The organism is Pseudomonas sp. TMW 2.1634 (assembly GCF_001703595.1).
In the GTDB taxonomy this organism is placed as follows: domain Bacteria; phylum Pseudomonadota; class Gammaproteobacteria; order Pseudomonadales; family Pseudomonadaceae; genus Aquipseudomonas; species Aquipseudomonas fragi.
This window is the reverse complement of the sequence record NZ_CP016849.1, coordinates 5075959-5132811: the sequence shown is the minus strand read 5'-3', so window position 1 is coordinate 5132811 and position 56853 is coordinate 5075959. Positions and strand designations below refer to the sequence as shown.

55 protein-coding genes (2 of these 55 cut by a window edge) are annotated in these 56853 nt (G+C 59.2%); 24 read left to right on the top strand and 31 right to left on the bottom strand.

The annotated features are described in order from the left end of the window. Both BFC21_RS24385 and tsaA read left to right on the top strand, forming a co-directional pair. Positions 1–383 carry the 3' portion of a DUF1456 family protein gene (locus tag BFC21_RS24385; RefSeq protein ID WP_016779778.1) on the top strand. The gene continues 79 nt to the left of window position 1, outside the view, so only the last 383 of its 462 coding nucleotides appear in the window; its start codon lies beyond the left edge, outside the window; the stop codon is at positions 381–383. 133 nt (positions 384–516) lie between these two features. Then, positions 517–1212 carry a tRNA (N6-threonylcarbamoyladenosine(37)-N6)-methyltransferase TrmO gene (tsaA, locus tag BFC21_RS24380; protein WP_088379160.1) on the top strand — a complete coding sequence of 232 codons (696 nt, stop codon included), beginning with the start codon at positions 517–519 and terminating at the stop codon, positions 1210–1212. Positions 1213–1331: 119 nt separating this feature from the next. On the opposite strand, the gene fpr is transcribed toward tsaA, so the two are convergent. Continuing rightward, on the bottom strand, positions 1332–2111 hold the full coding sequence (gene fpr, locus BFC21_RS24375; protein ID WP_016779776.1) for a ferredoxin-NADP reductase: 780 nt from the start codon (positions 2109–2111) through the stop codon (positions 1332–1334). A 117-nt stretch (positions 2112–2228) separates the two neighbouring features. On the opposite strand from fpr, the gene BFC21_RS24370 reads away from it, so the two are divergent. Continuing rightward, positions 2229–3155: a LysR family transcriptional regulator gene (locus BFC21_RS24370; protein ID WP_029611279.1), complete on the top strand. Its 927-nt coding sequence runs from the start codon at positions 2229–2231 to the stop codon at positions 3153–3155. On the opposite strand, the gene BFC21_RS24365 is transcribed toward BFC21_RS24370, so the two are convergent. The 3 genes from BFC21_RS24365 to BFC21_RS24355 all read right to left on the bottom strand — a co-directional run bounded on the left by BFC21_RS24365 (position 3152) and on the right by BFC21_RS24355 (position 5298). Next, entirely contained in the window at positions 3152–3514 is a 363-nt protein-coding gene (locus tag BFC21_RS24365; protein ID WP_016779774.1) for a diacylglycerol kinase, read from the bottom strand. The genes BFC21_RS24370 and BFC21_RS24365 overlap by 4 nt on opposite strands. 75 nt (positions 3515–3589) lie before the next feature. Next, positions 3590–4240, bottom strand: a complete 651-nt coding sequence (gene erdR, locus BFC21_RS24360; RefSeq protein ID WP_016779772.1) for a response regulator transcription factor ErdR — start codon at positions 4238–4240, stop codon at positions 3590–3592. A 302-nt stretch (positions 4241–4542) separates the two neighbouring features. Further along, a complete protein-coding gene (locus BFC21_RS24355; protein WP_088379159.1) occupies positions 4543–5298 on the bottom strand; it encodes a tRNA-uridine aminocarboxypropyltransferase in 756 nt (251 codons plus the stop codon). Positions 5299–5545: 247 nt separating this feature from the next. Here BFC21_RS24355 and BFC21_RS24350 point away from each other — a divergent pair, with 247 nt between their 5' ends. Together BFC21_RS24350 and BFC21_RS24345 are read left to right on the top strand one after the other, a co-directional pair. Further along, positions 5546–5956, top strand: a complete 411-nt coding sequence (locus BFC21_RS24350) for a PA3611 family quorum-sensing-regulated virulence factor (RefSeq protein ID WP_088379158.1) — start codon at positions 5546–5548, stop codon at positions 5954–5956. A gap of 205 nt (positions 5957–6161) precedes the next feature. Further along, positions 6162–7277, top strand: a complete 1116-nt coding sequence (locus tag BFC21_RS24345) for a TIGR00730 family Rossman fold protein (protein WP_120266588.1) — start codon at positions 6162–6164, stop codon at positions 7275–7277. Between the two features lie 150 nt (positions 7278–7427). Here the strand turns inward: BFC21_RS24345 and recX are convergent, their stop codons facing one another. The 5 genes from recX to BFC21_RS24320 form a co-directional block, all read right to left on the bottom strand. Then, positions 7428–7895, bottom strand: coding sequence for a recombination regulator RecX (gene recX / locus BFC21_RS24340; RefSeq protein WP_029611278.1), 468 nt, complete (start codon positions 7893–7895; stop codon positions 7428–7430). A gap of 8 nt (positions 7896–7903) precedes the next feature. After that, entirely contained in the window at positions 7904–9010 is a 1107-nt protein-coding gene (gene recA / locus BFC21_RS24335) for a recombinase RecA (RefSeq protein ID WP_016779767.1), read from the bottom strand. 83 nt (positions 9011–9093) lie between these two features. Beyond that, positions 9094–9594: a CinA family protein gene (locus BFC21_RS24330; protein WP_088379156.1), complete on the bottom strand. Its 501-nt coding sequence runs from the start codon at positions 9592–9594 to the stop codon at positions 9094–9096. Between the two features lie 53 nt (positions 9595–9647). Next, positions 9648–9992 (bottom strand): phage holin family protein, encoded by a 345-nt coding sequence (locus tag BFC21_RS24325; RefSeq protein WP_016779765.1) that lies wholly within the window; start codon positions 9990–9992, stop codon positions 9648–9650. 327 nt (positions 9993–10319) lie between these two features. Further along, positions 10320–11045, bottom strand: coding sequence for an XRE family transcriptional regulator (locus tag BFC21_RS24320; RefSeq protein WP_088379155.1), 726 nt, complete (start codon positions 11043–11045; stop codon positions 10320–10322). A gap of 189 nt (positions 11046–11234) precedes the next feature. On the opposite strand from BFC21_RS24320, the gene mutS reads away from it, so the two are divergent. Together mutS and fdxA are read left to right on the top strand one after the other, a co-directional pair. Continuing rightward, positions 11235–13814, top strand: a complete 2580-nt coding sequence (gene mutS / locus BFC21_RS24315; protein ID WP_120266587.1) for a DNA mismatch repair protein MutS — start codon at positions 11235–11237, stop codon at positions 13812–13814. Positions 13815–13943: 129 nt separating this feature from the next. After that, the gene (gene fdxA / locus BFC21_RS24310) at positions 13944–14267 is read left to right on the top strand and encodes a ferredoxin FdxA (protein ID WP_016779762.1); all 324 of its coding nucleotides are present in this window, start codon (positions 13944–13946) and stop codon (positions 14265–14267) included. A gap of 174 nt (positions 14268–14441) precedes the next feature. On the opposite strand, the gene BFC21_RS24300 is transcribed toward fdxA, so the two are convergent. From BFC21_RS24300 to BFC21_RS24290, 3 genes are all read right to left on the bottom strand, one after another. Beyond that, positions 14442–15071: a CoA transferase subunit B gene (locus BFC21_RS24300; protein WP_088379153.1), complete on the bottom strand. Its 630-nt coding sequence runs from the start codon at positions 15069–15071 to the stop codon at positions 14442–14444. Between the two features lies 1 nt (position 15072). After that, the gene (locus BFC21_RS24295; protein ID WP_088379152.1) at positions 15073–15771 is read right to left on the bottom strand and encodes a CoA transferase subunit A; all 699 of its coding nucleotides are present in this window, start codon (positions 15769–15771) and stop codon (positions 15073–15075) included. Between the two features lie 395 nt (positions 15772–16166). Beyond that, entirely contained in the window at positions 16167–16823 is a 657-nt protein-coding gene (locus BFC21_RS24290; protein WP_029611277.1) for a TetR family transcriptional regulator, read from the bottom strand. A 265-nt stretch (positions 16824–17088) separates the two neighbouring features. On the opposite strand from BFC21_RS24290, the gene BFC21_RS24285 reads away from it, so the two are divergent. The 3 genes from BFC21_RS24285 to BFC21_RS24275 are packed head-to-tail and all read left to right on the top strand — an operon-like array spanning position 17089 to position 22853. After that, positions 17089–18240, top strand: a complete 1152-nt coding sequence (locus tag BFC21_RS24285; RefSeq protein ID WP_095005370.1) for an efflux RND transporter periplasmic adaptor subunit — start codon at positions 17089–17091, stop codon at positions 18238–18240. Between the two features lie 3 nt (positions 18241–18243). After that, positions 18244–21405, top strand: coding sequence for an efflux RND transporter permease subunit (locus BFC21_RS24280; RefSeq protein WP_088379150.1), 3162 nt, complete (start codon positions 18244–18246; stop codon positions 21403–21405). Beyond that, positions 21402–22853, top strand: a complete 1452-nt coding sequence (locus BFC21_RS24275) for an AdeC/AdeK/OprM family multidrug efflux complex outer membrane factor (protein ID WP_095005368.1) — start codon at positions 21402–21404, stop codon at positions 22851–22853. The genes BFC21_RS24280 and BFC21_RS24275 overlap by 4 nt, the downstream gene beginning before the upstream one ends. Before the next feature lie 150 nt (positions 22854–23003). Here BFC21_RS24275 and pcaC read toward each other — a convergent pair whose 3' ends face one another. From pcaC to pcaR, 9 genes are all read right to left on the bottom strand, one after another. Next, a complete protein-coding gene (pcaC, locus tag BFC21_RS24270; RefSeq protein WP_016779755.1) occupies positions 23004–23396 on the bottom strand; it encodes a 4-carboxymuconolactone decarboxylase in 393 nt (130 codons plus the stop codon). A 10-nt stretch (positions 23397–23406) separates the two neighbouring features. After that, positions 23407–24198 carry a 3-oxoadipate enol-lactonase gene (gene pcaD / locus BFC21_RS24265; RefSeq protein WP_120266585.1) on the bottom strand — a complete coding sequence of 264 codons (792 nt, stop codon included), beginning with the start codon at positions 24196–24198 and terminating at the stop codon, positions 23407–23409. Between the two features lie 11 nt (positions 24199–24209). Further along, on the bottom strand, positions 24210–25562 hold the full coding sequence (locus BFC21_RS24260) for a 3-carboxy-cis,cis-muconate cycloisomerase (RefSeq protein WP_088379147.1): 1353 nt from the start codon (positions 25560–25562) through the stop codon (positions 24210–24212). Between the two features lie 44 nt (positions 25563–25606). Continuing rightward, positions 25607–26899, bottom strand: a complete 1293-nt coding sequence (locus BFC21_RS24255) for an MFS family transporter (protein ID WP_088379146.1) — start codon at positions 26897–26899, stop codon at positions 25607–25609. 117 nt (positions 26900–27016) lie between these two features. Continuing rightward, the gene (pcaF, locus tag BFC21_RS24250) at positions 27017–28222 is read right to left on the bottom strand and encodes a 3-oxoadipyl-CoA thiolase (RefSeq protein WP_169910713.1); all 1206 of its coding nucleotides are present in this window, start codon (positions 28220–28222) and stop codon (positions 27017–27019) included. Further along, positions 28219–29001 (bottom strand): CoA-transferase subunit beta, encoded by a 783-nt coding sequence (locus BFC21_RS24245; RefSeq protein WP_169846386.1) that lies wholly within the window; start codon positions 28999–29001, stop codon positions 28219–28221. Before BFC21_RS24245 ends, pcaF begins: the two co-directional genes overlap by 4 nt. Beyond that, entirely contained in the window at positions 28998–29855 is an 858-nt protein-coding gene (locus tag BFC21_RS24240; RefSeq protein WP_088379144.1) for a CoA transferase subunit A, read from the bottom strand. Before BFC21_RS24240 ends, BFC21_RS24245 begins: the two co-directional genes overlap by 4 nt. A gap of 156 nt (positions 29856–30011) precedes the next feature. After that, the gene (locus BFC21_RS24235; RefSeq protein ID WP_088379143.1) at positions 30012–31358 is read right to left on the bottom strand and encodes an MFS transporter; all 1347 of its coding nucleotides are present in this window, start codon (positions 31356–31358) and stop codon (positions 30012–30014) included. Positions 31359–31645: 287 nt separating this feature from the next. After that, entirely contained in the window at positions 31646–32488 is an 843-nt protein-coding gene (gene pcaR / locus BFC21_RS24230) for a pca regulon transcriptional regulator PcaR (protein ID WP_086795985.1), read from the bottom strand. Positions 32489–33204: 716 nt separating this feature from the next. On the opposite strand from pcaR, the gene BFC21_RS24225 reads away from it, so the two are divergent. Together BFC21_RS24225 and BFC21_RS24220 are read left to right on the top strand one after the other, a co-directional pair. Beyond that, entirely contained in the window at positions 33205–33405 is a 201-nt protein-coding gene (locus tag BFC21_RS24225; RefSeq protein WP_016779746.1) for a hypothetical protein, read from the top strand. 352 nt (positions 33406–33757) lie between these two features. Continuing rightward, positions 33758–35230 (top strand): inorganic phosphate transporter, encoded by a 1473-nt coding sequence (locus BFC21_RS24220; RefSeq protein ID WP_083369805.1) that lies wholly within the window; start codon positions 33758–33760, stop codon positions 35228–35230. Positions 35231–35489: 259 nt separating this feature from the next. Here BFC21_RS24220 and ccoM read toward each other — a convergent pair whose 3' ends face one another. The 3 genes from ccoM to BFC21_RS24215 form a co-directional block, all read right to left on the bottom strand. Beyond that, entirely contained in the window at positions 35490–35600 is a 111-nt protein-coding gene (gene ccoM / locus BFC21_RS27725; RefSeq protein ID WP_016779744.1) for a cytochrome c oxidase subunit CcoM, read from the bottom strand. A 147-nt stretch (positions 35601–35747) separates the two neighbouring features. Beyond that, positions 35748–35909: a hypothetical protein gene (locus BFC21_RS27355; RefSeq protein ID WP_016779743.1), complete on the bottom strand. Its 162-nt coding sequence runs from the start codon at positions 35907–35909 to the stop codon at positions 35748–35750. 79 nt (positions 35910–35988) lie between these two features. Continuing rightward, the gene (locus BFC21_RS24215) at positions 35989–36303 is read right to left on the bottom strand and encodes an aspartate-semialdehyde dehydrogenase (protein ID WP_120266584.1); all 315 of its coding nucleotides are present in this window, start codon (positions 36301–36303) and stop codon (positions 35989–35991) included. Positions 36304–36475: 172 nt separating this feature from the next. On the opposite strand from BFC21_RS24215, the gene rapA reads away from it, so the two are divergent. Both rapA and BFC21_RS24205 read left to right on the top strand, forming a co-directional pair. Further along, on the top strand, positions 36476–39322 hold the full coding sequence (rapA, locus tag BFC21_RS24210) for an RNA polymerase-associated protein RapA (protein ID WP_088379142.1): 2847 nt from the start codon (positions 36476–36478) through the stop codon (positions 39320–39322). Between the two features lie 263 nt (positions 39323–39585). After that, positions 39586–41571: an EAL domain-containing protein gene (locus BFC21_RS24205; RefSeq protein WP_088379141.1), complete on the top strand. Its 1986-nt coding sequence runs from the start codon at positions 39586–39588 to the stop codon at positions 41569–41571. Positions 41572–41726: 155 nt separating this feature from the next. Here BFC21_RS24205 and BFC21_RS24200 read toward each other — a convergent pair whose 3' ends face one another. Continuing rightward, the gene (locus tag BFC21_RS24200; RefSeq protein WP_016779739.1) at positions 41727–42032 is read right to left on the bottom strand and encodes a DUF2288 domain-containing protein; all 306 of its coding nucleotides are present in this window, start codon (positions 42030–42032) and stop codon (positions 41727–41729) included. Positions 42033–42037: 5 nt separating this feature from the next. Next, a complete protein-coding gene (locus BFC21_RS27350; RefSeq protein ID WP_157700502.1) occupies positions 42038–42256 on the bottom strand; it encodes a hypothetical protein in 219 nt (72 codons plus the stop codon). 135 nt (positions 42257–42391) lie between these two features. Between BFC21_RS27350 and BFC21_RS24195 the strand changes: the two genes are divergently transcribed. The 5 genes from BFC21_RS24195 (at position 42392) to BFC21_RS24175 (ending at position 47411) form a co-directional block, all read left to right on the top strand. Further along, entirely contained in the window at positions 42392–43519 is a 1128-nt protein-coding gene (locus BFC21_RS24195; RefSeq protein ID WP_088379140.1) for a branched-chain amino acid ABC transporter substrate-binding protein, read from the top strand. A gap of 248 nt (positions 43520–43767) precedes the next feature. Next, entirely contained in the window at positions 43768–44691 is a 924-nt protein-coding gene (gene livH / locus BFC21_RS24190) for a high-affinity branched-chain amino acid ABC transporter permease LivH (protein WP_016779736.1), read from the top strand. Continuing rightward, entirely contained in the window at positions 44688–45944 is a 1257-nt protein-coding gene (locus tag BFC21_RS24185) for a high-affinity branched-chain amino acid ABC transporter permease LivM (RefSeq protein WP_016779735.1), read from the top strand. The genes livH and BFC21_RS24185 overlap by 4 nt, the downstream gene beginning before the upstream one ends. After that, the gene (livG, locus tag BFC21_RS24180; protein ID WP_016779734.1) at positions 45941–46708 is read left to right on the top strand and encodes a high-affinity branched-chain amino acid ABC transporter ATP-binding protein LivG; all 768 of its coding nucleotides are present in this window, start codon (positions 45941–45943) and stop codon (positions 46706–46708) included. Before BFC21_RS24185 ends, livG begins: the two co-directional genes overlap by 4 nt. 1 nt (position 46709) lies before the next feature. Continuing rightward, positions 46710–47411, top strand: coding sequence for an ABC transporter ATP-binding protein (locus BFC21_RS24175; protein ID WP_016779733.1), 702 nt, complete (start codon positions 46710–46712; stop codon positions 47409–47411). 57 nt (positions 47412–47468) lie between these two features. Here BFC21_RS24175 and BFC21_RS24170 read toward each other — a convergent pair whose 3' ends face one another. Further along, entirely contained in the window at positions 47469–48377 is a 909-nt protein-coding gene (locus BFC21_RS24170) for a LysR family transcriptional regulator (protein WP_088379139.1), read from the bottom strand. A 104-nt stretch (positions 48378–48481) separates the two neighbouring features. On the opposite strand from BFC21_RS24170, the gene BFC21_RS24165 reads away from it, so the two are divergent. From BFC21_RS24165 to BFC21_RS24140, 5 genes are all read left to right on the top strand, one after another. Continuing rightward, the gene (locus tag BFC21_RS24165) at positions 48482–49081 is read left to right on the top strand and encodes a short chain dehydrogenase (protein WP_088379138.1); all 600 of its coding nucleotides are present in this window, start codon (positions 48482–48484) and stop codon (positions 49079–49081) included. A 168-nt stretch (positions 49082–49249) separates the two neighbouring features. Beyond that, a complete protein-coding gene (locus tag BFC21_RS24155; protein WP_088379137.1) occupies positions 49250–49921 on the top strand; it encodes a COG3650 family protein in 672 nt (223 codons plus the stop codon). Between the two features lie 91 nt (positions 49922–50012). Then, a complete protein-coding gene (locus tag BFC21_RS24150) occupies positions 50013–51623 on the top strand; it encodes an NAD(P)/FAD-dependent oxidoreductase (protein ID WP_120266583.1) in 1611 nt (536 codons plus the stop codon). A gap of 385 nt (positions 51624–52008) precedes the next feature. Next, the gene (nhaA, locus tag BFC21_RS24145) at positions 52009–53187 is read left to right on the top strand and encodes a Na+/H+ antiporter NhaA (protein ID WP_088379135.1); all 1179 of its coding nucleotides are present in this window, start codon (positions 52009–52011) and stop codon (positions 53185–53187) included. Between the two features lie 111 nt (positions 53188–53298). Beyond that, positions 53299–53898: a hypothetical protein gene (locus tag BFC21_RS24140; protein ID WP_095005355.1), complete on the top strand. Its 600-nt coding sequence runs from the start codon at positions 53299–53301 to the stop codon at positions 53896–53898. Between the two features lie 72 nt (positions 53899–53970). On the opposite strand, the gene BFC21_RS24135 is transcribed toward BFC21_RS24140, so the two are convergent. The 4 genes from BFC21_RS24135 to BFC21_RS24120 all read right to left on the bottom strand — a co-directional run. Beyond that, positions 53971–54435 carry a glycine zipper 2TM domain-containing protein gene (locus tag BFC21_RS24135; RefSeq protein WP_083369803.1) on the bottom strand — a complete coding sequence of 155 codons (465 nt, stop codon included), beginning with the start codon at positions 54433–54435 and terminating at the stop codon, positions 53971–53973. A gap of 190 nt (positions 54436–54625) precedes the next feature. Continuing rightward, a complete protein-coding gene (gene pdxH / locus BFC21_RS24130) occupies positions 54626–55273 on the bottom strand; it encodes a pyridoxamine 5'-phosphate oxidase (RefSeq protein ID WP_088379133.1) in 648 nt (215 codons plus the stop codon). A 23-nt stretch (positions 55274–55296) separates the two neighbouring features. Beyond that, a complete protein-coding gene (locus BFC21_RS24125) occupies positions 55297–56421 on the bottom strand; it encodes an OmpA family protein (protein WP_088379132.1) in 1125 nt (374 codons plus the stop codon). A 108-nt stretch (positions 56422–56529) separates the two neighbouring features. Continuing rightward, on the bottom strand, positions 56530–56853 hold the end of the coding sequence (locus BFC21_RS24120) for a serine hydrolase domain-containing protein (protein ID WP_088379131.1). The gene runs 822 nt beyond the window's last position; only the last 324 of its 1146 coding nucleotides appear in the window; its start codon lies beyond the right edge, outside the window — the gene reads right to left on this strand; it ends in the stop codon at positions 56530–56532.

Sequence of the window (56853 nt, the reverse complement as noted above, 5' to 3'; positions counted from 1 at the left end):
TTGGCGGCCTCGACGTCACCAAGGAAGACGTGCTGACCTACCTGAAGAAAGACGAGGAAGAAGGCTTTGTACGTTGCCCGGACGAGGTGATGGCGCACTTCCTCGATGGCCTGGTGATCTTCAAGCGCGGCAAGGACGAAAGCCGTGCGCCGATGCCTGTCGAGCTGCCGGTAACCAACAACATCATCCTGAAAAAACTGCGCGTAGCCTTCGAACTCAAGGAAGACGACATGCACGCCATCCTCAAGGCGGCCGGCTTTCCGGTGTCCAAGCCTGAGCTGAGCGCCCTGTTCCGCAAGTTTGGCCACACCAACTACCGCACCTGTGGCGACCAGTTGCTGCGCAACTTCCTCAAGGGCCTGACCCTGCGCGTTCGCGACTGAAAACACGCCTCCTGTGGGAGCGGGCTTGCTCGCGATTCAGACGACTCGGTCAATCTGAATCACCGCGGCGCTGCTATCGCGAGCAAGCCCGCTCCCACAAGAGTCTGATCGGCCCCACCAGTACGATACTCCTATGACCTACACCGTCTCGCCCATCGGCTTTGTCCGCTCCTGCTTCAAGGAGAAATTCGCCATTCCCCGTCAGCCGCAACTGGCACCGGCCGCCCGTGGCGTGCTGGAGCTGGTCGCGCCGTTCGATCAGGGCGATGCGGTGCAAGGCCTGGAGCAGGTCAGCCATGTGTGGCTGCTGTTTGTGTTCCATCAGGCGCTGGAAGACAAGCCCCGCCTCAAGGTGCGCCCGCCACGCCTGGGCGGCAACAAGTCGATGGGCGTGTTTGCCACCCGCGCCACCCATCGCCCGAACGGCATCGGCCAGTCGGTGGTAAAGCTGGACAAGGTCGAGGCCAATCGCCTGTGGATTTCCGGTATCGACCTGCTCGATGGCACGCCGATTCTCGATATCAAGCCCTATGTGCCCTACGCCGATATCATCCGCGATGCCAGCAATGGCATGGCCAGCGCCGCACCGGTATTGATCCCCGTGCAATGGGCCGACAGTGCCCTGCAACAGGCACACAGGGAAGCCCTGCGCCTTCAGGAGCCGCTGGTGGAGCTGATCGAGCAATGCCTGGCGCAAGATCCACGCCCTGCTTACCAGACGCCCACCGCCGAACGAGAATACGGCGCGCAGTTCTGGGATCTGGACGTTCGCTGGCACTACCCCGAGCCTGGTTTGATCCGTGTGCTTGAGGTGATTGCAAAGTCTTGAGTTGAAACCAAATGTGGGAGCGAGCTTGCTCGCGATTACGGCCTGTCAGTCACCCATACGGCGGCTGACACTCCACAATCGCGGGCAAGCCCGCTCCCACATTTTTTGATCGGTGCGGTTTACTTCTCGACGAAGGCACGCTCGATCAGGTAATCACCCGGCTCACGCATACGCGGCGAAACTTTCAGGCCGAAGCTGTTCAGCACTTCGCTGGTCTCGTCGAGCATGCTTGGGCTGCCGCACAACATGGCACGGTCGTCCTGCGGGTTGATCGGTGGCAGGCCGATGTCGCTGAACAGCTTGCCGCTGCGCATCAGGTCGGTCAGGCGGCCTTCGTTCTCGAACGGCTCGCGGGTCACGGTCGGGTAGTAGATCAGCTTTTCACGCAGCGCTTCGCCGAAGAACTCGTTCTGCGGCAGGTGCTCGGTGATAAATTCGCGGTAGGCGACTTCATTGACGTAACGCACGCCGTGGCACAGGATCACTTTTTCGAAACGCTCGTAGGTTTCCGGATCCTGGATGATGCTCATAAAGGGCGCCAGACCGGTACCCGTGCTAAGCAGGTACAGATGTTTGCCCGGCTTCAGGTCGTCCAGCACCAGCGTACCCGTAGGTTTTTTGCTGATGATGATCTCGTCGCCTTCCTTCAAGTGCTGCAACTGGGAGGTCAGCGGGCCGTCTGGCACCTTGATGCTGAAGAACTCCAGATGTTCTTCCCAGTTCGGGCTGGCAATCGAGTAGGCACGCATAAGCGGACGGCCATTGGGCTGTTGCAGGCCGATCATCACGAACTGACCGTTCTCGAAGCGCAAGCCCGGGTCACGGGTGCACTTGAAGCTGAACAGGGTGTCGTTCCAGTGATGAACACTGAGGACACGTTCGTGGTTCATGTTGCTCATGTACGGGGCTCCTAAATTCGCCTGCGCTGACTATGGGCGCGATTGCACAGCATTCTAATGGCGGCGACAATATCTGTTAACTGAATTATCAAGATAAGGGTTATCGGTTATATCGATATGCGATTTACTCTCAGACAACTCCAGGTTTTCGTCGCCGTCGCCCAACAAGAGAGCGTGTCTCGCGCTGCCGGCTTGTTGGCCCTTTCACAATCTGCGGCCAGTACCTCGATCACCGAGCTGGAACGCCAGACCAGTTGCCAGCTGTTCGATCGCGCTGGCAAACGCCTGAGCCTCAACGCCCTGGGCCGGCAACTGTTGCCCCAGGCTGTGGCGCTGCTGGACCAGGCCAAGGAGATCGAAGACCTGCTCAACGGCAAGTCCGGCTTCGGCTCATTGACCGTAGGCGCGACACTGACCATCGGCAACTACCTGGCGACCCTGCTGATCGGCAGCTTTATGCAGCAGCACCCGGAAAGTCAGGTCAAGCTGGTGGTTCAGAACACGGCTCATATCGTGCAACAAGTCGCCCACTACGAAATTGATCTGGGTCTGATCGAGGGCGATTGCGCTCACCCCGATATCGAGGTGCAGAGCTGGGTCGAGGATGAACTGGTGGTGTTTTGCGCCCCGCAGCATCCACTGGCAGCCCGTGGTCACGCCACACTGGAAGAGCTCACCCGTGAAGCCTGGATCCTGCGTGAACAGGGCTCTGGCACGCGCCTGACCTTTGATCAGGCCATGCGCCATCATCAAACGTCGCTCAATATCCGCCTGGAGCTGGAACATACCGAGGCGATCAAGCGCGCCGTGGAATCGGGATTGGGCATTGGCTGCATCTCACGCCTGGCGTTGCGCGACGCCTTTCGGCGCGGCAGCCTGGTAGCAGTAGAGACCCCCGAGCTGGATCTGGCCCGGCAGTTCTTCTTTATCTGGCACAAAAAGAAGTACCAGACATCCGCCATGCGCGAATTTCTGGAGCTGTGCCGCGCCTTCACCGCCGGGGTGCAGCGCAGCGACGAGATCGTACTGCCGACTATCGCTTAAAGCAGGATTACCGCCCACACCACGGCAATCATGGTCAGCACCACAAACTGGGCGGCGCTGCCCATGTCCTTGGCGTTTTTCGACAAGGGGTGCAGGTCGAGGGAAATACGGTCAACCACCGCTTCAATCGCCGAATTCAGCAGCTCGACAATCAAGGCCAACAGGCACACGGCGATCAGCAAGGCGCGCTCGACCCGGCTCACATTGAGCAGGAAGCTCAGCGGGATCAGGATCACGTTAAGCAGCACCAACTGCCGAAAAGCCGCCTCGCCCGTAAAGGCTGCGCGCAAACCGTCCAGCGAGTAACCGCCAGCATTCAAAATCCGTTTAAAACCGGTTTTACCCTTGAAAGGCGACATAGATAGGCAACTGCGCAAAAAATGAGAGGGGAACGCTAGTTCACGCTTCGTCAAAAAAGCGTGAAGGTTCGCAGATTAATGACTCGAAATTGATTCAAGTTGCTGCAAGAGTAGCGCGGCCTGGGTGCGCGTGCGAACCCCCAGCTTGCGGAAAATTGCCGTCACATGGGCCTTGATGGTCGCTTCCGAAACGCTCAGCTCATAGGCGATCTGTTTGTTCAGCAAGCCTTCGCAGACCATGGTCAACACCCGGAACTGCTGGGGCGTGAGGCTGGCCAGGCCTTCGCTGGCCGCCTTGGCCTCGGCCGATACTTGAACATCCTCAAACGCCTGGGGCGGCCAGGAGACATCACCATCCAGTACGGCACGCACGGCCTTCTGAATCTCTTCCAGCGAGCTGGATTTGGGGATAAAGCCGCTGGCACCGAACTCGCGGGAGCGCACCATGATCGAGGCTTCTTCCTGGGCCGATACCATCACTACCGGGATTTGCGGGTATTGACCACGCAGCAACACCAGCCCGGAGAAACCGTAAGCACCCGGCATGTTCAAATCGAGCAGCACCAGATCCCAATCAGCCTTTACTGCCAGCTGTGTTTCAAGCTCGGCAATACTGGCGACCTCTACCAGGCGAACATCAGACCCCAGGCCAAGGCTTACGGCCTGGTGCAGGGCACTGCGAAACAGTGGATGGTCGTCGGCAATCAGGATTTCGTATGTGGCCATTGTTTAAATGATCCCGTTTTTCAGGCGAGCACTGATCAATTCCAGCACTCGTTAAGGCAACTCGAGCAAAAGCTCAAAGACTGTGCGTCAAAGGGCGCGATTTACGCGAAACGTCGGCAAATATAAGTGTTTTGACAGCTGCATAGCCGAATCGGCGCCAAGCATGCCCAGCGAAGCAAGGGTGGTCAAGTCGAAAACCTGACGCCCGGGTCCATGTGCCAGGCATTGCAGCGCCATCATCGAAAAAACGGCGATGCTGCGCGCTTACATCTGTTGGAAAATTGTAGCGCTACTTCTTTAGTCTATTGAGACCGATTCTGGGGAAGGTCTTTTACAAAAACGCCCAGTTCCTGATGCGCCACACTGGATTCGTTCATGGGCAGCTGATTTTTCGCATCCAGGTAATGCTGGCTGAAGACATCGAAATAGGCATCCAGCGCACTGGAGGCCTGGGTGTCACCGGCCAGCTCAAGGCACAGGCTGGCCACTTCAGCGGTACACAGATGCTCACTGCGGGTGGAGCGGCGCAAGCGGTAGCGCGAGAGCCTTTCAGGCAGCAGGCTCAAAATGGGCAGGGAATCGAAGTACGGGCTTTTGCGAAAAATCTTCCGTGCTTCGGTCCAGGTGGCGTCCAGCAGGATAAACAGCGGGCGCTTGCTGCTGTCCAGATCCACCGTGTGCGTTACCCGCTCCGGCGCCACGTATTCGCCGGGAAACACCAGATACGGCTGCCACTGCGGGTCGGCCAGCAACGCCAGCAGTGCATCGTCGGTTTCGGTTCGCGACCAGATAAAGGCAAAGTTGTCACTCACCACATCAGCGATCAACCAGCCGGTGTTGCTGGGCTTGAACACTTCCTTTTTAGTCATGACCAGGCACACACCCGAACGCGTCGTCACCCTGGGCCGCCAGTTGCACAGGCAGTGACTCTCGATCACGCGGCAAGTATGGCAACGCGGAGCACGGGAACCGCGGGCCAGGTAGGGCTTGGTGCTCTCCTCCTCACGCTCGTCTCGTAAACGGGCTACAGCATTCGGGGAAAAGGTCGTCAGGGTCATGATTTTTTACTTAAAAGGCGCCAAGCGTCCATTCGCCAGAATTGGCGCATAAACGGATTCACAATAGAAAGGTGGCCAGTTTACCAGAGGCGCGAATCCATGACCTTTGGCATTTCCTGTGTGGCCATGCTGACCTATACTCCCGCGCCACTGAACGCACAGATAGCCGGCTTGTCCAAGGCTGCATCACTGAACGCACACATATGTGGCCGGTCCAGGCCTGGGTCACTGAAATCAGGAGAGATTCATGCTGCGCCATATCATTCCGACCGTCGCTCTAATGCTTGCACTGCCACTGGCGGCACAAGCGGCTTCTCTCAAAGATTTTGAGTTGAACAAAACCCTGCTCAAGGTTGCCGAAAAAAGCAATGAAGGCAAACCGCGCGCAATCAATGCCGACCTGCTGGATAAAGGTTTCACCGTAGACGGCACTGTCCTGATCAACAACCTGGAGGCCAGCCCGACACTGGCGGCCCAAATACGCTCAAACCCTGAAGAAACCGTGCCGCAACTGGGGCGCAGCGTGTGCAGCAACGCAGGTTTCCGCACCCTGATGGCTCAAGGCGCGACGTTGCGTTACAGCTTTCGCGAGTACAAAACCAACAGCCCGGTCCTGACCCAGGATTTCCGTGCCGAAAACTGCCAGCGCAAACAGTAATAACCCTGCGCGCCGTACCCGGTACGGCGCAGATCATGCCTGCGGCTTGCACCACCCTCGCCAAACTTCATGTACGTCAGGCAATTAGCTGTTGCCAGCCACGACATCCCGGGACCATCATCGAGTCATCGTGTTGGACACTCTGTGTCTCGGCGCCAGCCCAGGTTGCGGCGCCTTCAAGGATGTTGTGCAGAAGGAGAAGTACATGCCTGACCAATCCAATGATTCCCTGGCGCTGCATTTGCAGGAGCAGGGGCTGGATCTTGCTCATGAGATCGACGAACAACTGCAACGGGTAGCCCCCGACAGCCCGAACCGCGCACTCTATCGCGAGATGTTGCTGACCGTGCTGCGCATGGCCCATGACGACTTTGATCGCTGGAATGCCAAGATCACCCTGCAGGCCATTCGCGAACTGGAAAAGACCTTTCGCACGTTGGAGCAGTTCAAGGGCCGACGCAAAGTCACGGTCTTCGGCTCGGCAAGAACCCCGATTGAGCACCCGCTGTATGCGCTAGCCCGGGAAATGGGGGCCGTGCTGGCAAAAGATGACATGATGGTCATTACCGGCGGCGGCGCAGGCATCATGGCTGCGGCCCATGAAGGCGCGGGCCTGGCCCACAGCCTGGGGTTCAATATCACGCTGCCATTTGAGCAACGGGCCAACCCCACCATCAATGGCACGCCCAATGTGCTGGCGTTTCACTTTTTCTTTACCCGCAAACTGTTCTTCACCAAGGAAGCCGATGCATTGGTGATGTGCCCGGGCGGGTTTGGCACGCTGGATGAAGTGCTGGAAGTGCTGACATTGATGCAGACCGGCAAAACCCCGCTGGTACCGGTGGTTTTGCTCGATGTGCCCGGCGGATCGTTTTGGCAAGGCGCGCTGGACTTTATCCATAACCAACTGGAAGCCAACCACTACATTCTGCCCAACGACTTGAAGCTGATGCGCCTGGTTCACAGCGCCGAAGAGGCACTGGCTGAAATCAACCAGTTCTACAGCAACTTCCATTCAAGCCGCTGGCTGAACAAAACCTTTGTGATCCGCATGAAGCGACCCGTCAGTGCGCTGGCGCTCAAGCAGATACAACAGGATTTTGCGGACATTTGCCTTAACGATGGCTTCCACCAACAGGCTTATTGCAGCGTTGAGCATGACGACCCAAAGCTCAACCACCTCACCTGCCTGGGCTTTGCATTCAGCGGTCGCAATCAGGGACGGCTGCGCGAACTGGTCGACTTTATCAACCTGCCGCACAACTGGGCGAAAGCTGATAATGCGCTTACGGCGCCGATGCACGAGTCACTGGCTGATTAAGCCGGAATGGGTAAGCGGGCTGTTACTGTGGGAGCGGGCTTGCTCGCGATGCGGGCGGCACGCGCTGGCAGGCAAACCGCATTGCTGCCATCGCAGGCAAGCCAGCTCCCACAGGTTTGCGGCGCCCACAGGGTACGACCGCCAACCGTTTCAGTCGTCAAACTCTCGGCCGCTTAACAGGCGGCCGATCATTTCAAGCGGATAGCCGCGATAGCTCAAGAAGCGCCCCTGGCGGGCACGTTCCTTGGCATCCACAGGCACCTGACCGGAAAACTTGCGACGCCAGGTTTCCTCCAACCGTTCTTGCCAGTTGAAGTCACATTCGCGTAACGCCTCTTCAATATCGCCGCGCGCAAGGCCTCGCTGGCTAAGCTCTTCGCGAATACGCAAAGGGCCATAACCGGAACCGGCACGGTAGTTGATATAGCTTTCGAGATAACGGGACTCGGACAACAGCCCTTCTTCCGTGAGACGGTCAAGGGCAGCGTCGATCATGTCGGGGCAAGCGCCGCGCTGACGCAATTTGCGCGTCAGCTCGACCCGACCGTGCTCGCGTCGCGCGAGCAGGTCCATTGCAGTCCGTCGCACCGCGACGGGGGTATCCAGGACGGCAATCATGATGGCTATCAGTTATCGCCGTCGGTAGCGTTTTCCATTTCTTCGGCTTCAGCCAGCGCTGCAGCTTCTTTGGCAGCCTTGCTCATTTTTGGCATGACTTTGAGTTCTGCCAGTTCAGCGTCAGTTTTTGGCCCCAGCAGTTTTTCACGCAGCTGCTTTTCCAGCGCGTCCTTGATGTCCGGGTTGTCGTCCAGGAACTTGGCCGAGTTGGCCTTGCCCTGACCGATTTTGCTGCCGTTGTAGCTGTACCAGGCGCCTGCTTTTTCAACAAAGCCATGCAACACACCCAGGTCGATCATCTCGCCATTCAGGTAGATGCCCTTGCCGTACAGGATCTGGAATTCAGCCTGACGGAACGGCGGTGCCACCTTGTTCTTGACCACTTTGACGCGGGTTTCGCTACCTACCACCACATCGCCTTCTTTCACGGCGCCAGTGCGGCGGATATCCAGACGTACCGACGCGTAGAACTTCAGGGCGTTACCACCGGTGGTGGTTTCCGGGCTGCCGAACATCACGCCGATCTTCATGCGGATCTGGTTGATAAAGATCACCAGGCAGTTGGCGTTCTTGATGTTACCGGTGATTTTACGCAGTGCTTGCGACATCAGGCGCGCTTGCAGGCCAACGTGGGTATCACCCATGTCGCCTTCGATTTCAGCCTTTGGCGTCAGGGCGGCCACGGAGTCGATGATGATCACGTCAACCGCGTTGGAGCGCACCAGCATGTCGGTGATTTCCAGAGCCTGTTCGCCAGTGTCCGGCTGGGAAACCAGCAGGTCATCAACGTTTACGCCCAGCTTGGCGGCGTATTCAGGGTCAAGGGCGTGCTCGGCATCGACGAAGGCGCAGGTAGCACCGGCCTTTTGTGCCTGGGCAATCACGGACAGGGTCAGGGTGGTTTTACCCGACGACTCAGGGCCGTAGATTTCAACAATACGGCCTTTTGGCAGGCCGCCAATGCCCAGCGCGATGTCCAGACCCAGGGAACCGGTGGAGATGGCCGGTACGGCCTGGCGCTCCTGGTCGCCCATCAGCATCACGGCACCCTTGCCGAATTGACGTTCGATCTGACCCAAGGCCGCAGCCAAGGCTTTCTTCTTGTTGTCGTCCATTAAAGTCCTCTCGTAATCAATAAGGCCCGACGGCCGATAACTGTATAAGTAGCCAGTATTATTCCACAGGGTTAGAAGATCGCCTACCCCTGATTTTTTATTTCTCGTACCGTTCGGCGTATTAAGCCTTCCAGGGCCGCAATCACGGTTTGCTGGCGGACTTCATCGCGGTTGCCCGCAAAGTGCCTGCGCTCGCTGGACACCTCGTCACCGGCGCCCCACGCCAGCCACACGGTACCGACCGGCTTCTCGGGCGAACCGCCACCCGGCCCGGCCACACCGCTCACCGCCACGGCAAACTGCGCCCCGCTTTGCGCCTGCGCACCGCGCACCATCGCTTCGACCACCTCGCGACTGACGGCCCCTACTTGGATGAACAGGGCCTCGGGAACCTGCAGTTGCCGGGTCTTTTGCTGGTTGGAGTAGGTCACAAACCCCGCCTCGAACCAGGCGGAGCTGCCGGCAATACGGGTGATGGCTTCGGCAATACCGCCACCGGTACAGGACTCGGCGGTCGTCACCTGGGCATTAAGAGCCTTTAACAGCAGCCCGAGTTCAGTTGCACGTTGAGAAATCTGATCCACTGGCCTCTCCTGATCGCGGGTCCGGGTCATAACCTACACCAAAAAGCCGTGTTCTACGGCTCGATCCGCGAGTCACCAGGCGAACCGTCGACCCCCAGCCGCTTCGCGGCCCAGCGCTGGTACAGGCTGATGGCTGCATCCGCACCGGCCAGGGCGGTCAGGCAGCCCAGGGCACCAGCCGCCAAAACCGACATCCCGGCCGAGTACAGCAGCATAAAGGTCGATACGCCGCACACCATGCAGGCCCCCGAACGCAATGCCAGGCGCCGCATCAGCGGCCAGCCACTGGCGCCGTCTTTGTCTGCCCGCCACATCTCGCCAAAAACGCCGCCCACCAACGCAAGGAGGATGACCAGTAAAACCGGCATTTCCAGCAAGACTTGCGGTTCATTCATCATGTGATCACTCCTGTGTCCTTATTGATAAGCGCCAATTTCCGGCCTGACTGAAACGTCATACGCCTGCCTGAGATCCATCGTTGGCGGCAATGGAACAAAGACTATGCATGTATGGATATACAGTCAATGCACCAGTGCATATATTTATTCGCACAATTTCAACACGCCGGCCAAGGCCAGCAATTGCGGTGAGAGTTGTCTGCTAGATGGCGTAACAATTACTGCTGTAGATACTCTGTTGCAGGTCAAGCCCTACTGTGGGAGCGAGCCTGCTCGCGAACGACCTTCGCGAGCAGGCTCGCTCCCACAGTTGCAGTGTTCTTGTGGCTAGCGGGCGTACATGCCCCACCAGAACACATGACCGAGAATGACCAGTTGCTCATCCTCCAGATCGTTGTAGGCGTAGTCCTCATCCGGGAACTCGTCGCGGTTGAAGCTGCGCAAACGAATGCCGCCCGCCAGGCGATACAGCTGCTTGACCCGTAGCTGGCCATTATGATTGACCGCATACAGGTCGCCATCAATGACTTCGTCCAGCGTGCGCTTGCCCGCATTGACCCCCACCGTTGCGCCATCGCGCAGTACTGGCAGCATACTGTCGCCGCGTACGGTCACACACTTGGCCTGATCGAACTCCACGCCGTTGTGGCGCAGGCTGCGCTTGCCGAAACGCAACCTGGCGCGTTCGCTCTCTTCAATGGCAAAGCGCCCTGAGCCGGCGGCCAGTTCAACCTGGCGTAGAAACGGAATGGACACTTCATCGTCCGCCACCGGGGTGTCGTCATCCCACAGGCAAATATCACGCAATTCTGGGTGACACAGCTCGATTTCAGGCACACGCACATCGTCCCGCCCGCGCAGGCGATCGGTGCTGATGTGGAAGTACTCGGCGATTTTGGAGATATGCCTGTCGGAAGGATCGGCAATCTTGCCGCTCAAAATCCGCGACAACGTAGGTTGCGGCACCCCCGTGCTGCGGTGCAGCGCCATCGCACTGATGCCGTGCCGGGCCAGCAGCTCTTTAAGGACGGTTGAAACAGTTCGTTTGGACATGGCGGCAATAGTGCTGGCCGTGTTTATTGATGGCAAATGCTATTTCTTCTATTTATAGCAACATGTCAGTGCGCCCGGAGCGCACCTGTAGATGCAGGGGGCTGACATGTTAACCTTGCGCCCATTGCGAAAACCTCAGGCCACGCGCCTGCCTTTCCCCCACTTCTGAACGAATCCGCCCAAGCCCTGATGAGTAAAAATACCTCCGACCTGTCCAGCCACACGCCGATGATGCAGCAGTACTGGCGCCTGAAGAACCAGCACCCTGACCAGCTGATGTTCTATCGCATGGGCGATTTCTACGAGATCTTCTACGAAGACGCGAAGAAAGCCGCCAAGTTGCTGGATATCACCCTCACGGCACGCGGCCAGTCTGCCGGGCAGGCGATTCCGATGTGCGGGATTCCTTATCATGCGGCCGAAGGCTACCTGGCCAAGCTGGTCAAGCTGGGCGAGTCGGTGGTGATCTGCGAGCAGGTCGGCGACCCGGCCACCAGCAAAGGCCCGGTGGAGCGCCAGGTGGTGCGTATCATCACCCCGGGCACCGTGAGTGACGAGGCGCTGATGGATGAGCGCCGCGACAACCTGATTGCCGCCGTGCTGGGCGATGAGCGCCTGTTTGGCCTCGCCGTCCTGGATATCACCAGCGGCAATTTCTCGGTGCTGGAGATCAAGGGCTGGGAAAACCTGCTGGCCGAGCTTGAGCGCATCAACCCGGTCGAGTTGATGATCCCGGATGACTGGCCGCAAGGCTTGCCTGCGGAAAAACGTCGTGGCGTTCGTCGCCGTGCGCCGTGGGACTTTGAGCGCGACTCAGCGCTCAAAAGCCTGTGCCAGCAGTTCTCGACCCAGGACCTCAAGGGCTTTGGCTGCGAAAACCTGACCCTGGCCATTGGCGCGGCCGGTTGCCTGCTCAGCTACGCCAAGGAAACCCAGCGCACTGCCCTGCCCCATTTGCGCAGCCTGCGCCATGAGCGCCTGGACGACACCGTGGTGCTCGACGGCGCCAGCCGCCGCAATCTGGAACTGGACACCAACCTGGCCGGTGGTCGCGACAACACCCTGCAATCGGTAGTCGACCGCTGCCAGACCTCGATGGGCAGCCGCTTGCTGACCCGCTGGTTGAACCGCCCGCTGCGCGATTTGAGCGTGCTGCTGGCCCGCCAGTCATCGATCACTTGCCTGCTCGATGGTTATCGCTTTGAAAAGCTGCAGCCTCAGCTCAAGGAAATCGGTGATCTGGAGCGGATTCTCGCTCGTATCGGCCTGCGCAACGCCCGCCCCCGCGACCTGGCACGGCTGCGCGATGCCCTGAACGCATTGCCGGAACTGCAAGACGCCATGCTTGGCCTGGAAGCGCCGCACTTACAGCAACTGGCTATCATCACCAGCACTTATCCCGAGCTGGGCGCCCTGCTGGAAAAAGCCATCAACGACAACCCGCCAGCGGTGATCCGTGATGGCGGTGTACTGAAAACCGGCTATGACGCCGAGCTGGATGAGCTGCAAGCCCTGAGCGAAAACGCCGGCCAGTTCCTGATTGACCTGGAAGCCCGCGAAAAAGCCCGTACCGGGTTGTCCAACCTCAAGGTTGGCTACAACCGCGTCCACGGTTACTTTATCGAGCTGCCAAGCAAACAGGCCGAGCAGGCACCGGCCGATTACATCCGGCGTCAGACGCTCAAGGGCGCCGAGCGCTTTATCACCCCGGAGCTCAAAGCCTTCGAGGACAAGGCCCTGTCGGCCAAAAGCCGCGCCCTGGCCCGCGAGAAGATGCTGTATGAGGCTTTGCTCGAAGAAATGATCGGCCACCTCGCGCCGCTGCAGGACACCGCGGCCGCACTGGCCGAGCTGGATGTGTTGAGCAACCTGGCCGAGCGGGCGCTGAACCTGGACCTGAACTGCCCGCGCTTTGTTGAAGAGCCGTGCATGCGTATCAGCCAGGGTCGCCACCCGGTGGTCGAGCAGGTACTGACCACGCCGTTTGTGGCCAACGACCTGGGGCTGGACGACAACACCCGCATGTTGGTGATCACCGGTCCTAACATGGGCGGTAAATCGACCTACATGCGCCAAACCGCATTGATCGTGCTGCTGGCCCATATTGGCAGCTTTGTACCGGCGGCCAGCTGTGAACTGTCGCTGGTTGACCGCATCTTTACCCGGATCGGCTCCAGCGATGACCTGGCGGGTGGCCGTTCGACCTTTATGGTCGAGATGAGCGAAACCGCCAATATCTTGCACAATGCCACCGAACGCAGCCTGGTGCTGATGGACGAAGTGGGCCGCGGCACCAGCACATTCGACGGTTTGTCGCTGGCCTGGGCTGCGGCAGAACGTCTCGCCCAATTGCGCGCCTACACCCTGTTTGCCACGCACTACTTCGAGCTGACGGTACTGCCCGAGAACGAGCCGCTGGTCGCCAACGTGCATTTGAGCGCGACTGAACACAACGAACGCATCGTGTTCCTGCACCATGTGCTGCCCGGCCCGGCCAGCCAGAGCTATGGCCTGGCCGTGGCGCAACTGGCGGGTGTGCCTGCAGAAGTCATCACCCGCGCCCGCGAGCATTTGAGCCGCCTGGAGACCACCAGCCTGCCCCATGAAGTGCCACTTGCCAAGCCCGGCAAGAAGGCTGCGCCGCAGCAAAGCGACCTGTTTGCCAGCCTGCCGCACCCGGTGCTGGACGACCTTTCCAGGCTGGATCTGGACAACTTGACGCCACGTAAAGCGCTTGATTTGCTCTACACATTAAAGACACGCCTTTAAAAGCTGCTAGAATCGCGCGCGGTTCGGGATGCTACTGACCTTTTAGCCTGGTCTTTAGATATCACTCCCGAACCCGGCGAACCCGTTCTGGAAGGGCTTCGCTGCCGCCGCCTGAGGAGAGAATTAGAAATGACCTTCGTCGTCACCGACAACTGCATCAAGTGCAAGTACACCGACTGCGTAGAAGTCTGTCCGGTGGACTGCTTTTACGAAGGCCCGAACTTCCTGGTGATTCACCCGGATGAGTGCATTGATTGCGCGCTTTGTGAGCCTGAATGCCCTGCACAGGCGATCTTCTCTGAAGATGAAGTACCTGCCGGCATGGAGAACTTCATTCAGTTGAACGTCGAGCTGGCTGAAATCTGGCCAAACATCACTGAACGCAAAGACCCTCTGCCGGACGCGGCCGAGTGGGATGGCAAACCAGGCAAGATCGTCGACCTGGAACGCTGATTCACGTTTAAGCAAAAAGCCCCGTCTCCTGCGAGCCGGGGCTTTTTGCGTTTTAAAGCGCCACAAAACCTGTGGGCGCTGGCTTGCCTGCGATGCAGGCGCTTCGGTCTGCCAGACCAACCGCGGCGATGCCATCGCGAGCAAGCCCGCTCCCACAAAAGGCCCAGTTAATATTCAGTCGTTGATTGCGCAGCCCGTGGCTTCTTGAAGCTGCTCGCGGGTCACGCCCGCCGCCAGTTCAACCAGCTTGAGCCCCTGCCCGGTGACATCCAGCACCGCCAGGTCGGTAATGATGCGGTCAACCACGCCCACGCCGGTCAGCGGCAAATCGCACTGTTTGAGCAGTTTATGGACGCCGCCCTTGGCCGTGTGCTCCATCAGCACCACCACGCGCTTGACCCCGGCCACCAGGTCCATCGCCCCGCCCATGCCCTTGACCATCTTGCCGGGGATCATCCAGTTAGCCAGGTCGCCCTTTTCAGACACCTGCATCGCCCCCAGAATCGACAAGTTGATATGACCGCCGCGAATCATCGCGAACGAGTCGGCACTATTGAAAAAACTGCTGCCCGGCAAGGTGGTGATGGTTTGCTTGCCGGCGTTGATCAGGTCGGCATCGACTTCATCCTCTGTGGGAAACGGGCCAATACCCAGCAGTCCATTTTCGCTTTGCAACCACACATCCATGCCTTCAGGAATGTAGTTGGCCACCAGGGTAGGTAAACCGATACCGAGGTTGACGTAAAAACCGTCCTGCAGTTCTTGAGCGGCGCGCTGCGCCATTTCTTCACGAGTCCAGGCCATGTCAGGCGCTCCGCACAGTGCGATGTTCGATACGTTTTTGCGGCGTGGCGTTGAGCACCAGCCGTTGCACGTAGATCCCGGGCAAATGCACCTGATCAGGCTCGATCTCGCCAATTTCAACAATCTCTTCCACTTCCACCACACACACCCTGGCCGCCATCGCCGCCAGCGGGTTGAAGTTTCGCGCGGTCTTGTTGAACAGCAGGTTGCCGGACTTGTCGGCTTTCCATGCCTTGACCAGGGCCACGTCGGCGCGCAGCGAGCGCTCCATGACATACCACTCGCCATCGAACTCACGGGTTTCCTTGCCTTCGGCCACCAGGGTGCCGTAGCCGGTCTTGGTGAAGAATGCCGGGATACCCGCCCCGCCTGCCCGCAGCTTCTCGGCGAGGGTACCCTGGGGGGTGAACTCCAGTTCAAGTTCGCCGGCCAGGTACTGGCGCTCGAACTCTTTGTTCTCGCCTACATAAGAGGAAATCATTTTGCGGATCTGGCGCGTTTCCAGCAGTTGCCCCAGGCCGAAACCGTCGACCCCGGCGTTGTTGCTGATCACCGTCAATTCACGCTTGCCGGTGTCGCGCAAGGCCCCGATCAGGGCCTCGGGAATACCGCACAAGCCAAAGCCACCCACAGCCAGGGTCATGCCATCTTCAACCAGCCCCTGCAACGCGGACTCAGCACTCGAGTAAATCTTGTTCACCTGTTATTCCTCGAATTGCCCACGACACACCACACCATCGCGGTCAGTTTGCTTCAGTCGGAAGGGGGCTTACACCTTGGCAGCCACCCTCTACCCGACTCTGGCAGCTCTGGCGAGTGGCCAAAGCACTGCTCAAGTGTAGGGGATGACGACGCAGGAAGGAGGAATTGCTAAAGGAGTTACAGGGAAAGATGACGCAGCCTTGTGGCCTACCAACCGATGTGCCAATAGCTTATTTACCGGGGTCTGCAGGGCTATTCACTAAACGATCACAATTTAGCTACAAAATACTTAGCTCGCTAACTTTAAACCCGCGGGCCAGACGTATATAAATGCCGAGTGCCATTAAATGGCCCAGAGGGCAAAATCTTCACTCGCCTTATTGCTCGAGCCTACTAGACTCCCTCTCGGATATTGCCGCAGATTCGCAAGGACGGGCTTAAACGCAGCATATCCAGGGCAGTATCGACCCAGGACTCAGCCCCCTGGTAGAGATCGAAACTGTCAGGAACCAGTAGCCATTGTCCGAGAATTCCGTCGATATAGGCATGCAGACTGATAGCAGCGCGGCGCACATCCAGCGTTTCAGGGAGTTGTTGACGGTGAATGGCATTGCTCAGGGCCAACTCGATCCTGCTGTTGCAATCGACCATCGCGACCTGGCGCTGAGCCCGAAAATCACACATTTCGTCTGTGAATTCGCACTTATGAAACAGAATTTCATTGATACGCCGGGTTTTTGGATCGATGGCAACTTGGCGAAACAAATGGATCAGCAATTGGCGCGTGCAGCCGAGCGGATCAATCTCGTTCTGATTTTCACTGGCCTTGGCCAGCTCATCCAGGGGTTCATGCAGGCTGTCGAGCATGGCCTGCACCAGTTCGGCCTTGTTGCTGAAGTGCCAGTAAATCGCACCACGGGTGACACCTGCCAACGTGGCGATATCGGCCAGCGTCGTGCGCGCAACCCCTCGCTCGTAAAAGGCCTGTTCGGCCGCGGCGAGGATTTTGCTCCGAGTTTCAAGAGCTTCTTCTTTGGTACGACGCACCATGGCAATAAAAACCTCAATCAGGAGGATTCGGGCGGTTTCAATTACACGTCCGAACCAACATCGGGTGGCGTTTGTTGTGCCTTATCCCGGTCTGCTACACGCTTGAAAAATGGCGCTGAAGTCACTGGCGAGAGTCGCTCCCGCTATTTACAAACAGCCATGAATGTAAGTATATTCCTTAGCAAGCTATTTATCCACCCGGAACAGCTTTCTATACCTTTCCACTATTCTTGTGCGCTTTCGCGTGCCTGACCCGAGGATCTTCATGCAATTCAAGCCAGCTGTTACCGCTCTGGTTGCTGCCATCGCCCTTGCTTCGCTGCTCAGCGGATGCAAAAAGGAAGAGGCAGCACCTGCCCCGCAAATCCCTCAGGTCGGCGTTGTCACGCTGAAAACCCAACCCTTTACCTTGACCACTGATCTGCCAGGTCGTACCGCGTCCTATCGTTCGGCAGAAGTGCGCCCGCAGGTAAACGGCATCATCCTCAAGCGCTTCTTTAAAGAAGGCAGTGACGTCAAGATCGGCCAGCAGCTGTATCAAATCGATCCAGCCATCTATGAGAGCGCCGTACTCAGCGCCCGCGCGACCTTACAATCGGCCAAATCCCTGGCTGAGCGCTACAAGCAATTGGTCGCAGAGCAAGCCGTAAGCCGCCAGGAATACGACAACGCCGAAGCCGCCCGCCTGGAAGCCGAAGCCGCGCTGAACACCGCCCAGGTCAACCTGCGTTACACCAAGGTGCTGGCACCGCTGACCGGTCGTATCGGTCGCTCGCTGTACACCGAAGGTGCACTGGTCACCAGTGGCCAGGCCAACGCATTGGCCGTGATCACCCAACTGGACCCGATCTACGTTGACGTGACCCAGTCCTCGGTAGAAATGCTCGAACTGCGCCGCGATCTGGCCAGTGGCCGCTTGAAGAAGGCCGGTGAAAACGCAGCCAAGGTCAAGCTGACCCTGCCGGACGGCAGCGAGTACGGCCAGGAAGGTCGCCTTGAGTTCGCCGAAGTCTCGGTTGACGAGACCACCGGCTCCGTGACCTTGCGTGCCGTGTTCCCGAACCCGGATGAAACCCTGTTGCCGGGCATGTTTGTCCACGCACAGCTGGAAGCGGGCATCGACAGCAATGCGATCCTGGCACCGCAAATCGGCGTGACCCACAACCTCAAGGGCCAACCGACCGCGATGATCGTCGGGCCGGACAACAAGGTTGAACTGCGTGTGCTGCAAGCCTCGCGCACCGTTGGCAGCGACTGGCTGGTCGAGAAAGGCCTGAACCCTGGCGACCGCCTGATTACCGACGGCCTGCAGTTCATCAAGCCTGGCATTGAAGTCAAGATCATGGACAAGCCTCAAGGCGAAACCCCGGCATCTGCCCCGGCAACAGAAAAAGCTGCAGGCAGTAAAGGGGAATAAACCATGTCGAAATTTTTTATCGACCGTCCGATTTTCGCCTGGGTAATTGCCCTGGTGATCATGCTGGTCGGGGCTCTATCGATCCTCAAGTTGCCGATCAACCAGTACCCGAGCATTGCGCCACCGGCCATCTCGATCTCCGTGACCTACCCGGGCGCTTCGGCGCAAACCGTGCAGGACACCGTGGTCCAGGTAATCGAGCAACAGCTCAACGGTATTGACCACCTGCGTTATGTGTCTTCGGAAAGTAACTCCGACGGCAGCATGAGCATCACCGCCACATTCGAGCAAGGCACTGACCCTGACACCGCACAGGTCCAGGTACAGAACAAGCTCAACCTGGCGACCCCCCTGCTACCGCAAGAGGTACAGCAGCAAGGTATCCGTGTAACCAAGGCAGTGAAAAACTTCCTGATGGTTATTGGCGTGGTGTCTGAAAACGGCAGCATGAACAAGGACGACCTGTCCAACTACATCGTTTCCAACATGCAGGACCCGATCTCCCGTACCGAAGGTGTGGGCGACTTCCAGGTGTTCGGCGCCCAGTACGCCATGCGTATCTGGCTCGATCCGGTCAAGCTGAACAAGTACAACCTGACGCCGGTGGACGTTAAGTCGGCCATCAGCGCACAGAACGTGCAGGTGTCCTCCGGGCAGCTGGGCGGCCTGCCTGCCGTCAAGGGTCAGGAACTGAACGCGACCATCATCGGCAAAACCCGTCTGCAAACGGCTGAAGAGTTCAAGAAGATCCTGCTCAAGGTCAATACCGACGGCTCCCAGGTACGCCTGAGCGATGTCGCAGATGTTGCCCTGGGTGGTGAAAACTACAGCGTCAGCGCGCAATTCAACGGTAAACCGGCATCGGGTATCGCGATCAAGCTGGCCCCGGGCTCCAACGCCCTGGACACGGCAAAGGCATTGCGTGAAACCATCAACGGCCTGGAGCCCTTCTTCCCGGAAGGCATGAAAGTCGTTTACCCGTACGACACCACGCCTGTGGTTTCGGCCTCGATCGAAGGTGTGGTTCACACCCTGGTCGAAGCTGTTGTCCTGGTGTTCCTGGTGATGTTCCTGTTCTTGCAAAACTTCCGCGCCACCATCATCACCACGATGACAGTACCGGTCGTACTGCTGGGTACCTTCGGGATCCTGGCCGCTGCAGGCTTCAGCATCAACACCCTGACCATGTTCGGTATGGTACTGGCCATCGGCTTGCTGGTGGACGATGCGATCGTGGTGGTTGAAAACGTTGAGCGGGTCATGTCCGAAGAGGGACTGCCGCCCAAGGAAGCGACCAAGAAATCCATGGAGCAGATCCAGGGTGCCCTGGTGGGTATTGCCCTGGTGCTGTCGGCGGTATTGCTGCCGATGGCCTTCTTCAGCGGCTCCACGGGTGTGATCTATCGCCAGTTCTCGATCACTATCGTTTCGGCGATGGGCCTGTCGGTACTGGTTGCCCTGATCTTCACCCCGGCCCTGTGCGCCACCATGCTCAAGCCGATCCAGAAGGGTGATCACGGCGAGAACAAGCGCGGTTTCTTCGGCTGGTTCAACCGCACCTTCGACAATGGCGTAAAGCGCTATGAAAAAGGTGTCGGCAGCATTCTGCGTCACAAGGCTCCGTACCTGCTGGCTTATGTGCTGATTGTGGTTGGCATGGTGTTCCTGTTCACCCGTATCCCTACCTCCTTCCTCCCGGAAGAAGACCAGGGCGTACTGTTTGCACAGGTTCAAACACCTGCGGGCACCACTGCAGAGCGCACACAGCAAGTGATCGACCGGATGCGTGAATACCTGCTGGCCGATGAGTCGGGCGCTGTGTCTTCGGTGTTTACCGTGAACGGCTTCAACTTCGCCGGCCGTGGCCAGAGCTCTGGCCTGGCGTTCATCATGCTCAAGCCGTGGGGCGAGCGCGATTCGGACAACAGTGTATTTGCACTGGCTACACGGGCGCAGAAGGTGTTCTCCAGCTACCGCGATGCAATGGTGTTCGCCTTTGCCCCGCCTGCTGTAATGGAACTGGGTAACGCCACCGGTTTCGACGTATACCTGCAAGACCGCTCCGGCATTGGCCACGAGAAACTGATGGCTGCACGCAATCAGTTCCTGGGGATGGCAGCTCAGAGCAAGATCCTGGCGGGCGTACGTCCGAACGGTCTGAACGATGAACCGCAATACAAGCTGCTGATCGACGATGAGGCTGCTCGCGCCCTGGGCCTGAGCATTTCGGACATCAACAACACCCTGTCCATTGGTCTGGGTGCCAGTTATGTCAACGACTTCATCGACCACGGTCGAGTCAAAAAGGTTTTCCTGCAAGGCGAAGCTGACTCGCGGATGAACCCCGAAGACCTGAAGAAGTGGTATGTGCGCAACGATCAGGGAACCATGGTGCCGTTCTCGGCCTTCGCCAAGGGCGAGTGGATCTACGGCCCACCCAAGCTGTCGCGTTACAACGGCGTAGAAGCGATGGAAATTCTCGGCGCTCCGGCACCGGGCTATACCAGCGGTCAAGCCATGGCTGAAGTCGAAGCCCTGGCCAAGAAGCTGCCAGCAGGTGTCGGTATTTCCTGGACGGGGTTGTCTTACGAGGAACGTCTGTCAGGTTCGCAAGCGCCTGCCCTGTACGCTATTTCCTTGCTAATGGTGTTCCTGTGCCTTGCAGCACTGTACGAAAGCTGGTCGATCCCGATTGCGGTAATGCTGGTCGTACCACTGGGGATCATCGGTGCGCTTATGGCCACCAGCCTGCGCGGGTTGTCCAACGACGTGTACTTCCAGGTGGGCTTGCTTACGACCATCGGTCTGGCCTCGAAAAACGCCATTCTGATCGTCGAATTTGCCAAGGAACTGCATGAACAGGGACGAAGCCTGGTGGATGCTGCGATCGAGGCGTGCCGCATGCGTCTGCGTCCGATCATCATGACCTCCCTGGCGTTCGTACTGGGTGTGGTTCCACTGGCCATCTCCACGGGCGCAGGCTCGGGCAGCCAGCACGCTATTGGTACCGGTGTTATCGGTGGCATGATCACCGCCACCGTACTGGCCGTGTTCTGGGTACCGTTGTTCTTTGTGGCCGTATCGTCCATCGGCAGCGGCAAGAATAAAGACACGGAAAAGAAAATGGATCTGACTAAAACTCCAAACCAAGAGGCTGGCCAATGAGCAAGTCGCTTCTCGCAGTAGCTGTTGCGGCGTTTACGCTCGGCGGCTGCTCGCTGATCCCCGACTACCAGCGCCCTGAAGCGCCGGTAGCGGCGCAGTACCCGCAAGGCCCGGCCTACTCGCCAACCGAGGCGGCCAGCAAGGCCGCTGCGGAACAGGGCTGGCGCCAGTTTTTCCATGATCCGGCACTGCAACAGCTGATCCAGACTGCGCTGGTCAACAACCGTGACCTGCGGGTCGCGGCGCTGAACATTGACGCCTATGCCGCGCAGTACCGCATCCAGCGGGCTGATCTGTTCCCGGCAGTTTCGGCCACCGGCAGCGGCAGCCGTCAACGCACCCCGGCGCGCATGTCGCAAACCGGAGAGTCGGGCATCAGCAGCACCTACTCGGCGACCCTCGGGGTCAGCGCGTACGAGCTGGACCTGTTCGGCCGCGTTCGCAGCCTGAGCGATCAGGCGTTGCAGAACTACTTTGCAACCGAAGAAGCCCGACGCAGCACCCAGATCAGTCTGGTGGCCAGTGTCGCCAATGCCTACCTGACCTGGCAGGCTGACAAAGAGCTGCTCAAGCTCACCGAAGACACCCTCAAGGCGTTCGACGAGAGCTACAAGCTCACCCTGCGCAGCAATGAAGTGGGTGTGGCCTCGGCCCTGGAAGTCAGCCAGTCGCGCACCTCGGTGGAAAACGCCAAGGTCCAGCTGGCCCGCTACACCCGTCAGGTGGCGCAGGACCAGAACAGCCTCGCGCTGCTACTGGGCAGCACCATCCCGGACAACCTGCCGGCGGCCCAACCGCTGGCAGCCGACCTGTTGAGCGAAGTACCGGCGGGCTTGCCATCGGACTTGCTGCAACGTCGCCCGGATATCCTCGAAGCCGAGCACAAGTTGCTGGCCGCCAACGCCAACATCGGCGCGGCGCGGGCAGCGTTCTTCCCGAGCATCAGCCTCACGGCCAATGCCGGGACCTTGAGCCCCGACTTGTCGGGCCTGTTCAAGGGTGGCTCGGGCACCTGGCTGTTCTCGCCGCAGATCAACCTGCCGATTTTCAACGCAGGGGCTTTGCGCGCCAGCCTGGACTACGCGAAGATCCAGAAAGAAATCACCGTTTCTCAGTATGAGAAAACGATCCAGACCGCCTTCCAGGAAGTTTCTGACGGCCTGGCAGCGCGTCAAACCTACAACCAACAGTTGCAGGCACAAACCGACTTCGTCAACGCCAACCAGGATTACTACCGGTTGGCCGAGCGTCGCTATCGGATTGGCATCGACAGCAACCTGACCTTCCTCGATGCCCAGCGCTCGTTGTTCAGCGCGCAGCAATCGTTGATCACCGACCGTCTTTCGCAGCTGACCAGTGAAGTCACGCTGTACAAGGCGTTGGGGGGTGGCTGGTACGAACAGACCGGGCAAAACCGCCCGATTTCGGATCAGCCGCCGAAGGCCTGATGCGTATCGGTTAAACAACAAACCCGCCTTTTGGCGGGTTTGTTGTTTGTAACCCTGTGGGAGCGGGCTTGCTCGCGATGGCGTCACCTCAGCTTGCCTGACAGACCGTGTCGCCTGCATCGCGAGCAAGCCCGCTCCCACATTTGTCGATTACTCCCGCGACTCAACCCCCAACTCATCCCACACCGATTCTGCCAGGTGAAACGTGGCATTGGCCGCCGGAATCCCGCAATAGATAGCACTCTGCATGATCACTTCCTTGATCTCGGCCCGGCTCACGCCGTTGTTGGCCGCAGCGCGCAAATGCAGTTTGAGTTCTTCATTGCGGTTCATGCCGATCAGCATCGCGATGGTGATCAGGCTGCGGGTATGGCGCGGCAAACCCGGGCGGGTCCAGATATCACCCCAGGCGTGGCGGGTGATCATTTCCTGGAACTCACTGTTGAACTCGGTCAGGGCATTGAGGCTGCGGTCGACATGGGCATCACCCAGTACCGCACGACGTACCTGCATGCCTTCGTCGTAACGTTGTTTCTCGTCCACAAAAAACTCCTCAGGCCGCTAACAGGAATTGCACTACGCGCTGGCTGAAGGCATCGCCCGCCTGCACGTTGGACAGGTGTGCAGCATAAAACTCGGCGTACTGCGCGCCACGCACATGTTCCTGGATAAAGCGGCTGCCCGCAGGCGGCGTGACAGCATCTTCAGTACCCGCAATCACCAGCGTGGGCACCTCTATGGAACCCAACTGGTCGCGAAAATCCGCATCACGCACCGCAGCACAGTTGGCGGCATACCCTTGTGGCGAAGTCGCGGCAAGCATGTCGGTAATCCGCTTGGCCTGGTCAGGATTGGCCTGGGCAAAATCAGGGGTAAACCAGCGCGCAATGGAAGCGTCACGCAACCCGGCCATCGCCGCAGCACCGTCACGCAAGACCATTTCGATACGCGGGTTCCACACCGCAGGCTCGCCAATTTTGGCCGCGGTGTTGCACACCACCAGCTTGTGCAGGCGAGAGCCGGCATTGATGCCCAGCCACTGGCCAATCAGCCCGCCCATCGACAGCCCGCAAAAATGCGCCCGCTCGATATGCAACGCATCCAGTAGCGCCAGCACGTCAGCGCCCAGCTGTTCAATGCTGTACGGCCCCTCGGTGACCAGCGACTGGCCATGCCCGCGGGTGTCATAACGCAGCACCTGAAAATGCTCGGCGAACGCCGCCACCTGGGTGTCCCACATCCCCAGGTCAGTGCCCAGCGAGTTGGACAACACCAACACTGGCGCGCCTTGCGGGCCGTCCAGGCGGTAGTTGAGTTCACCTTCAGCAAGTTGTACACGTCCCACGAGCTTCTCCTTTAGAGGACCAACGCAAAATGTTCGGCCCGCGCACGCTCGACCCACGTCGTCGCCTGACCAAGGTAATGGGCCGGATCGAGCAGACGATCCAGCTCGTGCGCACTCAAGTGCGCGGTGATCTGCGGCTCATCGCCCAGCACGGCACGCAAATGGCGCTGTTCGGCTACCGCGCGTTTGCAGCACTGCTCCAGCAAATGGTGCGCAGTCTCACGCCCTACCCGCTGCGCCAGCACAATGCTCACCGCTTCAGCCAGCACCAGGCCGTGGGTCAGGTCGAGGTTGCGGGCCATGCGTGCGGCATCCACTTCCAGGCCGCGGGTGATGTTCAATGCCTGAGCCAGCGCACCGGACACCACACAGCAAATCTCGGGCAGGGTTTCCCATTCGGCATGCCACAAGCCCAGGCTGCGTTCGTGCTCCTGGGGCATGGCACTGAACAGAATGCTGAGTAACCCCGGCACCCGTGTCGCGGCGCTGATCAACACCGCCGAGCCCACCGGGTTGCGCTTGTGCGGCATGGTCGACGAGCCACCCTTGCCCGGCGCCGACGGCTCGAACACTTCAGCCGCCTCGGTCTGCATCAGCAGGCTGATATCCCGGCCAATCTTGCCCAGGCCACCGGCGATCAAGCCCAGCACTGCAGCAAACTCCACCAGACGATCACGCTGGGTATGCCAGGGTTGCTCAGGCAGGCCCAGGCCCAGTTCATCAGCCAGTGCCTGTGCCACCGGCATGGCCTGATCGCCAAGGGCGGCCAGGGTGCCGGAAGCACCGCCAAACTGCAGGCACAGTAAACGCGGTTTGAGCTCGTGCAGACGCTGGCGGCTACGGGTCACGGCCCCCAGCCAGCTGGCGATTTTCATGCCCAAGGTCACCGGCGTGGCCTGCTGCAGCCAGGTGCGCCCGGCCAAAGGCGTCGTGGCATAGCGCTGGGCCTGCGCGGCGAGCACATCCGCCAGCTGCGCCATGTCACGCTCGATCAACCCCAGGGCGGCGCGCACTTGCAGGACCAGGCCGCTGTCCATCACATCCTGGCTGGTAGCGCCCAAATGCACATAGCGCTCGGCTTCGGGTGCGCTGCTGGCAATCTGCTTGCCCAGCGCCTTGAGCAGCGGGATCGCAGAGTTGCCGGCACTGGCGATGGCCAGGCCCAGCGCTGCAAAATCGTAGAGTTCTGCGCGACACGCCGCTGCAATCGGGGCAAGCGCAGAGTGAGGAATCACCCCGACCCGGGCTTGCGCCCGGGCCAGTGCCGCTTCGACGTCGAGCATGGCCTGTACCCGGCCATGATCGCAAAACACTTGCCCCATGGCCTCGGCCGTAAAGTACGCATCGAACAGCTGATTACTCATAAACCTTCCTTAGAAAGCACGCGCCACTGGCGCGCGCAGGCACATCACACATCGTGGTGCAGGTACTTGGGCTGCTTGGGCAGGCGGAAGCTGAACAGGAACGCGATGGCCATCATCACCGTCACATACCAGTAGAAGCTGTTTTCCATGCCCATCGATTTAAGCCCCAGTGCCACGTATTCCGCCGAGCCACCAAAGATCGCGTTGGCCACGGCATAGGCCAGGCCCACACCCAGCGCCCGTACCTGGGGCGGAAACATCTCGGCTTTGACCAGGCCGCTGATCGAGGTGTAGAAGCTGACAATCGCCAGCGCCAGGGTAATCAGGACAAAGGCCAGGAACGGACTGCTGATGGTTTTCAGGGTCAACAGGATCGGCACGGTACACAGCGTACCCAGAGCACCAAACCAGAGCATGTTGTTACGCCGGCCGATCTTGTCCGCCAGCATGCCGAACAGCGGCTGCATGCACATATAAAGGAACAGCGCGCCGGTCATGATGTAACTGGCCGTCTTGGCGTGCATGCCGGCGGTGTTCACCAGGTATTTCTGCATGTAGGTGGTAAAGGTGTAGAAAATCAGCGAGCCGCCTGCGGTGTAACCCAGTACGGTAATAAACGCCGCTTTATGGTCACGGAACAACGCCCTCACACTGCCGGCATCCTTGTCCTGGCGGGTTTCGGCGCTGGTGGTTTCTTTCAGGGTACGACGCAGCAACAACGAAATCAGCGCGGCAATGGCACCGATCACAAAGGGGATGCGCCAGCCCCAGGCCCGCAGTTCATCTTCTGACAGGAACTGTTGAAGGATCACCACCACCAGGACCGCCAGCAGTTGCCCGCCGATCAGCGTCACATACTGGAAGGAGGCAAAAAAGCCGCGCTGGCCCTTGAGCGCCACTTCACTCATATAGGTCGCCGTGGTGCCGTATTCGCCACCCACTGACAGGCCCTGAAACAGCCGCGCCATCAACAGCAAGGCCGGAGCCCAGGCGCCAATCGAGGCGTAGGTCGGCAAAAAGGCAATCACCAGTGAGCCGGCGCACATCATCAGCACCGAGATCATCATGGAATTCTTTCGCCCGTGCTTGTCGGCCACCCGGCCAAACAGCCAGCCACCGATGGGGCGCATCAAAAAGCCGGCAGCGAATACCCCGGCAGTGTTCAGCAACTGCACGGTCGGGTCATCAGAAGGGAAAAACGCCGGTGCAAAGTAGATTGCACAGAAGGCGTAAACGTAAAAGTCGAACCATTCGACCAGGTTGCCGGAGGACGCACCGACAATCGCAAAAATCCTTTTTTTGCGTTCCTCTCCCGTGTAGTGAGTTTCTGTTGTCATGTTTGTTTACTCATCAGGTTTTAGTTGCAATCAGACACACCTTGCAACATGTAACGCCGCAACCGCAATAAGCCGAACGACTGAGGCAGTAGTCGTTCGGCTTTAACTGTAGCGCTATCAGACCCGTTCGATAGCCAATGCCAGACCTTGCCCAACGCCTACGCACATGGTTGCCAGACCTTTCTTGCCGCCGGTTTTTTCCAGCTGATGCAAAGCCGTCATGACGATACGTGCGCCGCTCATGCCCAGTGGATGGCCCAAGGCTATTGCCCCGCCATTGGGGTTCACCTGCGGCGCGTCATCTGCCAGCCCCAGCTCGCGCATAACCGCCAGACCCTGGCTGGCGAAGGCTTCGTTGAGTTCAATCACGTCAAAATCGCTCACGGCCAAACCCAGGCGCTCCACCAGTTTGCGCACCGCCGGCACCGGGCCGATGCCCATCACTCGCGGTGCCACACCGGCGCTGGCCATGCCCAGTACACGGCCGCGGGCAGTCAGGCCATGACGTTTGACTGCCTCGGCCGAGGCCAGGATCATCGCCGCGGCGCCGTCATTCACCCCTGATGCATTGCCGGCAGTGACGGTCTTGTCCGGGCCGTTGACCGGCTTGAGCTTGCCCAGGGTTTCCAGGCTGGTGTCGGCACGCGGATGCTCGTCGTGCTCAACCACGGTCTCGCCTTTCTTATGGGCGATGCGCACCGGCACGATTTCTTCGGCAAAGTAGCCTGCTGCCTGGGCAGCAGCAGTCCGTTGCTGGCTGCGCAAGGCGAAAGCGTCCTGATCGGCGCGGGAAATGTTGTAATCATCCGCCACGTTGTCTGCCGTTTGCGGCATCGGGTCGACGCCGTATTGGGCTTTCATCAGCGGGTTGATAAAGCGCCAGCCGATGGTGGTGTCTTCCAGCTTCATATTGCGCGAGAACGCCGCATCGGCCTTGCCCATCACAAACGGCGCACGGGACATGGACTCGACGCCACCGGCAATCGCCAGTTCCATCTCGCCGCTGGCAATGGCGCGGAACGCCGTGCCGATGGCGTCCATGCCCGAGGCACACAGGCGGTTGAGGGTCACGCCGGGAATGGTGTCCGGCAGCCCCGCCAGCAGCGCGGCCATACGTGCCACGTTGCGATTGTCTTCACCGGCCTGGTTGGCGCAGCCGAAAAACACTTCGTCGACTTCGTTCCAGTTCACTCCCGGGTTGCGTTCGATCAGCGCCTTGATTGGCGCGGCAGCCAGATCGTCAGCACGAACGGCGGCCAGGCCACCGCCAAAACGGCCGATGGGGGTACGAATCGCGTCGCAGATATACACGTCACGCATCATGCTTCTCCCGGTGCCTGACCGTGGGCCAGCGCAGTGCGCGCTTCCAGGTCGCGCAAGGCGCCGAGTTCGACGTCAGTCGGGGCGGCGGTTTCTTGCACGTTATCGGCAAAGCGAATGGCCCAGCCGGTGGCAGCAATGACTTGCTCACGGGTCACGCCCGGGTGCAGTGCGGTGACTACAAATTCGTTGGTCTGTTCTTCAGGTTCCATCGTACACAGGTCGGTAATGATGCCCACCGGCCCCGCGCCCGGTAGCCCCAGACGTTTGCGTGAGTCGCCGCCCTCGCCGTGGCCCACCGAGGTAATGAAGTCCAGCTTGTCGACAAATGAACGGGCCGACTGCTTGAGGATAATCAGCACGCTTTTTGCGGAACCGGCGATCTCCGGTGCGCCACCCGCTCCCGGCAGGCGCACTTTGGGCTGGTGATAATCACCCACGACCGTGGTGTTGATATTGCCGAAGCGGTCGACCTGGGCGGCGCCCAGAAAGCCGACATCGACCCGGCCGCCCTGCAGCCAGTAACGGAAGATTTCACTGGTGGACACCACTGTGTCAGCCGTTTCGGCCAGTTCACCGTCGCCAATCGACAGCGGCAGCACATCAGGCTTGGCCCCAATCGGGCCGGACTCGTAGATCAGCACCACATCCGGAGACGAGGTCAGACGCGCCAGGTTGGCCGCTTTGGAAGGCAAGCCAATGCCGACAAAACACACCGAACCGTTTTTCAAACGGCGGGCCGCCGCAACGGTCATCATTTCATTGGTGGTGTAGGTCATTATTTAGCCTCCGAAGCGCGGGCCAGCTTGGCCTGGAACTCACTGAAATTCGCAGTGCCGTGGATGTATTCATTGATCCAGGCAGTAAAGGTCTCACGGTCGCGGGCAATCGGGTCCCACGCTTGATAGAAACGGTTATCGCGCTCGGTATAACCATGAGCGTAGGAAGGATGCGCCCCACCCGGCACATGACACACTGCGCTCAAGGCCCAGGTTGGCAGCACGCAGGCATTCATGGGCGCTTGCAGGTCGTCGACGATTTCTTCAACGGTGACGATGCAGCGCTTGGCTGCCAGGGCCGCTTCTTTCTGCACCCCCAGGATGCCCCACAGCAGCACGTTGCCCTTGCGGTCAGCCTTTTGCGCGTGAATCACCGTGACATCCGGGCGCACCGCCGGCACCGCGGCCAGTACTTCACCAGTAAACGGGCAGGTCACGGTCTTGATCAGCGGGTTGACCTTGGGCAAATCAGACCCTGCGTAGGCACGCAGTACGGCAAACGGCAGGCCCGAAGCACCCGCAACGTAGGCATTGGCCAGGTCGGCGTGGCTGTGTTCTTCAATTTCCAGCGGTTGCGGCCACTGTTTTTCCACGGCATCGCGCAAACGGTGCAGGGAGCCCACGCCCGGATTGCCGCCCCAGGAGAAAATCAATTTGCGCGCACAACCGGCACCGATCAACTGGTCATAGACCAGGTCAGGCGTCATCCGCACCAGGGTCAGGTCTTTCTTGCCCTGGCGGATGATTTCATGACCCGCTGCAGTCGGAATCAGGTGAGTGAAACCTTCAAGAGCAACGGTGTCACCATCGCTCACAAATTGTTTCACCGCGTCGTGTAACGAAATGATGTCTGCCATCTGGGGTAGCTCCCGTTTCTTGTAGGCCACTGCGGTTGAAGAAGGTGCGCCAGGGCAACACCGGATGTTCAGCAGATTAAGCCGCAGCTTTGGCCCAAACAATCCGATAATCGACTATGTGTTCGCTAATCGAACACATAGTTAGCCTGCTGCCTATCAGGTTGCATCGGCATGGCTGACCATGCCTTTGATCAACACCGCAGCAGTCGCCAGAGCGGCCGGAATCACCAGCGCGGTCAGCACTTGCTCGAAGTTCCAGCCCAGGCCCAGCAGGGTTGCGCCCATCCAGGCCCCCAGGATGGCGCCGAAGCGGCCGATACCGAGCATCCACGACACACCGGTGGCGCGCCCCTGAGTCGGGTAAAAGCGTGCCGCCAGTGACGGCATGGCCGATTGCGCCCCGTTGACACACATACCCGCCACCAGCACCAGGGTGGCTAGCACGGTGATATTGCCCAGGCTCTGGCCCACTGCGTAGGCAAACACCCCGGCCAGCAGGTAGAAAATGCCAATCACCTTGTGCGGATTGAACCGGTCCATTGCCCAGCCCACCCCTACCGCACTCAATACCCCGCCGAACTGGAACAAGGCACCGATAAACGCGGCCTGCTCCATGCTCGCGCCGCTGTCACGCATCAGCGTCGGCAGCCAGCTGGTCAACAGGTAAACAATCACCAGCCCCATAAAATAGGTAAGCCAGAGCAACAGGGTGCCGGTGCTGTAGGTCCCGGAAAAGATCACCGCAAACACGTTGCGCGCCTTCACGGTCTTCTGCTCTGGCACGCTGAAGCTCGACGCCCGGGCCACCTGTGCAGGGTCGATCGGGGCGAGGGTCTTGCGGATACGTTCGACACTGCGGTTGCGCACCACCAGGTAGCGCGCCGACTCCGGCAACCAGAACAGCAACACCACGGCAAGTATCAACGGCAGCACCCCGCCGATCAGCAGCAGGCTGTGCCAGCCGAACATCGGGATCAACTTGGCCGAGACAAACCCGCCGCCCGCCATGCCAAGGTTGAAGCCGCAAAACATGCTGGTCACCAGCAACGACTTGTGGCGCTCGGGGGTGTATTCCGAGAGCAACGTGGTGGCATTGGGCATGCCGGCGCCCAGCCCCAACCCGGTCAAAAAGCGCAGTACCAGCAACTGATCGACGTTGCTGGCGTAGGCCGAGGCCAGGCTGAAGCCGCCAAACACCACCACAGCCGACACCAGCACCACTTTGCGACCAAAGCGATCCGCCAATGGCCCGGAGCCGAGGGCGCCAAACACCATGCCGATCAGCGCGGCGCTCATCACCGGGCCCAGGCTGGCGCGGTCAATCCCCCAGTCCTGGGACAGGGCAGGGGCAATAAAGCCCATAGCCGCCGTGTCCAGGCCATCGAGGAAGACAATCAGAAAACACAGGATCACCACCCGCCATTGGTAACGCGACAGGGGTTGGGCATTGATAAAGGCCTGCACATCGAGGCCGTTGCCGACAGAAGACTGGGGTGAATTCATTATTTTTATACCGGGTAAAAACCAGGGCGAACGAAAACCGGCCGGGGGCCAGCGGCTCACATTAATCGCTATCGGGGGATCAGCAGGTCAGCGGGCGACTGCGCAATGGCAGCGTCAGGGGAACAGTCATGGCGTGTAGCCTCTTCTCATTATTATTTGGCCTGCCCGGCAAGGACGCTTGAGCGGATTTGCACGGCAGCGCTGAGGCGACATTAATCAGCCCACTGCCGCCATGCAATTCGATAAACGCTTAACTGTGCGTTTATCGAACGCTTAGTGTTCCCCCATCAACTAAACAGCTGGGTGCTCAGCTCGCGGCTGGCGTTGAGCATGATCGGCAAGAAGCGCTGCTCCAGCTCCGTGCGCGTAACCCGCCCGGCGTGGGTGCTGACGTTAAGGGCGGCCAGCACTTGCCCCGAAGCGTCGTAGACCGGCACGGCAATAGAACGCAGGCCTTGTTCCAGCTCCTGATCGACCACACACCAGCCTTGTTCGCGTACCTGCTGCAAACATTCAAGCAACGCCTCGGGAGTGTGCAAGGTGCGGCTGGTCTTGGCCTGGAATTCGCCGTGGGCCAGATACTCGTGCAGGGTCACATCGTCCAGCGCCGCCAGCAGGATGCGGCCCATTGACGTGCAGTACGCGGGCAAGCGGCCGCCGACCGACAGATCAACTGAAATCAGGCGCTGGGTGGTGGCCGAGCGGGCGATATAAAGAATGTCATCGCCTTCGAGGGTGGCCATGTTGCAGGCCTCGTGCAATTGCTCGCTCATACGGTCCAGGTACGGCTGGGCCGAGACCGCCAGCGGCGTGGATGAGAGGTAGGCATGGCCCAGGGTCAGGACTTTGGGCAGCAGCGAATAGGTGCGCCCGTCCGTGGTCGCATAACCCAGCTTAATCAGGGTGTACAGGCAGCGGCGTACCGCGGCCCGGGGGATTTCGGTGCGGTGGCTGATCTGCGCGATGGTCAGGTGCCGCTTGCGCTCCTGAAACGCCTGCACCACCGCCAGGCCCCGGGCCAGCGAGGACATGAAGTCAGGATCACCGGTAAACGCCTGAATGCGCTTGGCCGGAGACGCCACAATTGGTGGCGCGATACTGGCAACGGCATTGTGCAGTCGATCATTCATTCCCAACCCCCAGCTTCAGCTATTTATAGTTATGCCTTGTCAGCCGATTATCGAACTGCTGGCCGATAATCGCAATCCGTCGCGCACCGGGCGATGTACACATGATTTTGTACGATCTTGAATCATTCTAGTTGGGTGACAATTCTTTCACTTGGGGTTTATTACAATCAGCCCCCTGCGATAAATGATAGAAAACGTCTGTTTTATATGTATTCAGGCCAAGTTCAGCTTCAGCCTTTAATAACTCGAGGGTCAATTACCGAGGGGGGAGTACTAATAGACTCAGTGGGTGCAATCCCGCGGGGCAATGCGCAGGCTAATTCACCCTTATTCATAACAGATCACACATCAGCAAGTTGACGCGTGTGAAGTTATTCGGCGATAGTAGCTGCACTTCTCGGCTATTGAGAATGCGCAAGTTAATGAGAGCACAAGGTCAAGCCTGTACGGCAGATTGGATCCAACCATAGCGTTGCGTTCAATGAGTACTCGCCGCTTGCCCGGCAAGTGCATCGCGTATTGTTTACCCCGGGGGTGGACACTTGAAATGGCAACGTCCCTGTTTGTTTCCCTGACGTGGCCGAGTGCATTGTGTGGTGTATGTAAGCGTGACGTTAGTTGTAGGCCTTTGTCTTATTGCCTGACATTCGTCAAATGAATCAACCTCCACGCACGGTGATTCACCCGATTCAAACTCAACTCAATTAGGTAAGACAGTGACAAAAGACGAACTGCGCGCAGAACTTGAGCGACAGGAACAACGATTCAAGGATGTTTACGGTGGTGAAGTGACCACCTACGCTGCCAAACCCGAGCCCGGGCGCAAACCCTGGCGCAAACGGGCCAGCCTGCTCGACCAGGCGTTCACTCAAGAAATCCAGAAGATCGAAAAAGAGCTCAAGGCCGAAGAGCCCTGACCTGCACCTGAAAATCTGCCAGCACCGCCCCAGTGGCCCCTTGCGTGCTCGCCATTTGCATGAGCCGATATGGCTGTTTGCTATGCCTGAACCTGAAGCTGCGCCGTTGCGCCCTCTGATTTAAGAAATTTCATCTGTCCAAATCAGACCTGCGCCAAGGCCTGCGCGCGCCCCTGAAAAAGCCCTATAGCCTTTGCTATCAGTGGCTTGAAGGGAATTCCCTACGCCAGCTCTCAGCGGATTCTTACAGGTTTTTTCATTTATAGATGTTACCAACGGGCAGCTAGTGCATTGATTAGCGGGGTTTTCTGGCATAATCCGCCCCCCTTTATGACCGTGTCAGAAAACCTTCATGATCGATCTATTAAGCGGATTGGACGCCTGGGTTCTTATCAGCCTCTTCTTCGCCCTAGCCTTTGTTCTCGCGTTTGAGTTCATCAACGGCTTTCATGACACCGCAAACGCGGTAGCGACTGTCATCTACACCAAAGCCATGCCGCCTCACCTGGCGGTGTTCTTTTCCGGTGTGTTCAACTTCCTCGGCGTTCTGCTGGGCGGGGTCGGCGTGGCTTATGCCATCGTTCACCTGCTGCCGGTAGAGCTGCTGGTCAATGTCAACACCGGACATGGCCTGGCCATGGTGTTCTCGTTGCTTGCAGCCGCCATCACCTGGAACCTCGGCACCTGGTACTTCGGCATTCCGGCGTCAAGCTCGCACACCCTGATCGGTTCGATCCTGGGCGTGGGCCTGGCCAATGCCCTGATCAGCGGCATCCCGGTCAGTGACGGGGTGAACTGGCAGAAGGCTATCGATATCGGTGCCTCGCTGGTGTTCTCGCCAATCGCCGGTTTCGTGGTTGCGGGCCTGGTGCTGGTCGGCCTGAAGTGGTGGCGTCCGGGGTCCAAGATGCACAAGACCCCCGAGCAGCGCCGCAAGCTGGATGACAAGAAGCACCCGCCGTTCTGGAACCGCCTGGTTCTGGTGATCTCGGCCATGGCGGTCAGCTTTGTACACGGTTCCAACGATGGCCAAAAAGGCATTGGCCTGATCATGCTGGTCTTGATCGGCATCGTGCCAAGCGCGTTCGTTCTGGACCTGAACAGCACCACTTATCAGATCGAGCGTACCCGCGACGCCACCCTGCACCTGAGCCAGTTCTACGAGCGCAACAACGCCTCGCTGACCGAGTTCCTGGCCCTGGGCAAAAGCGTCAAAGGCGACCTGCCGGATCAGTTCAGCTGCAACCCGCAGCAGACCGAACCGACCATCGCCGCCCTGCTGAGCTCGCTCAAGGGCGTGGCGGACTACCACTCGATCCCGGCTGAAAAGCGTATCGAGATCCGTCGCTACCTGCTGTGCCTGGACGACACTGCAAAGAAAGTCAGCAAATTGCCAGTGCTTGATTCCCGCGAAAAAGCGGACCTCGAAAAACTGCGCAAAGACCTGACTGCTACCACCGAATACGCCCCGTTCTGGGTGATTCTGGCGGTTGCCCTGGCCCTGGGCCTGGGCACGATGGTGGGCTGGAAGCGGGTGGTTAAAACCATCGGCGAGAAGATCGGCAAGCAGGGCATGACCTATGCCCAGGGCATGGCCGCACAGATCACCACAGCCTTTGCCATCGGCATGGCCAACGTGTTCTCCCTGCCGGTATCGACGACGCACATTCTGTCGTCGGGCGTGGCGGGCACTATGGTCGCCAACAAGAGCGGCCTGCAGGGCGGTACGATCAAGACCATCCTGATGGCGTGGGTGCTGACTTTGCCGGCCACCATCGCACTGTCTGCGACGCTGTTCTGGCTGGCTTCCAAAGTGCTTGCCTGATAACTGCGCTGCAAAAAAGAAGGTACGACCCTCGCGGGTCGTACCTTTTTTTATGCCCGCAGCTTATAGGCAAAAACCTGTGGGAGCGGGCTTGCCCGCGATGGCATCGACTCAATGTACCTGACAAATCGCGCCGCTTGTATCGCGAGCAAGCCCGCTCCCACAGCATTTGCGTAATACTCGTTTTTACAGGCAAAAAAATAGGCGACCGAAGTCGCCCAAAATGCCTTGCGTGCTCATGCCATAAAAAGACCCGGCGCTATTTGCGCTTTTGCGAGTCTTTCCAGATAAAAATGCCCAGACCCGCGAAGAACAACACCATAAGGCCGACCGTTAGTACTCCGGCGATAACCACATTATCGAGAAACATGACGGCCTCCTGCGCGTTGTTTGTTTGTCTGTTGAAGCTAGATTAACCACACTTGCACAGGCACAACTTGACCGGGATCAATAGTGATCCACGGCCAGTTCGCAGTTGAGGGGATTAGTTGACGCAGGTCATCGAAAACGCGGCAGATCAGCGCTTTTTCGGTTTTTTCTTCGGCTTTTTCGCCGCTTTTGCCAACGGCATTGCTTGTTCGAAGGCCTTGCGCACTTCATTCAGGCGTTTTTCATTGAGGTCATGTACCCGTTTGGCGCGCTCGGCACCCAGGTCAACCAGCTTGGTGTCTTGGCTCATAAGCAAATCAGACCACTGTCAGTATGTTTCAGTCGGTCAATAATGCGACGCCCATTCGGCCCTGACCAGTAAAAACCAACTAGACCTTGATATCGACCCACACACCCTGACGCTGCGTGGCATCGGCCAAAGGCTCCACCTGCAATTCATCAAGCGTCTGCGGCGGCTGCGCGCCCGCCTGCTCCCGGGCTTCACGGCGGCGCTGCTGCTGGCGCTGTTGCTCCTCACGCAGCAAGGCCGTGGCCTGGTCGGCATCCCTGTGCTTGAGGTCGATGGCACTGTCGCTGGAGCTGGCCTGGGCCGGCACCACGGGCGCAATGTCCGGGCGCGGTCGCACCGGGTCCTGCGCGGAGGTAACCGGTACGGCGCCAAGGGGCAAAATGGATGGCAGCATGGTGAGGGTTCTCCTGTCTTCTGGCTATTTGCGCCAAGCGGGCATCGTCAACCATTGGTCGATAACTGCGCTGGCATCCTGGCAAACCCGACAGCTTTTTATGAGAGTCCTTTGGACTGGGGCCTTTGATCCGTTAATATACTCGGCTTTTTCAAAGCGGGAGTCAGGCAGCATGGCGCAGCAGTATCAACCGGGGCAACGCTGGATTAGTGACAGCGAAGCAGAGCTAGGTTTGGGCACCGTTCTGGCACAGGACGGTCGCTTGCTGACCGTGCTCTATCCGGCCACTGGCGAAACCCGCCAATATTCGCTGCGCAACGCACCGCTCACGCGTGTTCGGTTCTCGCCGGGTGACACCATCATCCACTTCGAAGGCTGGAAGATGACCGTGCGCGAGGTCGAGGACGTCGACGGCCTGATGGTCTATCACGGCCTCAACGAGCGAAACGAAGCCGTTACCCTGCCAGAAACCCAACTGTCGAACTTTATCCAGTTCCGTCTGGCCAGTGACCGCCTGTTTGCCGGGCAAATCGACCCGCTGTCCTGGTTCTCGCTGCGCTACCACACCCTCGAACACACCAGCCGCCAGCTGCAATCGCCGCTGTGGGGCCTGGGTGGCGTGCGTGCGCAGCCTATCGCGCACCAACTGCATATCGCCCGTGAAGTCGCCGACCGTATCGCCCCGCGCGTTCTGCTGGCCGACGAAGTGGGCCTGGGCAAAACCATCGAAGCCGGCCTGGTGATCCATCGCCAACTGCTCAGTGGCCGTGCCAACCGTGTACTGATCGTAGTCCCGGAAAACCTGCAGCACCAATGGCTGGTCGAGATGCGTCGCCGCTTCAACCTGGAAGTGGCGCTGTTCGACGAAGAGCGCTTTATCGAAAGCGACGCCAGCAACCCGTTCGAAGACTGCCAGCTGGCCCTGGTTGCCCTGGAATGGCTGGTGGACGATCCCAAGGCCCAGGCCGCGCTGTTTGATGCCGACTGGGACCTGCTGGTGGTCGACGAAGCGCACCACCTGGTGTGGCACGAAGACAACGTCAGCCCCGAGTACGGCCTGGTAGAACAACTGGCTGGCGTGATCCCCGGCGTATTGCTGCTCACTGCCACCCCGGAACAACTGGGCCAGGACAGCCACTTTGCGCGCCTGCGCCTGCTGGACCCGAACCGTTTCCACGACCTGGCCGCCTTCCGCGCCGAAAGCGAAAACTATCGCCCGGTGGCCCAGGCCGTACAGGAGCTGCTGGATAAAGGCAGCCTGTCCCCTGAAGCCCACAAGACCATCCACGGTTTCCTGGGTGCTGAAGGCGATGCCTTGCTGGCTGCCGTCAATGATGGCGATGCCGAGGCCTGCGCCCGCCTGGTGCGTGAGCTGCTGGACCGCCACGGCACCGGCCGCGTGCTGTTCCGTAACACCCGTGCCGCGATCCAGGGTTTCCCGGAACGCAAGCTGCACGCCTACCCGCTGCCTTGCCCGGCCGAATACCTTGAACTGCCGCTGGGCGAACACGCCGAGCTGTACCCTGAAGTCAGCTTCCAGGCCCAGCCGGACGCCAGCGATGAAGAACGCTGGTGGAACTTCGACCCGCGCGTCGAATGGCTGATCGACACCCTGAAAATGCTCAAGCGCACCAAAGTGCTGGTGATCTGCGCCCACGCTGAAACCGCGATGGACCTGGAAGACGCCCTGCGCGTGCGTTCCGGTATTCCTGCGACGGTGTTCCACGAAGGCATGAACATTCTTGAGCGCGACCGTGCTGCGGCCTACTTCGCAGACGAAGAATTCGGCGCCCAAGTACTGATCTGTTCCGAAATCGGCAGTGAAGGTCGCAACTTCCAGTTTGCCCATCACCTGGTGCTGTTCGACCTGCCGGCCCACCCGGACTTGCTGGAACAGCGTATCGGCCGTCTGGACCGAATCGGCCAGAAGCACGTGATCGAGCTGCATGTGCCGTACCTTGAGACCAGCCCGCAACAGCGTCTGTTCCAGTGGTACCACGAAGCGCTGAACGCGTTCCTCAACACCTGCCCGACCGGCAACGCCCTGCAACATCAGTTCGGCCCACGCCTGCTGCCGTTGCTTGAAGCGGCGGACGATCAAGAGTGGCAAGCACTGATCGACGAAGCCCGGGTTGAGCGCGAGCGTCTGGAGCAAGAGCTGCACACTGGCCGCGACCGCCTGCTGGAGCTTAACTCCGGTGGTTCAGGTGAAGGTGAAGCGCTGGTTGAGGCGATTCTTGAGCAGGACGATCAGTTCACCCTGCCGATCTACATGGAAACCCTGTTCAACGCCTTCGGCATCGACAGCGAAGACCATTCGGAGAACGCGCTGATCCTCAAGCCGAGCGAAAAAATGCTCGACGCCAGCTTCCCCCTGGGTGACGACGAAGGCGTGACCATCACCTACGATCGCGACCAGGCGCTGTCGCGCGAAGACATGCAGTTCATCACCTGGGAACACCCGATGGTGCAAGGCGGCATGGACCTCGTGCTGTCGGGTTCGATGGGCAATACTGCCGTCGCCCTGATCAAGAACAAGGCGCTCAAGCCGGGCACCGTCCTGCTTGAGCTGATTTACGTCAGTGAAGTGGTTGCCCCGCGCTCCCTGCAACTGGGTCGCTACCTGCCGCCTGCCGCCCTGCGCTGCCTGCTTGATGCCAACGGCAACGACCTGTCGTCCCGCGTGGCCTTCGACACCCTGAACGAGCAGCTGGAAAGCGTACCCCGCGCCAGCGCCAACAAGTTCGTCCAGGCCCAGCGTGACCAGCTGACGCCGAAGATCAACGCCGGTGAAGCGAAGATTGCGCCACGTCACGCCGAGCGCGTGGCCGAAGCCCAGCGCCGCCTGGCAGCCGACACCGAAGAAGAACTGGCCCGCCTGACCGCCCTGCAGGCCGTCAACCCGAGCGTGCGTGACAGCGAACTGATTGCCTTGCGCAAGCAGCGCGAACAAAGCCTGGCCATGCTTGAAAAAGCCGCCCTGCGCCTGGAAGCGATTCGAGTGCTGGTAGCGGGTTAAAAACCCATGAGCTGTGGGAGCGGGCTTGCTCGCGATAGGATCAATGAGGTGAAACTGAATCACCGCGTTAATCCTATCGCGAGCAAGCCCGCTCCCACATTTCTGACAGTCCCGATCTAACGTAACTAACTATAAACCCCCACCCTAATAACAAAATGATAACCATCATTTTGCCATCACCCCTGCCTCCCTCAATCCAGCTTCTATACTCGACCCCAAGCTAGCACCCTACGACTAGCGCATCTGGATCGCCGAGGCGTGCAATGGACAGTTCCGGGTTGCAACTTTTGGCTGAACCTGCAGAAAACCAACTGCTGTTGATCGGCGGCTATAACCCCTATTTGCTGTTTCTGGCCTGGCTGGTTGCCTGCACTGCCTGCGTGGCCACGATGAATCTGCTCGACCGCGCGGCCAATGCAGAAAAAGCAGCGGCAAAAACCGTTTGGCGATGGATCGGTGTCAGTTGCCTGACCATCGGTATCTGGGCCATGCACAGCATCTGCATGCTGGCTTTTTACTCCCCGCTCGACTCGCGCTACAACGCTGTCATCGCGCTGGGCTCATTACTGATTGCCCTGATCATTGTGCAATCGCTCAACAGCACCACCGCCTGGCGCTCAACCGGCGGCCTGCTCCATCAGTTTGGCAAGTATGCCCTGTGCATGCTTGCTGCAGGCGGCCTGCTCGGCACTCACTTCATCATTGGCGACACACTGGCGGGCAGTCCGGATACAGCCAGCAATAACTGGCAACTGGCCCTTGTGGTAGGCGTCATCGCCCTGCTGCTGATTGGCAGTTGCATCAGCGCCACGATTGTCGACAAGAAGCTGCAACTCAAGGAGCACGATCTGAGGCGCGTCAACGCCTTGCTCAGCCAGCTCGACCAGGCACGCGCGTCCTTGCAGCAAGTGGCGCATTTCGACCCGCTGACCAACCTGATCAACCGTCGTGGTTTCAATCAGCTGTTTGCTGAAAAACTCATCGACTGCGCCGCCAGGAACACCAGGCTTGCCGTGATGTTCCTCGACATAGACCACTTCAAACGCATCAATGACAGCCTGGGGCATGACGCCGGAGATGAACTGCTCAAGACCATTGCCACGCGCATCAAGCACGCCATCCGCAGCCACGATGACGTGGTTGCACGGTTTGGCGGTGACGAGTTCTGCATTCTGATCAACCTCAGCCAGCGCGATGAAGCGCAAAGCATGGCCCAGCGCATCATGCTCAAGCTCAAAGAGCCCATCGAGCTGTCAGGACGCCAGATGGTAATGACCACCAGCATTGGCATCAGCGTATTCCCTGAAGACGGCACCACCAGTGCAGAACTGCTCAAGCATGCCGATCTGGCGCTGTATCAGTCCAAGGGCAGCGGGCGTAACACCCTGAATTTTTTCAGCTCCAACCTCAAAACCCGGGCTTACCTGGAGCTGCAAATTGAAGAGGAGCTGCGCAATGCGCTGAATGAGGACAAGGGGCTGCTCCTGCATTACCAGCCCATCTTCGACCTCAAGAGTGGTCGGGTCGCCAAGCTGGAGGCCCTGGTGCGCTGGCAGCACCCTGAACACGGCTTGCTCGGCCCGGAGCGTTTTATCAGCATCGCCGAGGCCAACGGGCTGATCGCCAGGCTCGACCATTGGGTGTTGCGCAAAGCCTGCCATGATCTCGCCGCCCTCTCTCGCCTGGGCTGGCAGCACCTGGGCATTGCCGTGAATTGCTCGGCGCTGAGCCTGGTACGCATTGAGTTGGCCGACGAAATCGAAAACGCCCTGCGCACCTCCGGTATTAGTGCCCAACGACTGGAGCTGGAAGTCACGGAAAACGCCCTGATGTGCAATTTGAACAGCACCTCGCAGTTGCTGCGCCAGATCCGCGCGCTGGGCGTGTCACTGTCCATCGACGATTTCGGCACCGGCTATTCGTCCCTGGCCTACCTCAAGCGCCTGCCGCTCAACACCCTGAAAATCGATCGCTCCTTTATTCAGGACATACCGGCATCCAGCCAGGACATGGAAATCGTCCAGGCCATTATCCTCATGGCCCATACCCTGCACCTGCAGGTGGTCACCGAAGGCGTCGAAACCACCCGCCAGTTCGAGTTTCTCAACCAACTGGGCTGCGACTTCATCCAGGGCTACCTGCTCAGCCGCCCCGTCCCCTGCGAGGCGCTGCCAGACATTCTTCAACAACTCGACAACCGCCCGATACCCGCACCCGACCACGCCACCTTTGTGCTGACCAGCCAGTAGCGATACAGCCGGATCACAGGCATAAAAAAACGCCACAGTGGCAACTGTGGCGTTTCTCTACGGCATATTGCCACTACGCGAAAGCGGGTTACTGAGCTACACACTCCGGGCTCTTCACAGCAGTGCAAACAAATGCGCTGGTTTGGTGCGCAGGGTTATTTTTGCGCCCTTTCCTGGACCATCACCCACGGCGAAACCACTACAGCCCACAGCTGCGGGTCACGTTCAAGAACGTCTAGCGCCTGAGCTTCAGTCATCTTGCCAAGCAAGCCGGACGCCATCCAGGCCGAGACTTTCTCTGCATCATCCTGAGTCACGGCCTGCGCCGCTTCGATCAAGTCCAGCCCGGGTTCGACCCACAGCAAATCCCCTTTGGCAAAGAAGGGCTGCAGGGCTTTCCATTCAATAGTTGAGGTCTCGCCAAGCAGCTTGGCATAGAGGGTGCTAGGTTCTTGATTCATGGGTTTCACCGGGGAAAAAAATCGGCGTCATGATAACGCTGCACACCCGGTTGAAAAACCCGGCTTTTCAGGTAAGTCACGAGGAAAGAGCAGAGGGCCCGAGGCGGCAGTGTTGATGTGGCAACATTCTGATAACTATCAACCGCCAAACGCGCCGCTTTTATGTCTTTTTCTTTCGTTATAGCGACATTTCCTGTTTTTTCCCCCGCCAGCCAGCTATTCAAGCGCTGAATCGGCGCTCTACACTGTACCGGTACAGTTGCAGGGGGGATTGACCGGGAATTTCGCAACAAGAAGACCCGGTCCGGCTGCCTTGGCTTCCAGGACTATAAAAATTACAACAGAAGAGTGGAGCACCAATAAAGATGGCTACGAAGCAGATTACTAAACTGTTTGCCGCTATGGTTTTGGCCGGGTTTGCCAGCCATTCATTTGCCGCAGACACCATCAAGATCGGTATTGCCGGCCCTAAAACCGGGCCTCTGACTCAGTACGGCGACATGCAGTTCGCGGGCGCAAAAATGGCCATCGAACAAATCAACGCCAAGGGCGGCGTTGATGGCAAAAAACTTGAAGCCGTTGACTACGATGACGCCTGCGACCCGAAACAAGCGGTTGCCGTGGCCAACAAAGTGGTCAATGACGGTATCAAGTATGTTGTCGGGCACCTGTGCTCCAGCTCTACTCAGCCTGCTTCGGACATTTACGAAGACGAAGGCATCATCATGATTACCCCGGCCGCCACCGGCCCGGAAATCACCGCTCGTGGCTACAAGATGATCTTCCGCACCATCGGCCTGGACAGCGCCCAGGGCCCTGCCGCCGGTAATTACATCGCGGATCACGTCAAGCCGAAAGTCGTTGCGGTATTGCACGACAAACAGCAATACGGTGAAGGCATCGCCAGCGCCGTTAAAAAGACCCTCGAAGACAAAGGCATCAAGGTTGCTGTCTTTGAAGGCGTCAACGCGGGTGAAAAAGACTATTCCTCTGTCATCGCCAAGCTCAAGCAAGCCAACGTCGACTTCGTCTACTACGGCGGCTACCACCCTGAGCTGGGTCTGATCCTGCGTCAGGCCAAAGAGAAAGGCCTGAACGCCAAGTTCATGGGCCCTGAAGGTGTGGGCAACGAGTCCATCTCGCAAATCGCCCAGGGCGCCTCCGAGGGCCTGCTGGTTACCCTGCCAAAAGCCTTCGACGCCGATCCTGATAACAAGGCACTGGTTGACGCCTTCGCCGCCAAAAAGCAGGACCCTACCGGTCCATTCGTGTTCCCGGCCTACGCCGCAGTTGAAGTGATTGCCGGCGGTATCGAGCAGGCGAAAAGCGAAGACCCGGCCAAAGTCGCTGAAGCCATCCACAAAGGTACGTTCAAGACGCCTACCGGTAACCTGAAGTTTGACGCCAAAGGTGACGTGGAAGACTTCAAATTCGTAGTTTACGAATGGCACTTCGGCAAGCCGAAAACTGAAGTAAGCCCTCAGTAAGGGTCGGTTCCTGACCTGAAAACAAGCCCACTGCTCAAGCGGTGGGTTTTGTTTTACAGGCCCGCGGTTCATGGAAATGGGGCCGCGCTTTCGTGATCCGAAAGCCTGCCCACCTGAAAATCTTTAAAACCGTCACCAGCGGTTCGCTGGCAGAAGACCCGTGCTCCAAGTGGGTGAAAACCCATACGGCCCGGGCCGGAAAATGACTCCACCAGTGAAATGCGTCTCAGGTTTTTAGGAGCTTTGTAATGCCTGACATCTATCACTTCTTCCAAATGCTGGTTAACGGCCTCAACGTTGGCAGCACCTATGCCCTGATCGCCATCGGCTATACGATGGTCTACGGCATTATTGGAATGATCAACTTCGCCCACGGCGAGGTGTACATGATTGGTTCCTATATTGCGTTTATCGCCATCGCCGGCCTGACCATGATGGGTCTGGACAGCGTGCCACTGCTGCTGACTGCCGCGTTTATCGCCAGCATCGTGGTCACCAGTGCCTACGGCTACAGCATCGAACGGGTTGCCTACCGTCCCCTGCGCGGCAGTAATCGCTTGATCCCGCTGATCTCCGCGATCGGCATGTCGATCTTCCTGCAAAACACCGTGCTACTGGCACAAGACTCCAAAGACAAATCGATCCCCAACCTGATCCCCGGCGGCTTCACCTTTGGTCCTGGAGGCGCCAGCGAAGTTATCGTGTCCTACATGCAAATCGTGGTCTTCGTCGTCACGTTCCTGGCCATGCTCGGCCTCACCCTGTTCATCTCTCGCTCGCGCATGGGTCGCGCCTGCCGCGCCTGCGCCGAAGACATGAAGATGGCCAACCTGTTGGGCATCAACACCAACAACGTGATTGCCCTCACCTTTGTGATCGGTGCGGCCCTGGCGGCTGTTGCTGCGGTACTGATCAGCGTGCAATACGGCGTGATCAACCCCAACGCAGGTTTCCTGGTAGGCCTCAAAGCCTTTACCGCTGCGGTACTGGGCGGGATCGGCAGTATTCCTGGCGCGATGCTCGGTGGCCTGGTACTGGGTGTAGCGGAAGCCTTTGGTGCCGATATTTTCGGCGACCAGTACAAAGACGTTGTGGCTTTTGGCTTGCTGGTGCTGGTGTTGCTGTTCCGTCCGACCGGCATTCTGGGGCGTCCGGAGATTGAAAAAGTATGACTAGGAATCTTAAGTCGGCGCTCTTCAGCGCCCTGTTGGTCTGGGCCGTCGCCTACCCGGTACTCGGTCTGAAACTGACGATTGTCGGGATCAACATCGAAGTTCACAACACCAGCCCGTTGATCCTGAGCGTGATCGCGATCTGCTCCCTGCTGATGTTTGTGCGCGTGTTCTTCAACCAGCAACTGAGCACGGCCTGGAAAAACTCCCCCAGCCTGCCAAAAGTGCCTGCCAAGGCCACCAACTTCCTGACCCTGCCCAGCACCCAGCGCTGGATCATTCTCGGTCTGGTGGTGGTGGCACTGGTCTGGCCGTTCTACGGCTCGCGCGGCGCGGTGGACATTGCCACGCTGATCTTGATCTATGTGATGCTCGGCCTGGGCCTGAACATCGTGGTGGGCCTGGCGGGCCTGCTCGACCTGGGTTATGTGGGCTTCTATGCCGTGGGTGCCTACACCTACGCGCTGCTCTCGCATTACTTCGGCTGGAGCTTCTGGGTCTGCCTGCCGCTGGCCGGGATGATGACCGCCACCTTCGGCCTGCTGCTGGGCTTTCCGGTGCTGCGTCTGCGCGGTGACTACCTGGCCATCGTGACCCTGGGCTTCGGTGAAATCATCCGCCTGTTCCTGCGTAACCTGACCGATATCACCGGCGGGCCAAACGGCATCAGCAACATTCCCAAACCCACCTTGTTCGGTCTGAGCTTCGATAGGACCGCCGCCGAGGGCATGCAAACGTTCCACGAATACTTCGGTATCGCCTACAACTCGATCAACAAGGTGATTTTCCTCTACCTGATCGCGCTGGTGCTGGTGTTGCTGGTGCTGTTCGTGATCAACCGCCTGCTGCGCATGCCTATCGGCCGCGCCTGGGAAGCGCTGCGCGAAGACGAGATCGCCTGCCGTGCCCTGGGCCTGAACCCGACCGTGATCAAACTCTCGGCCTTCACCCTGGGCGCGACCTTCGCAGGTTTCGCCGGTAGCTTCTTTGCTGCACGCCAGGGCCTGGTGACACCGGAATCGTTCACCTTCCTTGAGTCGGCGATCATTCTGGCCATCGTGGTACTGGGCGGCATGGGCTCGCAACTGGGGGTTATCCTGGCCGCCGTGGTGATGATCCTGCTGCCGGAAATGATGCGTGAATTCAGCGAATACCGGATGCTGCTGTTCGGAGCCCTGATGGTGCTGATGATGATCTGGCGTCCGCAAGGTCTGCTGCCTATGCAACGTCCTCACCTGGAGCTGCGAAAATGAGCCGCGAGTTACTCAAAGTCAGCGGCCTGAGCATGCGCTTTGGCGGCTTGTTGGCGGTGAACGGCGTAGCCCTGACCGTCAAGGAAAAACAGGTGGTGTCGATGATCGGCCCTAACGGTGCCGGCAAGACCACCGTATTCAACTGCCTGACCGGCTTCTACAAGCCGTCAGCCGGCAGCATCGTGCTCGATGGCGAGTCCATTGAAGGCTTGCCGGGCCATGAAATTGCGCGCAAGGGCGTGGTGCGCACCTTCCAGAACGTGCGCCTGTTCAAGGACATGACGGCGGTGGAAAACCTGCTGATTGCCCAGCATCGCCACCTCAACACCAACTTCCTGTCGGGCCTGTTCAAGACCCCGTCATTTCGCAAAAGCGAACGTGACGCCCTGGACTACGCCGCGTACTGGCTGGACAAGGTCAACCTGACCGAGTTCGCCAACCGCCCGGCGGGCACCCTGGCCTACGGCCAGCAACGCCGCCTGGAAATCGCCCGTTGCATGATGACCCGCCCGCGGATCCTGATGCTCGATGAACCGGCGGCAGGTCTGAACCCCAAGGAAACCGAAGACCTCAAGGCCCTGATCAGCGTCTTGCGCAACGAACACAACGCCACCGTGCTGCTGATTGAGCACGACATGAAACTGGTCATGAGCATTTCCGACCATATCGTGGTGATCAACCAGGGCACGCCTTTGGCAGACGGGACGCCGGAACAGATCCGCGACAACCCTGAAGTGATCAAAGCCTATTTGGGGGAAGCGTAAAATGCTGCAATTTGAAAACGTTTCGACCTTTTACGGCAAGATCCAGGCCCTGCACAGTGTCAATGTGGAAGTACGCCAGGGCGAAATCGTCACCTTGATCGGCGCCAACGGTGCGGGCAAATCGACCCTGATGATGACCCTGTGCGGCTCGCCGCAAGCCCATAGCGGCAGCATCCGTTACCTGGGCGAAGAGCTGGTGGGGTTGAGTTCGGCGCAGATCATGCGCAAAAGCATCGCCGTTGTACCCGAAGGGCGTCGGGTGTTTGCCCGTTTGACCGTGGAAGAGAACCTCGCCATGGGCGGGTTCTTTACCGAAAAACGGGAATATGAGGAGCAAATGGACAAGGTCCTGCACCTGTTCCCGCGCCTGAAGGAGCGCTTTACCCAACGCGGCGGCACCATGTCCGGTGGCGAGCAGCAAATGCTCGCCATTGGCCGGGCGCTGATGAGCAAGCCCAAGCTGCTGTTGCTTGATGAGCCATCCCTGGGGTTGGCACCGATCATCATCCAGCAGATCTTCGACATCATCGAGCAACTGCGTAAAGAGGGTGTAACGGTGTTCCTGGTGGAGCAAAACGCCAACCAGGCACTGAAAATTGCCGACCGTGCCTATGTGCTGGAAAACGGCCGGGTGGTGATGCAAGGCACCGGTGAGCAATTGCTCAACGACCCTAAAGTGCGTGACGCTTACCTGGGCGGCTAAAGCTGCCGGCATAACAGAACGGCCCTTAGGGGCCGTTTTTTTTGCCCGGGGTTCGGGTTAAAGCTGGTCGATGGCCTCACCACTGCGCTGGAACCAGCCCACCAGGTAATCCGCCAAAACCTGCGTGCGCTTGGGCAACCCACCCTGATAGGGATGCACCAGGTACATGGGGTTGCTGCGGGTTTGATAGTCACGCAGTAACCCGCGCAAGCGCCCATCGGCCAACTCACTGCTGAGCATATACGACGGCAAGCGGGCGATACCGGCACCGATCACTGCGGCCTTTTTCAGCAGGCTGTAATGGTTGCTGGCAAACGGCCCCGAGACCCGTACCCGGTGCAGTTCATGCTGACGGTGGTACTGCCATTCTTCGCGGCCGCTGTAGTGGCTGTTGAGCAGGCAACGGTGCTCGGCCAGTTGTTGCGGTGCCGTTGGCTCACCGTATTGCAGCAGATACTCAGGGCTGGCACAGGTGATTTCGTGCCAGTTGAGCACCTGTTTGGCCACCAGCCGCTCGTGACTGGCCACCTGCGAACGGATCGCCAGGTCAAACCCTTCCCGCGCCATGTCACGGTAGCTGTTGTTGAGTTCCAGCTCGATCTGCACCTGCGGGTATTCACTGGAGAACTCCATCAGCAGCGAATCAAAGAAGGTTTCGCCCAAGGATACCGGCACCGTCATGCGTACCGGGCCGACCATATCGTCCTTCAACCGGGCCAATGCCTGACGTGCCCTTTCCACTTGCACCACCAGCGCCCGGGCTTGCGGCAATAACGCCGCGCCTGCGGCAGTCAGGCTCAAGCGCCGGGTGGTGCGGTGCAACAACACCACGGAAAACTGCGCTTCCAACTGACTGATGCGCTTGGACAGCTGCCCTTTACTGCACCCCAGTTGCTGGGCGGCCAGGGTAAAGCTGCCGGCGTCAATCAGCACCGCGAACGCCGCCAGGTCATCCATTTCGCTCATGGATTGTTTCCATATGAAAACCAAAGGTTGCCTATTAGTGCGCTTATCGCAGCAAAAAACCACTACTAGACTGAGTGCTTCTCTTATCCAAATAGGCACGCACCATGAAAATCCTGTTGATCGGCGCTCACGGCACCATTGGTTCAGCCATTCACCGCGAATTGTCGCCACGCCATGAGATCGTCGAAATTGGGCGAAAAAGCGGCCATTATCAGGTCGATATCAGCGACAGTGCCTCCATCCGCCAGCTCTTTGAGCAAACCGGGCGCTTCGATGCGTTGATCTGTGCTGCGGGCAACGTCAAGTTCGCCGCCCTGGCTGAAATGAACGAGAACGATTTTGCCCTGGGCCTGCAGGACAAGCTGATGGGACAGGTCAACCTGCTGTTGATCGGTCGCGAATATGCCAACGATGGCGCCTCGTTCACCTTCACCAGTGGCGTGATCAACCGCGAGCCGATTCGCACCGGCAGTTCGGCGGCATTGGTCAACGCGGCACTGGACGGTTTTGTCAAAGCGGCTGCCATTGAGTTGCCACGCGGGCTGCGCGTCAACTCGGTGAGCCCGACGGTGCTGGAAGAGGCGATGGACAAATACGCGCCCTACTTCCGTGGGTTCAAGCCTGTGGCCGGTGCCGATGTAGCTTTGGCCTACGCCAAAAGTGTCGAAGGCCTGCAAACCGGGCAAACCTACATCGTGGGCTGAGCAAAACCTGTGGGAGCGGGCTTGCTCGCGATGGCAACACTGCGGTTTAACTGAAAGACTGCGCCGCCTGCATCGCGAGCAAGCCCGCTCCCACATCAATCGGGCCAGCCCCCTTGTGATGCATCGCGAGGCTGAGTAACGTGGCGACACCCTTCAGGAGTGCCCAAGATGCGTGTTGTCCGTCCCTTAGTTTTGTTCGCCTTGCTGCCCGTGTTTGCCGGTTGCCAGATGTTCAGCAGCAAACCCGTCGATACCACCGCCGGTCAAACCCGCCTGCAGGGCGAGCTGGTATCGGCCAATGACCAGTGGGTGTTCCAGCCGTGTGTCGGCCAACAGCGCTATGTGGTGCGTGACAGCGCCAACACCACCCTGGTGCAGGACGCGTCTTACATGCCCAATAAACCGGGCAAATTGTTCGCCGATCTGCGCGGCAACTTTGTGGCCAGCAAAACACCTGGCGCAGAGGGTGAAGTGCTGGTGCAACAGCTCTATCGCCTGGAGCGCAACAGCAGCGCCTGCCAGGACCCTAATTTCAAGCAACTGACCGTACACGCCAACGGCAACGGCCCGGCCTGGGAAGTGCAAGCCGGCGGCAAGGGCATGGTGCTCAAACGCGAAGGCCAGCCTGACCTGGCCCTGCCCTACGTTGAAGAACAGGTCGGCGATGGCCGCTTCTCCCTGTCCACCGAAGCCAACAACCAGCGCATCGAGCTGTGGGTGGCTCCGCAACGCTGCACCGACAGTGCCAATGGCAGCGTGCAGCACCTGGGCGCCGAGCTGCGGATCAACGGGCAAGTGCAGCGCGGCTGCGGTTATTTTGGTGGCGCGCGTAACGACTGATCGATAACTGTTACCGCAAATTTCCCCAAAGCAGCTTACAATTGCCGGTTCTGCCAGGGTTTACCTGGCCCCCCGATACTGGACACTGTCAATGTTACGAATCACCGAACTCAAGCTGCCAATCGACCATCCCGAAGAAGACCTGCGCCCTGCCATCCTGCAGCGCCTGGGCATCGAAAGTGATGACCTGCTCGATTTCACCTTGTTCAAGCGCAGCTACGATGCGCGTAAAAAATCGTCGGAACTGTGCTTTATCTACACCATTGACCTGAGCGTGCGCGATGAAGCGCCGTTGCTGCTCAAGTTCGCCGACGATCGTAACGTCAATCCAGCACCGGACGTCAGCTACAACGTGGTAGGCCAGGCACCGCAGGATCTGAGCGAGCGCCCGATTGTGGTCGGCTTTGGCCCCTGCGGTATTTTCGCCGGGCTGCTGTTGGCCCAGATGGGCTTCAAGCCGATCATTCTTGAGCGCGGCACCGAAGTTCGCCAGCGCACCAAGGACACCTGGGGCCTGTGGCGTAAAAACGTGCTCAACCCCGAATCCAACGTGCAGTTCGGCGAAGGCGGCGCGGGCACGTTCTCCGACGGCAAGCTCTACAGCCAGATCAAGGACCCCAAGCACCACGGTCGCAAGGTGCTGCACGAGTTCGTCAAGGCCGGTGCGCCGGACGAAATCCTCTACGTCAGCAAGCCGCATATCGGCACCTTCCGTCTGACCGGCGTCGTGGAAAACATGCGCCAGCAGATCATCGCCCTGGGCGGCGAAGTGCGCTTCCAGCAACGTGTCACCGATGTGCTGATCGATAACGGCCAACTGACCGGCGTGGTGCTGGCCGACGGCGAGCAACTGAACTCCCGCCACGTCATCATGGCGCTGGGCCATAGCGCTCGCGACACGTTCCGCATGCTCCACGATCGTGGCGTGTATATGGAAGCCAAGCCGTTCTCGGTAGGTTTCCGTATCGAACACCCGCAGTCGTTGATCGACAGCGCGCGCCTGGGCAAGTACGCCGGCCACCCGAAACTGGGCGCTGCCGATTACAAGCTGGTGCACCACGCCAAAAACGGCCGCTCGGTCTACAGCTTCTGCATGTGCCCGGGTGGCACCGTGGTTGCAGCCACCAGCGAACCCGGCCGCGTTGTGACCAACGGTATGAGCCAGTACTCGCGTAACGAGCGCAATGCCAACTCGGGCATCGTGGTCGGCATTACGCCGGAAGACTACCCGGGCGGGCCATTGGCCGGCATCGAGCTGCAAGAGCGCCTCGAATCCCACGCCTATGTGCTGGGCGGCAGCAACTACGAAGCTCCGGCACAACTGGTCGGTGACTTTATTGCGGGCAAACCGTCCACGGCCCTGGGCAGCGTCGAGCCGTCCTACAAGCCGGGTGTGTCCCTGGGTGACCTGGCCCTGGCTTTGCCGGACTTCGCCATTGAAGCCATCCGTGAAGCCTTGCCGGCCTTCGAGAAGCAGATCAAGGGCTTCTCGATGCACGACGCCATTCTCACCGGCATCGAGACCCGTACCTCGTCGGCGCTGCGCATGACCCGCGATGCGTCGATGCAGAGCCTCAACGTCAAGGGCCTGTTCCCGGCGGGTGAAGGTGCTGGCTACGCTGGCGGGATTCTGTCGGCCGGTGTTGACGGCATCCGGATTGCCGAAGCCGTGGCTCGCGACATTCTGGGTATCGAAGCCTAGGCTTTGACCCGGCAGGGGCTGTACCCCTGAGATGTGGGAGCGGGCTTGCTCGCGATACAGACGCTGCGGTCTGCCTGGCAAACCGTGGTGTATGCATCGCGAGCAAGCCCGCTCCCACATCATTATCGGCCTCCTTTTGCTCGAGCGTGAGCAAGAGGACAGGCTTGAAGCCTGCGGAAAAACCAGTAAAACCCAACAAAACTGGGATATTTCCTACAGATCCCACAGGCACAAAACAGACTCAATTTGACACACAACTGCTAGGCTCTTGAGCGGTGTGTGAGCACGCCTGTGCTTATAACAAAAAAGAATATAGTTTTTGTTTTAACCACTAACCCCACGGGTTAGGGTGTCGCACCTTTTACCTAATTGATGGAGAGCGACCTTGCCTCTGCGTAGCACTTTCACTCGTTTCTTTCAGTTGGAAGCTGCCAGCGGTCTGCTGTTGATTGCCGCGGCCGCTCTGGCTCTGATCGTCAATAACTCACCGCTTTCCCATTACTACACGGCCTTTCTGGACGTGCCGGTAGCGGTGCAAATCGGCGCCCTGCAAATTGCCAAGCCTTCGCTGCTGTGGATCAACGATGGCCTGATGGCCTTGTTCTTTCTGCTGATCGGCCTGGAGGTCAAGCGCGAACTGCTCGAAGGCCAGCTGTCCAAGCCCTCGCAGGTGGTGTTGCCCGGCGCAGCGGCCATCGGCGGCATGGTGGTACCGGCACTGATCTACTGGTTCATCAACAAGGATTACCCGGACGCACTCGGCGGCTGGGCCATCCCGATGGCCACGGATATTGCCTTCGCTCTCGGCGTGCTGGCTCTGCTGGGCAAGCGTGTGCCGGTGTCGCTCAAGCTGTTTCTGATGACCCTGGCGATTATCGACGACCTGGGGGCGATCATCGTGATTGCGGTGTTTTACTCCAGCGAACTGTCGGGCGTGTCCCTGCTGCTGGCAGCAGCCTGCCTGATCGTGCTGATAGCCATGAACCGCATGGGGGTGATCAAGGTCGCGCCTTACATGATCGTCGGCCTGATCCTCTGGGTGTGCGTGCTCAAAAGTGGCGTGCATGCCACGCTGGCAGGGGTGACGCTGGCGTTCTGCATCCCGTTGCGCACCAAAAACTCCGAAACTTCACCGTTAATGACCATTGAGCACGCCCTGCATCCCTGGGTGGCTTACGCGATCCTGCCGCTGTTTGCCTTCGCCAATGCCGGCGTATCACTGTCGGGTGTCAGCCTGCACAGCTTTGTCAGCCATGTGCCGATGGGCATTGCGGCAGGCTTGCTGATCGGCAAAACCCTGGGCGTGTTCGGCCTCACCTGGATCGCCATCAAGACCGGCATGGCCGCCCTGCCCGCAGGCGCTAACTGGGGCCAGGTGTTTGGCGTGGCCATCTTGTGCGGTATCGGCTTCACCATGAGCCTGTTTGTCGGCTCACTGGCGTTCGTCGCAGGTAGCGATTATGTGGGCATGGACCGCATGGGCATCCTCACCGGCTCAATCCTCGCTGCACTGCTCGGCTATGGCGTTACGCTGTTCTTCAGCCGTAAACAAGCGGTGGCGTAACCCCACCCTACTGTGGGAGCGAGCCTGCTCACGAAGGTCTCAGAGCATCGCGAGCAGGCTCGCTCCCACAGAGGCACAGCTCGCTTGAGTGAATCGCCAATAGAGATAAACGTGGTCGATAAAATGCAGATTGTGCAATACGCCGGCATCACGGTGATGTTCCCGGCAGCACTGGTGATTGCGGTATGGCTGTGGCTGGGTGCCTCCCGAAAAATCGCCTTGCTGTGGATGGGCGTGCTGGTAACGGCCTACCTGGTGGTGGGCGCCAGCAAGATCCTGTTCAAGGGCTGGGGCATTGGCCTGCATGAGCTGGGCATTGCCGTGTTCAGCGGTCACGCCATGAACGCTTGCCTGGTCTTCACCGTGCTGCTCAACCTGCTGTGCCAGCAGCTGGATCCGCGCTTGCGCTGGCCTGCGCTCGGGGTCGGGTTGCTGGCGACCTGGTGGTTCGCCATCCACTACGTCGCCCACACCATCCACCCGTTGCCGGAGGCCATCGCCGGCGCCCTGATAGGCTCGGTTGCCGCCTGCGTGTTTGTGTTGTGCCTCAAGCCATACAACGTCAGCCACGTCCCTCGGCCCGCTCTGACACTGGGGCTGGCCGTGGTCATTGCGTTCAGCTGCATGCCCAAGTACACGGCAGAGCGCTTGCTGGACCGTATCGCCATCACCCTGTCAGGGGCACCACAGGCCTTCAGGCACTCGTCCTGAGCTGTTTTGCAGGCATAAAAAACCCCGGCCAGTTCGCACTGGCCGGGGTTTTGTTTGTACGCTGTACCGGTTTTACTGGGTAACGCGGCTGGTGCCGTCAACGGTCATGATGCGCACGCGCTCACCGGTACGGAATACCTGGTTCGGCTCAACCTGCTGCACATAGGCGCGGGTGCTGCCGTCGTCTTCACGCACGGTGATTTCTACACCCTGGGTCTTGGTCAGGCCCGACTCGGCTGCCGAACCCAGCAGGCCACCCGCCACTGCGCCGATAACGGCGGTAACGATGCTGCCACGGCCGCCACCGATGGCGCTGCCACCCACGCCGCCGATGACCGCACCGGTTGCCGCGCCGATTGGGGTCTTGGTGCCTTCGATCTGTACAGGGCGCAGGGCAACGATGGTGCCCATACGAACGGTCTGCACACGTCGGGCTTCGTCACGCGAATAGCTGTCGCCGGTCAAGTTGGAGGTGCAGCCGCCCAACAAGACAGTCATGGTAGAAAAAGCAGCAACCAACAGTACGGACTTACGCATAGGATCAACTCCAAAATATCAGGGATTCATTAAACTCCGCAGCCGCAAACCTGTCACGGTACAGCGCGGATAAAAGGCCTTTATTCAGCATCTGTACAGTAAAAACAGCGCTGCAGGCCACTTCAAAACTTCGCAAAGCGTAGCGCGTAATAGCCAGTTTGCATGACGCACCCTGGTGCCGAGGGTGCCTTCAGGGCGCCAGGCGCTCACGCACCCAGTCAGCACCTTGGCGCCGATAATTGAGGCGGTCGTGCAAGCGGCTGGGGCGCCCCTGCCAAAACTCGATACGTTCCGGCAACAAACGGTAGCCACCCCAGTGTTCGGGGCAATGGGGCTGGCTGTCACTGAAGCGCGCTTCGGTGGCCTTGAGCAGCTCGACCAGCGCATCACGATCAGCAATCACCTGGCTTTGCGGCGAAGCCCAGGCCCCGATCCGGCTGCCCAGGGGGCGCACCTGATAGTAGGCATCGGACTCTTGCGCGGTGACCTTGACCACCTGCCCTTCGATGCGTACCTGACGCTCCAGGGTAGGCCAGAAAAAGGTCATGGCCGCAAACGGGCGCTCGCTCAATTGCTGGCCCTTGGCGCTGGTGTAATTGGTGAAAAAGGTAAAACCCTGTTCATCCAGCCCCTTGAGCAGCAACACCCGGCAATGCGGGCGCCCTTGAGCATCCACCGTGGCCAGGGTCATGGCATTGGCCTCGACCGGAGGTTGCTCGGTCTTGACCGCGTCGCCGAACCACTGATGAAACAGCGCAAAAGGCTCGGCCGGGGCCTGAGCCTCGGCCAGCCCGTCACGGGTGTAGTCTCGTCGCATATCCGCCAGTGCTTGAGTCATGCCCCAATCCTTCCTTGCGTCTGTCAGTTCTTGGCCTGATCGTTGGCGGCAACTTTCTTGTCTGCAGCGGCCTTGGCTTTAGCTACTACCGGCTTTTTGGCAGGCGCAGGCTTGGCGGCTTTTTTGGCAGGCGCGGATTTTTTGGCCACAACGCCTTTCTTGGCGGGTGCTGCTGCGTTCTTTTTGGCAACGGAAGGGGCAACGGCAGGTTGCACCGCAACCAGTTCGGCCGGAGTCAGGGCTGGCTGGCTGTATTTGCTGACCAGGGCCACCATCGTGGCTTGCGGGGTCATCAGGATTTCAACCCGACGGTTCAAGGCACGACCTTCGTTGCTGTCGTTGGCTGCGCGCGGCATCACCGAACCCATGCCACGCAGGGTCAGGCGGTTACCTTGCAAACCGCTCATGCGGAAGATCGCCGCCACCGATTTGGCACGGTCCAGGCTCAGGCGGGTATTGGCTGCCATTGCGCCCGACGAGTCAGCATGGCCCAGTACCAGTACGGCGGTTTTTGGATCGCCTTCCACCACTTTGGCCACCCGGGTGAACGGGCCCAGCATGGACGGCATCAGCAAGTCCGGGCGGGTGGCCTTGAACGAGCTGTCAGCCGAAGCCACGATAATCAGCAGGTTCTCGCGACGCTCCAGTTGCAGGTTGGTGTCTTTGATCGCAACGCGCAGGCGTGGCTCGTATTCGTCCAGCCAGGCCTGGGTGATTTTCGGGTCCGGCATCGGGATCACACCGACCGGCGCGGCCTTGGAGTCCTTGGCATCGCCGCCAAATGGCCACCACCAGTTTTTGCCCGAAGAAGCAGCGGCTGGCGCGGCAACAACGGCCACTTTTTCTTTCTCGACCGGGGTGTCTTTTTTCGCAGTATCAGAGCCAAAAGGCCACCAGCTGGAGCCGCTGTCTTTGGCTGCTGCGCCAGCAGGGGCTGGAGCCGCGGCAGTTTTGGCAACCGGCGGCGTGGCCTTGGCATCTGCAGGCTTGGCCGCAGCAGTGGCGTTTTTATCCGCCGGAGTCGATGTTTGATCAGAAGAGCCCATCTGCCACCATTTGTGGCCACCTTCGGCGTCATTCTGTGGAGTTTGTGCGCAACCGGTAATAGCCAGGCACAGAGCCAGAGCGAGGGTCTTATTAGATGACATTGAATATCCACACAATGAATTAAGAATAAAGAGGCACTAAGCCCATAAAAAAACGTATTGGATACAGAAAAGCTACAGAGTTCCGACCTACGGCCTACAAATCCCCTCTTATAAGCACTCAGCCAGCGCTGCGACCAGCTTTTGCGCCCGCGGGTCCATCAGAATATAAGGCCCCAGGGAGTTGGTGACAAAACCAAAGGCCACCTCACGATCCGGGTCGGCAAAGCCAATCGAACCCCCAGCCCCCGGATGACCGAAGGCTTTTGGCCCCAGGCCGAATGTCGCGTTGGCCACGGTCGGCTGATCCAGCATGCAGCCCAGTCCAAACCGGGTGTGCGTGAGCAAGGTTTTATCCTCGCCAACGCTGTGCTCGCGGGTCAACTGCTCAAGCATTTCAGCCTCCAGCAGGTGACCGTCGAGCAAACCGCTGTA

Coding starts and splice junctions, on each gene's coding strand:
- tsaA (WP_088379160.1), top strand. CDS start 517: ATGACCTACACCGTCTCGCCCATCGGCTTTGTCCGCTCCTGCTTCAAG.
- fpr (WP_016779776.1), bottom strand. CDS start 2,111: ATGAGCAACATGAACCACGAACGTGTCCTCAGTGTTCATCACTGGAAC.
- BFC21_RS24370 (WP_029611279.1), top strand. CDS start 2,229: ATGCGATTTACTCTCAGACAACTCCAGGTTTTCGTCGCCGTCGCCCAA.
- BFC21_RS24365 (WP_016779774.1), bottom strand. CDS start 3,514: ATGTCGCCTTTCAAGGGTAAAACCGGTTTTAAACGGATTTTGAATGCT.
- erdR (WP_016779772.1), bottom strand. CDS start 4,240: ATGGCCACATACGAAATCCTGATTGCCGACGACCATCCACTGTTTCGC.
- BFC21_RS24355 (WP_088379159.1), bottom strand. CDS start 5,298: ATGACCCTGACGACCTTTTCCCCGAATGCTGTAGCCCGTTTACGAGAC.
- BFC21_RS24350 (WP_088379158.1), top strand. CDS start 5,546: ATGCTGCGCCATATCATTCCGACCGTCGCTCTAATGCTTGCACTGCCA.
- BFC21_RS24345 (WP_120266588.1), top strand. CDS start 6,162: ATGCCTGACCAATCCAATGATTCCCTGGCGCTGCATTTGCAGGAGCAG.
- recX (WP_029611278.1), bottom strand. CDS start 7,895: ATGATTGCCGTCCTGGATACCCCCGTCGCGGTGCGACGGACTGCAATG.
- recA (WP_016779767.1), bottom strand. CDS start 9,010: ATGGACGACAACAAGAAGAAAGCCTTGGCTGCGGCCTTGGGTCAGATC.
- BFC21_RS24325 (WP_016779765.1), bottom strand. CDS start 9,992: ATGATGAATGAACCGCAAGTCTTGCTGGAAATGCCGGTTTTACTGGTC.
- BFC21_RS24320 (WP_088379155.1), bottom strand. CDS start 11,045: ATGTCCAAACGAACTGTTTCAACCGTCCTTAAAGAGCTGCTGGCCCGG.
- mutS (WP_120266587.1), top strand. CDS start 11,235: ATGAGTAAAAATACCTCCGACCTGTCCAGCCACACGCCGATGATGCAG.
- fdxA (WP_016779762.1), top strand. CDS start 13,944: ATGACCTTCGTCGTCACCGACAACTGCATCAAGTGCAAGTACACCGAC.
- BFC21_RS24300 (WP_088379153.1), bottom strand. CDS start 15,071: ATGGCCTGGACTCGTGAAGAAATGGCGCAGCGCGCCGCTCAAGAACTG.
- BFC21_RS24290 (WP_029611277.1), bottom strand. CDS start 16,823: ATGGTGCGTCGTACCAAAGAAGAAGCTCTTGAAACTCGGAGCAAAATC.
- BFC21_RS24285 (WP_095005370.1), top strand. CDS start 17,089: ATGCAATTCAAGCCAGCTGTTACCGCTCTGGTTGCTGCCATCGCCCTT.
- BFC21_RS24280 (WP_088379150.1), top strand. CDS start 18,244: ATGTCGAAATTTTTTATCGACCGTCCGATTTTCGCCTGGGTAATTGCC.
- BFC21_RS24275 (WP_095005368.1), top strand. CDS start 21,402: ATGAGCAAGTCGCTTCTCGCAGTAGCTGTTGCGGCGTTTACGCTCGGC.
- BFC21_RS24260 (WP_088379147.1), bottom strand. CDS start 25,562: ATGAGTAATCAGCTGTTCGATGCGTACTTTACGGCCGAGGCCATGGGG.
- BFC21_RS24255 (WP_088379146.1), bottom strand. CDS start 26,899: ATGACAACAGAAACTCACTACACGGGAGAGGAACGCAAAAAAAGGATT.
- pcaF (WP_169910713.1), bottom strand. CDS start 28,222: ATGATGCGTGACGTGTATATCTGCGACGCGATTCGTACCCCCATCGGC.
- BFC21_RS24240 (WP_088379144.1), bottom strand. CDS start 29,855: ATGGCAGACATCATTTCGTTACACGACGCGGTGAAACAATTTGTGAGC.
- BFC21_RS24235 (WP_088379143.1), bottom strand. CDS start 31,358: ATGAATTCACCCCAGTCTTCTGTCGGCAACGGCCTCGATGTGCAGGCC.
- pcaR (WP_086795985.1), bottom strand. CDS start 32,488: ATGAATGATCGACTGCACAATGCCGTTGCCAGTATCGCGCCACCAATT.
- BFC21_RS24220 (WP_083369805.1), top strand. CDS start 33,758: ATGATCGATCTATTAAGCGGATTGGACGCCTGGGTTCTTATCAGCCTC.
- ccoM (WP_016779744.1), bottom strand. CDS start 35,600: ATGTTTCTCGATAATGTGGTTATCGCCGGAGTACTAACGGTCGGCCTT.
- BFC21_RS27355 (WP_016779743.1), bottom strand. CDS start 35,909: ATGAGCCAAGACACCAAGCTGGTTGACCTGGGTGCCGAGCGCGCCAAA.
- BFC21_RS24215 (WP_120266584.1), bottom strand. CDS start 36,303: ATGCTGCCATCCATTTTGCCCCTTGGCGCCGTACCGGTTACCTCCGCG.
- rapA (WP_088379142.1), top strand. CDS start 36,476: ATGGCGCAGCAGTATCAACCGGGGCAACGCTGGATTAGTGACAGCGAA.
- BFC21_RS24205 (WP_088379141.1), top strand. CDS start 39,586: ATGGACAGTTCCGGGTTGCAACTTTTGGCTGAACCTGCAGAAAACCAA.
- BFC21_RS24200 (WP_016779739.1), bottom strand. CDS start 42,032: ATGAATCAAGAACCTAGCACCCTCTATGCCAAGCTGCTTGGCGAGACC.
- livH (WP_016779736.1), top strand. CDS start 43,768: ATGCCTGACATCTATCACTTCTTCCAAATGCTGGTTAACGGCCTCAAC.
- BFC21_RS24185 (WP_016779735.1), top strand. CDS start 44,688: ATGACTAGGAATCTTAAGTCGGCGCTCTTCAGCGCCCTGTTGGTCTGG.
- livG (WP_016779734.1), top strand. CDS start 45,941: ATGAGCCGCGAGTTACTCAAAGTCAGCGGCCTGAGCATGCGCTTTGGC.
- BFC21_RS24175 (WP_016779733.1), top strand. CDS start 46,710: ATGCTGCAATTTGAAAACGTTTCGACCTTTTACGGCAAGATCCAGGCC.
- BFC21_RS24170 (WP_088379139.1), bottom strand. CDS start 48,377: ATGAGCGAAATGGATGACCTGGCGGCGTTCGCGGTGCTGATTGACGCC.
- BFC21_RS24165 (WP_088379138.1), top strand. CDS start 48,482: ATGAAAATCCTGTTGATCGGCGCTCACGGCACCATTGGTTCAGCCATT.
- BFC21_RS24155 (WP_088379137.1), top strand. CDS start 49,250: ATGCGTGTTGTCCGTCCCTTAGTTTTGTTCGCCTTGCTGCCCGTGTTT.
- BFC21_RS24150 (WP_120266583.1), top strand. CDS start 50,013: ATGTTACGAATCACCGAACTCAAGCTGCCAATCGACCATCCCGAAGAA.
- BFC21_RS24135 (WP_083369803.1), bottom strand. CDS start 54,435: ATGCGTAAGTCCGTACTGTTGGTTGCTGCTTTTTCTACCATGACTGTC.
- pdxH (WP_088379133.1), bottom strand. CDS start 55,273: ATGACTCAAGCACTGGCGGATATGCGACGAGACTACACCCGTGACGGG.
- BFC21_RS24125 (WP_088379132.1), bottom strand. CDS start 56,421: ATGTCATCTAATAAGACCCTCGCTCTGGCTCTGTGCCTGGCTATTACC.